Consider the following 56,060-nt stretch of genomic DNA (forward strand, 5'->3'; position numbering starts at 1 on the left):
GCGGCCGCTCCCCGGCCAGGGCCACCTCCCTGCGCCACCGCTTGGCCTCCCCGCGCGGCGGGGGCACTCACCGGGGTCTTCGGCGGGGCGCGCTCCGCAAAGCGCGCGCATGCCGAGAGCCTGGTGACGGTCGGCCCGCCGCCTTGGAGCTATATCGCCACGGCGCAAGCCTATGACGACGAGATGCGCCAGCGCATCGCGCTGCACCGCTCGCGCCGCGGCGCCGGCTGGACGACCATCGATGCGCCGCTCGACCTTGCCGGCGCGATCGAGGCGCTGCCTGACGGCCAGCCGGTGCTGATCGATTGCCTGACGCTGTGGCTGACCAACCACATGCTGGCCGACCATGATGTCGAGGCCGAATGCCGGAGGCTGGCCGATGTGCTGTCGCGGCCGCGTGGGCCGTGGTTCGTGGTGTCCAACGAGGTCGGCCAGGGCATCGTGCCGGACAATGCGCTGGCAAGACGGTTTCGCGACGCCGCCGGCCGGCTGAACCAGGACGTCGCGGCTGTTGCCGGCACCGTGCTTTTGATGGTGGCGGGGCTGCCGCTCAAGGTGAAATGACATGGCTGATACTATCGATCCCAAGGACGAGGAACGCCACCGCGCCAAGATGGCCAAGCGCAAGGCGGTGCAGGACGCAGAGGTCGCGGCCAAGACGGTCGAGAAGGGGCTGCTGATCGTCAACACCGGACCGGGCAAGGGCAAGACCACGGCCGCCTTTGGGCTGGCACTCAGGATGCTCGGCTATGGCAAGCGCGTCGGCGTCGTTCAGTTCATCAAGGGCAAATGGCACACCGGCGAGAAAGACGCCTTTACCGCCTTCGGCGACCGTGTCGTCTGGCACGCCATGGGCGAAGGCTTTACCTGGGAGACACAGGACCTGAAGCGCGACATCGCGGCGGCCGAGGCTGCCTGGGCGAAAGCGCTGGAGCTGATGGCCGAGCCGTCGATCAGCCTCGTGGTGCTCGACGAGCTGAACATCGCGCTGCGCTACGACTACCTCGATCTCGAAAAGGTGGTCGCGGCGCTGAAGGCGCGTCGCGAAGGCCTGCATGTCGTCGTCACCGGCCGCAACGCCAAACCGGTATTGGTCGAGGCGGCCGATCTGGTCACCGAGATGGGCGTGACCAAGCACCACTTCTCCGCCGGCGTGAAGGCGCAGCAGGGGATCGAGTTCTGAGGGGTTTGCTGGCGCCTCTTCTTCCTTCTCCCCTTGTGGGAGAAGGTGGATTGGCGCGCAGCGCCAAGACGGTTGAGGGGTGCTGGCCGGGGCGCTGTTGGTGCCAAGCTGGAACACCCCTCATCCGGCCGCTTCGCGGCCACCTTCTCCCACAAGGGGAGAAGGGAAAGCCGCACGAAGCGGCTCGCCCCTGGAATGGTAAGGGTGAGGGGCGGCGCCGACCTGACGCGATTATTTGAGGCGTAGCCTTATTTTGTTCTTGCTTTGTGCGGGCAGCTATGCTACTAATTTGGCTATGGTGCTAATTGGGCTCCAACGACCCGTCGCTTGGCGGGTTTTTTGTTTCGCCTGAGATCGGGCGAAGATCACAACAGAATTACGACCGTCGAGATTACCCCAAACAGTGCGATCAGCAGAAAGTCGGCGATCCGGTAGAGTTTCAGTGCCGCCGGATGTCAGGGGATAGAGTTCTGGTCGCTTGCGAAGCTGGAGATTGTTCGTGGACCAGGCGGTAATCGTCTATCTTATTCTCAATGATGGTCAGTTTGGTGCCGCTGACGAACGCGAATCCATTTATGCGCTCGAGGATCGGCTAGAGAAAGCTATCGAGGATGCATCGGTCGGCGAGTTTGACGGTGACTTGTTTGGTGAAGGCGAATGCATCCTCTACATGTATGGGCCAAACGCTGAACGACTTTTTGTCGTAGTCGAACCCTTATTGAAATCTTCTCCCGTAGCTGCCGGTGGGTACGCGATCAAAAGGTTTGGCGTGGAAGCCGATCCGAGCGCAAAGGAAGTCCGTGTTACCTGGTAGGTCGGGTGCCGACCCATTCGGACGTTCACGCGGCGATGACGATCACCGCGATGATTCCGAACAGCGCGATCAGCAGTAAGTCAGCGACGCGGTAGAGTTTGAGGGCCCGTCGAATGTCGGTGCTCTCGACATCATCGCGCCGGCCGCCTTCGCCCATCAGTGCGTCTTCGACCATAACGCCGTCATAGGAACGGGGGCCGGCGAGCGCCAGGCCGAGCCCGCCGGCCATCGCTGCCTCCGGCCAGCCGGCATTGGCCGAGCGGTGTTTTTTCGCATCGCGCCGCACGGCGTGCCAGGCGCCCTTGGCGTCGGCGCCCTTGACCAGGAAAGCGGCGAGTACGATCAGCAGCGCCGTCAGCCGCGACGCCGGCAGGTTGATCCAGTCGTCGAAGCGCGCCGCCGCCCAGCCGAAGGCTTCGTGGCGCGGGGTGCGATGGCCGATCATCGAATCGGCGGTGTTGGCGGCCTTGTAGGCGACGCCGCCGGCGAGCCCGCCGATACCGAGCCAGAAGGCCGGAGCGACGACGCCGTCGGAGAAATTCTCGGCCAGGCTTTCGATCGCGGCGCGGCAGACAGCGGCCCTGTCGAGCTTTTCCGGGTCGCGGCCGACGATCCGCGAGACGGCAATGCGACCCATATCCAGTCCGCCGCTGTCGAGTGCGTCGGCGACCGCTTCGACATGCTCGGCCAGGCTCTTCTGCGACAGCAGCGACGTCGCCAGGATTGCGGTGACCAACAAGCCGAGGGGAATGCTCCAAAGCAACGTTTCGAGCCAGAGGGCGAGGGCGGCCGGCACCAGCACGATCACCAGCAGCGCGACGACGCCCCAGCGGCGACGGTGGGCGTCGGAATCAGTGGCGCGGTTGAGCCTGCGGTCGAGAAAGGATATCAGCCTGCCGAACCAGGTGACGGGATGGCCAATGGCATCGAAGAGCCGGGCCGGGTAGCCGAGTACAAGTTCGATGGCCAGCGACAGGAAAGTGATCAGGATCGGCATGAAGTCTCTTGATGGAGTGACGGCGGCAGTGGACCACGGCGGAAGCCTTGGCCGGGCGAGGGCGCTTTTCCCTCACGCGCCGCTGCCTTTCGTCGACCTCTCGACCGGGATCAATCCGCACTCCTACCCGCTTTTCGATTTGCCCGCCACCGCCCTGTCGCGATTGCCGGAAACAGCGCGCAGCCGCGACTTGGCTGAACTCGCGGCAAGCGCCTATGGCGCCCCGTCGGCGGCGAATGTCGCAGCGGCGCCCGGCACGCAGATCCTGTTGCCGCGCGTCGCTTCCCTGGTCAGCCCGGGCAGGGCGCTGGTGCTCGGGCCGACTTATGCCGAGCATCGGCGGGCAGCGGCGATCGCCGGCCATGCGGCGGCTGAAGTCGATGATTTCGAAGCCCTGGCGGCGGCCGACCTTGCCGTCGTCGTCAATCCCAACAACCCGGACGGGCGCGTCGTCGAGCGCGAAAGATTGCTTCGACTTGCCGGGACATTGCGCGCCAGAGGTGGGCTGCTGGTGGTCGACGAGGCCTTCATGGATGTCGGCCCGCGCAGCGAAAGCCTGGCCGGCGACGTCGACCAGGGTGGCATCGTCGTGCTGCGTTCGTTCGGCAAGTTCTTCGGCCTGGCCGGCCTGCGGCTTGGCTTTGCACTGGCCGATGCGCTGACGGTCGAGCGGCTGGAGGCGCAATTCGGGCCATGGGCGGTTGCCGGGCCGGCGCTCGAATATGGCATAAGGGCGCTTGCCGATACCGGCTGGCAGGCCGGGATGCGGCGCCGTCTGGCCGAGGATGCCGCACGGCTCGATACGCTGTTCGGCCGCTTCGGCGTGCCTGTCGCCGGTGGCACCACGCTGTTCCGCTATATCAGGCTGGCGGGCGCCGCCGGCCTGTTTTCGGTGCTCGGCCAGCGCGGCATCCTGCTTCGGCATTTCGCCGGCCGGCCGGATGTGCTGCGCGCCGGCCTGCCGGGAGCCGACGAAGAATGGCGGCGGCTCGAATCGGCACTTGCCGGCTGGGCCTCGCGGCGCGACGATGGGTCCAAGGAGACTTCGCGATGATCCATGTTTGTTCCCTGGCAAAAATCGAGGAAACGGTGGCAAGGACCGGGGCCGAGCGGCTGCTATCGCTGCTTGCCGCCGGAACGGAAGTGGTGCGCCCGGCCTCGATCACCAGGGAAAACCATCTGCATCTGGTCATGCACGACATTGCGGTGGCGCAGGAGGGCATGACGATGCCGGGCGAGGAGCATGTCGTGAACCTGCTCGATTTCGCCCGCCAATGGGATCGGTCGCGGCCGCTGGTGGTGCATTGCTATGCCGGCATCAGCCGCTCGACCGCCTCGGCCTATATCATCGCGGCAGCGCTGGCGCCGAAGCGCGACGAGGCCGAACTGGCCGAGACGCTGCGCGCGCTGTCGCCCACGGCGACACCCAATCCGCGGCTGATCGCAATTGCCGACGCACTGCTCGATCGCAGGGGCCGGATGATCGAAGCGATCCAGGCGATCGGGCGCGGCGCGGATGCTTTCGAAGGCACGCCGTTCGAATTGAAAATCTGAGCCTAAAAACAAATTCCAGGAAAAGTGCGCAGGAGTTCTAGCACACGGCCAAGGGGCGAATGATGATCGGGAGATTTTTGGCCATCGTTGTTGGCGTGGTCTGCGCGACAGGCAGCGCCATGGCCGCGTCCATGCCGGCTCTCAAGTCGATCGACCTGGCAGCACTCCAAGCCACTGTCGAGGGTTTGGCCAAGGAACTTATGCTGCCCGGTGCCATGGTTTTGCTCAAGACTCCGCGGGGCAACCTCGTCTTCGGCTACGGTACGACTGAACTGGGTGCCACGAACCCGCCACGCGCCGATACCCACTTCCGTGCGGCCTCGAACACCAAGACGATGACCGCGGCTGTCATCGTGCAACTGGTGCAGGAAGGGAAACTGAGCTTCGCCGATCTGATCTCGAAATACGTCCAGCGCGTTCCCAACGGCGACGAGATAACCATTCGGCAGCTCATAACAATGCGGAGCGGCCTCCCTAACTTCACCAATGCGCCGGAACTTGCCGAAAGCCTGGACAAGTATCCTTACAAGGTATGGACCGCTGATGAAGTACTCGGCATGGCGTTCAAACGGCCGCCGGACTTCGCGCCGGGTGCCGAATTCGAGTACAACAACACCAACTACTATCTGCTCGGCCTTGTTGCCGAGAAGATCGACGGCAAGCCGCTCTCGACCATCTTCCGGGACCGCCTGTTCGGGCCGCTCGGCATGAAGAACACCGCGTTGCCGCCGAGCACGTCGAACGCCATCCCTGAGCCATACTCAAACGGCTATCTCTATGGCAGTACTTCGTACGCCCTGGCTGATGCGCCCTATCCGGACGACCTCCAGGCTGCGGCCAGGGCGGGAACGCTCAAGCCCAACGACGACACATGGCAGAACCCGTCCGCCTACTTTGCGGCTGGCGGAGTCATCTCCACCGCGGATGACCTCGCGACCTGGATGCGCGCGCTGGTCGGGGGCAAGCTCTTCAATGCCGACTTCCAGCGGCAGTGGCTTGCAAGCCCTGAGGCGCCGGAGCCGGGCGAACCCGCCATGCAAAAATACGGCTATGGCATCCTAACGCTGACTTTCGGGCCTAACGAGATCTACTATCACGAAGGCGAGATGCCCGGTTACCAGTCCTTCATGGGCTACGATCCGGCCAATGATGTCACCCTGGTCATATGGACCAACCTGACTCTCGCGCTCGACGGCCAGGCGACCGCCAACACCTTGATGGTGAAGATACTCGACGAAATCTACACGGTGTCGCCGCTTCAAGACGTGAAGTGAGGATCCTCGCGCCCGAATGGAATCGCCCCTCGTGAGCGAGGCCTGAGGTGGTGGGATCAAACACCTACGCCAACCAATCCGCCAGCTTTGCCTTGCCCACGTCCCTCAGCAGGCCGATGAAGCCGTCGGCCTGATGTTCGGCGGTCAGCCGGCCTTTTTCGGCGGTGGCAATGCTGGCGTCGCCGACCACGCCATTCGGGTTGAGGTCGCTGGCGATCCAGGCGAAGGCGTGCGTTCCGGTGTGGCGCAGCAGCGAAAATTCCTTTTCGGCGCGGGCGACCTTGGACACGAAATTGTCGGCCTTGGCCATGTCGACGAGGTCGGGCCGGAAATGCAGCATCAGCGAGGTCTCGACGTCGCCGCCATGAATGCCGTGGTGGTCCTCGAGCTCGGTGTACATGCCGGCCGGCCGGCCAAAACGCTGCCAGCTGGTCTTTACCGCCAGCATCTTTGCCCGCACGCGCAATTCGCGGGTGATGATGCCCATGATCTCCTCATTGCCGCCATGCGAGTTCACGACAATCAGTTTTCGGACGCCGGCGCGCGCGACCGACAGGCCAAGTTCGGTCCACGCCTCGACCAAGGTCGTCGCCGGCAGGGTGAGGGTGCCCGGCGCATGCAAATGCTCGTTCGACTTGCCTACCGCCTGGACCGGCAGGATGCGGATGTCGAGATCGCCGGGCAGGCGCGCGATCACCGTTTCCAGCATGCCGTTCATGATCGAGGTGTCGGTCGAGACCGGCAGATGCGGGCCGTGCTGCTCAATCGCCGCCAGCGGCAGAACGGCAATGGTCGCCTCAGGATCGACGGTCGCGTATTCGGTGGTCCGGTAGTCACCCCACCATACGCGTTTTTTTGCAGCGGTCATGTCATGCCCTCTTGAACCGACAAGCCCAGACCTAACGCGGGAACGATCGGCTGTCGATCATCCCGCCGCAATGACCTCGATCTCGACCTTGAATTCCGGCCGAGCAAAACCGGACACGATCATCAGCGTCGAGGCCGGCGCCGGGCTGGCAAACAGCCGGTCGCGAACCTCCATATAGGGCCGCAGGAAGGCGCGGTCGGTGACGTAGGTGTTGATGCGGACGATGTCGGACAGGCCGAGCCCGGCCTCGCCGAGAATCGCCGCTATGTTCTGGAAACAAAGCTCGGCCTGTGCGCCGGCCTCCTCGGGGATCTGGTCGTCCGGGGTGATTGCGACCTGGCCCGAACACAGCACCAGCCGCTTGCCGGGCGGCAGTTCGACACCATGGCTGTAGCGGGCGAAGGGCGGCTTGATCGACTTCGGCGTGAGAAATTTGAACATGGCAATCTCCGTTCACGGCAGCCTAAAGCGGGATCGATGCGGGCATCAAGATGGCGGTGCATGTCACGAGGGCGATTGTGGACAGGCGATCAAAAAATAGGCACGATGTCTTTCGTACAGCATGACCCGTCCGGCCTTCGCGCCGCCATTGCTCAGGCGGGCATTGCACAAGCGGGCGGTCCCGGCGCAACGCGCCGGTGGCATGTGTCTTGCTTCTTGAAACAATGGTGTCGAGCCCGACGCGTGACGCGCCGGAGCGAACAAAGGGTGGTGTGGATGTACGGAAAACTCAAGATTTCGGCGGGCGTGATCGTGCTGCTTGGCGCAGGCACGCTTGCCGCGGCAGCGAACGAAAAAGTCACCTTCGGCACCAACTGGCTGGCCGAGCCGGAGCATGGCGGTTACTACCAGGCCGTGGTGGACGGCACCTATGCCGCCTGCGGCATCGACGTGACGATCATGCAGGGCGGCCCACAGGTCAGCGGCCGGCCGCTGCTGCTGGCCGGCAAGATCGATTTTTACATGGGCGGCAATCTGCTGTCGGCCTTCGATGCCGTGCAGCAAGGCATACCGATGCGCGTCGTGGCGGCCGACTTCCAGAAGGACCCGCAGGTCATCATGTCCCATCCCGGGCAGGGGCTGGATAAATGGGAAGACCTGAAGAACGCCGACCAGTACATCCTCGGCGACGAAGGTGCGCAGACCTTCTTCCAGTGGATGGTCACCGACCTCGGCTTCGATGCCGCCAAGCGCGTGCCCTACACCTTCAACCCGGCACCGTTCATCGCCAACAAGAAGTCGATCCAGCAGGGTTACGTCACCTCGGAGCCATTCGCCGTCCAGAAGCAGGGCGGTTTCACGCCGAACCAGTTCCTGCTGGCCGACTATGGCTGGGACACATATGCAACGACGGTCGAGACCATGCAGGAGACGATCGACAAGCGTCCGGAGGTGGTCCAGTGCTTCGTCGATGGCTCGGCCAAGGGCTGGTACAATTATCTCTACGGTGACAACAAGGCCGCCAACGAAATGATCAAGAAGGAAAATCCGGACATGACGGATGAGCAGATCGCTTTCTCGATCGAGCAGCTGAAGAAGTTTGGCGTGGTCGATTCCGGCGACAGCGAAAAGCTCGGCATCGGCGCCATGACCGATGCGCGCATCCAGAGTTTCTACGACAAGATGGTCAAGGCCAAGGTCACGCCGGCGGGCATCGACATCAAGAAGGCCTACACGTTGGCCTTCGTCAACAAGAGCGTCGGGCTCGACCTGAAGAAGTAGGCCGTGAAGCTGGAGAAAGTGGCGCAACAGCCAGGAAGCGTATCGGGGCCGACGCTGTTGGCGCTGCGCGGTGTCGGCAAGGTGTTTTCCAACGGCGTCACCGCGCTCAGCAATGTCGAGCTGACGATCCGGGAAGGCGATTTCCTCAGCCTGCTCGGACCGTCCGGCTGCGGCAAGTCGACGGCGCTGCGGCTGATTGCCGGCCTGTCGACCCCGACCTCGGGCGTGCTCGACTGGCGCGGCAGCGGTGCCCTCGAGCGTTCGAATATCGGCGACCGTTCAAATATCGGCTTCGTCTTCCAGGAACCGACGCTGCTGCCCTGGGCCGACGTCTTCGACAATGTCTGGCTGCCGCTGCGGCTGAAGGGCGTGTCGCGTGCCAAGGCGGCGCCAGCGGTGATGGAGATGCTGGCGCGGGTTCACCTGACCGGCTTCGAGAAGGCCGTGCCGCGCGAACTGTCGGGCGGCATGAAGATGCGCGTCTCTATCGCCCGCGCCATGGTGACCAAGCCGCGCATTCTGTTGATGGACGAGCCGTTCGCCGCACTCGACGAGATCACCCGCTTCAAGCTCAACAATGACCTTCTCGAGCTATGGCAGGATGAGCGTTTTACCGTCGTTTTCGTCACCCACAGCGTCTTCGAAAGCGTATTCCTCTCCAACCGCATCGTCGTCATGGCGGCGCGGCCGGGCCGGGTGTTTGCCGAGCTTGCCGTCGATGCATCCTATCCGCGCGACGAGGCGTTTCGCACCTCGCCCGACTATGCCGCGCTCTGCCGCCAGGCATCCGACGTGCTGATCGGCGCCATCAACTCAACTGCCGGACCGCATCATGACGGCCATTGAAGAACCAGTCCTGGCACTCGACCCGGAGGAGGCGCGCCGCGTCCGCCAGGAGCGCTTCGAGCGCATCGGCAGATGGCTGCTGCCGCTGGTGATCATGATCCTGGCCATCTGGCTGTGGGACCGCATCTGTGTCTGGAACGACATCCCGAAATACATACTGCCGCGCCCCGGCGTGGTGCTGCAAACGCTGCACGACGATGCCGGGCTGCTGTTCTCCTCGCTGCTGGTGACACTCAGGATCACCTTCTTGAGCCTGCTCCTCGCCGTGGTCGGCGGTGTCGGGCTGGCAGTGCTGTTCGCTCAGTCGAAATGGGTGGAGATGTCGTTCTTTCCGTTCGCCATCGTGCTGCAGGTGACGCCGATCGTCGCGATCTTTCCGCTGATCAATATCTATGTCGACAACCAGACGACGAAGCTTTTGCTTTGCGCCTGGATCGTCGCCTTCTTCCCGATCCTCTCCAACACCACGCTCGGCCTCAATTCCGTCGACCGCAATCTGCGCGACATGTTCAAGCTCAACGGTGCGACCCGCTGGCAGCAATTGCGCTATCTGCGGCTGCCGGCGGCGATGCCTTATTTCCTCGGCGGGCTGAAGATCGCCGGCGGCCTGTCGCTGATCGGCGCGGTGGTGGCAGAGTTCGTCGCCGGCGCCACCGGCCAGTCGTCCGGCCTCGCCTCGCGCATCATCGAGGCCGGCTACCGGCTCAATGCACCAAGACTGTTCGCGGCGCTGATCCTGATCTCGCTCACGGGCATCCTGATCTTCCTGGTGCTGTCGCTGATTTCGCATCTCATTTTGCGGCGCTGGCACGAGAGCGCGCTGAGGCAGGAGCGGTGATGGTGAGCAGCGCCGCCTTGATACCGGCTTCTGGTTCCTACCATCTTTCCAACGTCCGGCTTCACGCGTCGCTGACGCCGGGGCTTGCGGCTGCCTTTGACGCCGACGGATTTGCGCTCGCGGACATTGCCGTCGCCGATGGCAAGATCTCCGGGATTACGGCGCATCGATCCAACGCACCGGCGGACGCCACCGACCTCGGCGGCCGCATCGTGCTGCCGTGCTTTGTCGACTGCCACACCCATATCGACAAGGGCCACATCTGGCCCCGAAAGCCCAACCCGGACGGCACCTTCATGGGCGCTTTGAACGCCACCGGCGCCGACCGCGCGGCGCGCTGGAGCGCCGACGACGTTGCCCGCCGCATGGATTTTTCGCTGCGCTGCGCCTACGCGCACGGCACCAGGGCGCTGCGCACGCATCTCGACAGCGTCGCGCCGCAGGAAGAGATCTCCTGGCCGGTGTTCGAGGCGATGCGGGAGAAATGGCGCGGCCGCATCGAGCTGCAGGCGGCCTGCCTGCTCGGCATCGAAGGCGTGCGCGACAGGAAATGGTTCGAGAGGCTGGCCAAGCGGGTGGCTGCCGCCAAGGGCGTGCTCGGCGTCGTCACCTATATGATGCCGGACCTCGAAGAACTGCTCGACCAGGTGTTTGCGCAGGCGATCAAGCATGGCCTCGACCTCGATTTCCATGCCGACGAGACCGACGATATCGCGGCGATCTCGTTGAAGAAAATCGCCGAAGCCGCCCTTTGGAACGGTTTTGACGGGAACATCCTGGTCGGCCATTGCTGCTCGCTGGCACGCCAGCCCGATCTCGACGTGCTCGACACCCTGGATAAGGTCGCCAAGGCCGGCCTGGCGGTGGTGTCGCTGCCGATGTGCAATCTCTATCTGCAGGACCGGCGAGGCGACAGGACAACGCCGCGCTGGCGCGGGGTGACGCTGCTGCACGAGATGAAGGCGCGCGGCATTGCCGTCGCCGTCGCCTCCGACAATACGCGCGACCCGTTCTACGCCTATGGCGATCTCGACATGCTGGAGGTCTATCGCATGGCGACGCGCATCCTGCATCTAGACCATCCCGTCGCCGACTGGCCGCAAGCTGTCACCGCAACGCCGGCCAAGGTGATGCGGCTCGATGGTTTCGGCACGCTTGCCGCCGGAGCGCCGGCCGATTTCGTCGTCTTCAGGGGGCGAAGCTGGACGGAATTGCTGTCGCGACCCGAATCGGACCGCATCGTCGTGCGCGACGGCCAGGCGATCGAGCGCCAGCTGCCCGATTATGCCGAACTCGATGATCTGATGGTGGAATGATGGATATTGCGGCGCTCAAGCGCGATCTGGACGGTTTGAAGATCGACGACCATCCGGCGATCGTCCAGCAGAAGAGCCGCGACTTCTACTGGTACAGCCCGGTGCTGAAGCAGCAGCTCGATCACGTCACCGGCGACCTGATCGTGACGCCGAAAACCGAAGACGAGGTCGTCCGCATTCTCGCCGCCTGTCACCGGCATGGCGTCCCGGTGACGCCGCGCGGCAGCGGCACTGGCAACTACGGCCAAGCGATGCCCTTGTCCGGCGGCGTCGTGCTCAATCTCGCCGAGATGAACGCGGTCAAGACGATCGCCCCCGGCCGTGTCGTCACCGGCCCCGGCGCCGTGCTCGCCGACATCGACAGAGCGACGCGGGCGCATTCCGGCCAGGAGCTCCGCATGTCGCCGTCGACCTACAACACCGCATCGATCGGCGGCTTCGTCGCCGGCGGCTCCGGCGGTATCGGCTCGATCCGCTGGGGCGGACTGCGCGACCTCGGCAACGTCATCCGGCTGAGGACCGTGACGATGGAGGCACAGCCGCGGGTCATGGAGCTCACCGGCGAGGACGTGCTGAAGGTCATGCACGCCTACGGCACCAACGGCATCATCACCGAAGTCGAGATGCCGCTGACCGCCAGCTATGACTGGATCGACGTCATCGTCGGCTTCGACGATTTCATGGATGCGGCCGGCTTCGGCAACGACCTCGCCATCCAGGACGGCATACTGGCAAAACTGGTCACGCCGATCGCAGCACCCATCCCCTACGATTACTTCAAGCGCCACCAGCGGTTTTTCCGGCGCGGCCAAAGCATCGTCGTCCTGATGATCGCACCGCATGCGATGGATGCCTTCCTCGCCTTCACGGCGCGCAGCAAGGGCGAGATCGTCTTCCGCGCCGACAAGGAGGCCGATCTCAAGGGATTGCCGCCGGCCTATGAGCTGACCTGGAACCACACGACGCTGCGTGCCATCCGGGTCGATCCGACGATCACCTACCTGCAGACCCGCTACCCGTCGCCGGACCACCTCGGCCACGTCAAGGCGATGGTCGACCGCTTCGGCGACGAGGTGCCGGCGCATCTCGAATTCATCCGCTTCGACGGCGCAATCGGCATTGCAGGGCTGCCGCTGGTGCGCTTCACCACGGCGGAGCGGCTCGACGAGATCATCCGCATCCACGAGGACAATGGCTGCTGGATCTTCAACCCGCACCGCTACACGCTGGAAGAAGGCGGCATGAAGCGCACCGACGAGGTGCAGCTCGCCTTCAAGCGCGAAACCGACCCGCAAGGGCTGCTCAATCCGGGCAAGATGATCGCCTGGGAAAACCCGGACTATGATTATCGCTCGGGCAAGTCGTTCCTGTTCAAGGGGCTGGAGAAGGCGGGTTGAGACGATGACGGGCGTGTGGCGCTGTACCCCCCTCTGGCCTGCCCTCTTTGCCACCACTTGGCATCTCCCCCGCAAGGGGGGAGATTGGCAGTTCCATCGTCTCGACCATCTTCCAACGTCGTCGAGTGGCGAACGCGATACTGACAGCCGATCTCCCCACTTGAGGGGGAGATGCCCGGCAGGGCAGAGGGGGGTGCTTGGTGCCGACTTGCGAGATGTTCTCCTGTGAACATTCTCGTCCTCTATGCTCATCCTGTGGAGACCAGCTTCAATGCCGGCCTGCACCGGACCATCGTCGAGCGGCTGAAAGCGGCCGGCCATGTGGTCGACGATTGCGATCTCTATGCCGAGGGTTTCGATCCCAGGCTGACGCACGCCGAGCGGCTGTCCTATCACGACGCGCGCAGTGCCGGCGATCCGGCGGCGCCTTATGTCGAGCGCCTGTTGCGGGCCGAGGCGCTGGTGCTGTCGTTTCCGGTGTGGAACTTCGGCTATCCGGCCATTCTGAAAGGCTTTTTCGATCGCGTCTTCCTGCCCGGCGTGTCGTTCAAGCTGGTCGACGGCAAGGTGCAGCCGTCACTGCACAACATCCGCAAGGTGGTCGCGGTCACGACCTATGGCGGCAGCCGGTTCCGAGCCATGCTGATGGGTGACCCGCCGCGCAAGCTGGTCAAGCGGGTGCTGCGTGCGACGATCAAGCCCGGCGGGTCGGTTTCCTACCTTGCGCATTACTCGATGAACCTGTCGACAGAGGGCAGTCGGACGAGGTTCGTGGCGAAAGTCGCGGCCAGGATCGACGCGTTCTGAGGTGCGCTACATCCGCACCCGTTCCGCCTTCGGATCGTACATCGGCTTGAGCGAGGCCTCGGCGGCAAAGCGCTCGCCGGCGATCTCGATCTCGTAGGACGACGACAGGACATCCGCCTCGCTCTCGCCCTGGCACGGCACGTAACCAAGCCCGATCGCGCCGCCGAGATGATGGCCGTAATTGCCCGAGGTGATCGGACCGACGATCTTGCCGTCGCGCAGGATCGCCTCATTGTGGAAGAGCAGCGGCTCGGTGTCGTTCAGGCGGAACTGCACCAGCCGGCGTGACAGGCCGGTTTCTTTCTTCTTCAGCACCGCATCGCGGCCGAGGAAGTCTCCCTTGGCGGTCTTCACCGCGAAACCCAGCCCGGCCTCCAGCACATTGTCCTCGTCGGTGATGTCGTGGCCGAAATGCCTGAACGCCTTTTCGATGCGGCAGGAATCCAGTGTGTGCAGGCCGCATAGCTTCAGGCCGACGTCGGCGCCGGCTTCTTCTATCGCCTCGAAGACGTGGGCGGCCTGGTCGGTCGAGAGATAAAGCTCCCAGCCGAGCTCGCCGACATAGGTGACGCGGTGGGCGCGGGCCAGGCCCATGCCGATTTCGATCTCCTGAAACGTGCCGAACGGATTGTTCCCGTTGGAGAAATCGTTGGGGCTGACCTTTTGGATCAGCTTCCTCGAATCCGGGCCCATCAGGCAAAGCACGGCTTCGGCAGCGGTCACATCGGTGATGACGACGAACTCGTCGGCAAGGTGTTTTCGCAGCCAGGCCAGGTCGCGCTGCAGCGTGGCGCCGGGCACGACGAGCAAGAAGGCTGTTTCGGACAGCCGCGAGACGGTGAGGTCGCTCTCTATGCCGCCGCGCTGGTTGAGCATCTGGGTGTAGACGATCTTGCCCGGCGCCACGTCGATGTCGTTGGCGCAGAGCCTTTGCAGGAAAGCGCAGGCGTCGCGGCCCTCGACGCGGATCTTGCCGAACGAGGTCATGTCGAACAGGCCGACGCCGTTTCGGACCGCCAGATGCTCCTCGCGCTGGTTGTCGAACCAGTTCTGCCGTTTCCAGGAATAGCGGTATTCGCGCTCCTGGCCCTCCCGCGCAAACCAGTTGGCGCGCTCCCAGCCGGCGACCTCGCCGAACACCGCGCCGCGCGCCTTCAGATGTTCGTGCAGCGGCGAACGGCGGACGTTTCGCGAGGTTGCCATCTGCCGGTACGGAAAATGATCGGCATAGAGCAGGCCGAGCGTTTCGGAGACGCGCTCCTTGAGATAGCGGCGGTTCTTCTGGAACGGCTGGGCGCGGCGGATGTCGACCTCCCAGAGGTCGAAGGGCGCCTCGCCGTCATTGATCCATTGCGCCAGCGCCATGCCGGCGCCACCGGAGGAGACGATGCCGATCGAATTGTAGCCGGTCGCCATCCAGTAGCCGGAAAGCTCCGGCGCCTCGCCGAGATAATAGCGATCGTCGGGGGTAAAACTCTCGGGGCCGTTGAAGAAGGTGTGGATGCCGGCGGTGGCCAGCATCGGCATGCGGTTGACGCCCATTTCCAGGATCGGCTCGAAATGGTCCATGTCCTGCGGCAACTGGTCGAAGCAGAAATCCTCGCTTATGCCGTTCATGCCCCAAGGCTTGGCCACCGGCTCGAAAGCGCCGAGCATCATCTTGCCGGCATCTTCCTTGTAGTAGGCGCACTCGTCCGGCACGCGCAGCACCGGCAAGCGGGAAAGCCCGGGGATCGGTTCCGTGACGAGATAGAAATGTTCGCAGGCGTGCAACGGGATGGTGACGCCGTTCCGGGCGCCAAGTTCGCGTGCCCACATGCCGGCGCAGTTGACGACGATATCGGCCTCGATCAGGCCTTGCTCGTCGCCCTGCGCCCAGGAAACGCCGGTGACGCGGCCGGCCCTGGTATGCACCTTGGTCACCTTGACGTTCTCGACGATCGTCGCCCCGCGCTGGCGCGCGCCCTTGGCCAACGCCATGGCGATATTGGCCGGGTCGCACTGACCGTCGAGCGGCAGATGCACGGCGCCGACCACATCGGAAACATTGAGATGCGGGTACATCTGCTTGACTTCGTTGGGCGAAATCTCGCGCACGTCGACATCGAAGGCGCGGGCGAGAGATGCCTGCCGATAGATCTCGTGCTTGCGCTCCTCGGTCAACGCCACCGTGATCGAGCCGACCTGGCGCATGCCGGTGCCGACATCGGTCTCGGCCTCCAGCTTGACGTAGAGGTCGGCCGAGTACTTCGCCAGCCGCGTCATGTTCTGCGAGCCGCGCAGCTGGCCGATCAGGCCGGCGGCGTGCCATGTCGTGCCCGACGTCAGCTGCTTGCGCTCGAGCAGCACGATATCGGTCCAGCCGAGCTTGGCCAGATGATAGGCGACCGAGCAGCCGGAGACGCCGCCACCGATGATGACCGCCCTCGCTTTGGGAGGAATGACCTTGGTCGGAATGGTTTTGGTGGGCGAGGCGTTCATGCGGCCTCGCGACCATAGCTGGAGGCAAAGCGGCGCAGGCGCGTGGCAGCCTCCATCAGTACCGGCTCAGGCTGGCAGAGGCTGAAGCGGATGTGGCCGGCGGCGGCCTCGCCGAAGCTCGAGCCGGGCATAACGCTGACATTTTCCTGGTCGAGGAAGGCCCAGGCGAATTTTTCGTCGTCCGGCTCGATCGCCGATATGTCGAGCATGACGTACATGCCGCCTTCGGAGCCGCGCACGGTGATGTTGTTCATGCCGCGCATGGCATCGAGGACGACGGTGCGCCTCGCGGCGTAGCGCTCGGCGATTTCCTTGACGCCGTAGCCATTTTCGAGCGCCTCGGCGCAGGCGAGGCTGATGAAGGCCGGCAGGCCGTAGGTCATCACCAGATTGAGGTCGGTCAACAGCGAGACCATTGATTCCGGCCCGGTCAGCCAGCCCATGCGCCAGCCGGTCATGCCGTGGCTCTTGGACATCGAATTGATGACCAGCGTGCGTTCCGCCATGCCGGGCAGCGAGCGTGGTGAGACGTGCTCGCCGCCGCCCAGCGTCCAGTAGACCTCGTCCGACAGCAGCCAGAGGTCATGTTCGCGGCAGATCTGCGCCAGCTCTTCCAGGCGCTCGCGCGAATAGACGGCGCCCGTGGGATTGTTCGGCGTGTTGATCAGGATGGCGCGGGTGTTCGGCCGAAGGGCGGCGCGGATGTCGGCGGCGCGCGGCTGAAAGCCATCCTCGGCGGGGGTCTCGACGACGCTGAACTCGGCGCCCGCCGCACTGAAGGTGTTGGGATAGGTGGCGTAATAGGGCGCGACGACGATGGCATGGTCGCCCTGGTCGAGAACCGCTTGAATGGCCGCGTAAAGCGCGGCCTGCCCGCCCGGAGTGGCGATGACCTGGTCGGGATTTGTCGCAACCCCGGTGCACCGCGTCGAGGCCGCCGCCATCGCCTTGCGCAGGCGTGGAACGCCGGCAAGCGGCGTGTAGTGGTGATTGCTGGCGCGAACCGCCGTCACGCAGGCTTCGATCGTCTCGCTCGGCGTGTCGAAATCATGGTCGCCGACCGACAGCATGATAATGTCCTCGCCGGCCTGCTTGCGCGCCCAGGCAGCGGAATGAACCTCCCAGCCATCCTTGCCCGAAGGCACGATGCCGGAAATGCGCGAAGATGGCTTGGGCATTATGCTGCTCCCGAAATTTCATAACCGGCCTGTTCGAGCCGGTCGCGCAGCGCGGCGATGTGGGCCGGTCCGACTTCGCAGCAGCCGCCGACAATGCCGGCGCCGGCCTCGACCCAATCGACCGCCTGGCCGGCATAGGCATCCGGATCGAGGTCGTGGCGGGCGTGCAGCACTTCCACCGTACCGCCATGCTTGAGCGCCTCAATCGAGGTGAAGCCGTTGGCATAAGCGCCGACCGGACCGCCGAGAGCGATCAGTTCGGGCAGCGCTGCAGCGATCGCTTCGGGCCGGCAGCAATTGATCAGCCGGGCCGCGACGGGCAGGCCGGCAAGAGCGCCCGCCGCCGCCGCAATGGCTTCGCCGCTGCGCAGGCGCGGCGTGCCGTGGTCGGCAAGCGTCCACGACACCCATACGGGCTTGCCGCTTTCCGACGCCGCGGTGACGGCGGCGCGCGCCTCTTCGGCCGACGCCATGGTTTCGCACAGAAACAGATCGACGCCGCCCGCCTGCTCGGCAACGATACGGCGATAGATGTCGAGCGTATCCTGGAAGGATATCGTCAGCGCCGGCGCATAGCTGCCGAACAGCGGCGACAGGCAGCCGGCGATCGCCGCGTCGCCAGCCTGGTCGCGGGCTTGCCTTGCCAGTTCGATGCCGCGCTTCTGCAGGGGCTTGAACAGCTCTTGCGCGCCTTCGCGTGCCAGCCGTTCCGGCGTGGCTGAATAGGTGTTGATGGTGATGACGCGGGCGCCGGCGCGGATGAATTCCGCATGCAGGTCGCGCACCAGATCCGGTTCGTCGATCAGCACCCTGGCCGACCACAGCGGCGTCGGCTCGGAACTGCTGCGGCGGACCAGCTCCTGGCCCATGCCGCCATCGGTAAGGATAACAGTCTTCATGCTCTGAGCCTCTCGTTCTTTGGATCCCATAACGGCTCATCCTTCTGCACGACCGCCCGAAAACGTTCGCCGAAGATCTCGACCTCGACAGCGGTTCCCGGCTCGGTGAGGTCGGCGCGCAGCACGCCGAGCGCGATCGACTTGTCGATGCGATGACCCCAGCCGCCGGACGTCGTCTCGCCGACGATCCCGCCGTCATGCCAAAGCGTCGACATGGTGGGCGCGTCGCAATCGCCGGGGTTTTCGACGACCAGCGTGACGAAGCGCTTCTTGATGCCCTGCTGCTTCTCGTTCTGCAGCGCCGCCTTGCCGCGGAAGTCGGGCTTATCCCATCTGACGAATCGCTCCAGCCCGCCCTGCAGGATCGAGTAGTCGGTCGACAGGTCGCCCTTCCAGGTACGGTAGCCTTTTTCGAGCCGTAGCGAATCCAGCGCGTACATGCCGAACGGTTTCAAGCCGTGCTTCTGGCCGGCCGCCCAGACGGCGTCGAAGATGGCTGCGGTATCGTCGACCTTGCTGTGGATTTCCCAGCCGAGCTCGCCGGCGAAGGACACGCGCACCAGCTTTGCCCAACGTCCGGCGATACTGGTTTCCTGATGCGTCAGCCAGGGCAGGGTGAGGTCGGCCGCGCAGAGTTCGGCGAGGATTTTTCGCGAGTTGGGGCCGGCGAGGATCTGGGTGGAGTATTCCTCTGTCCGGTCGACCAGCTTGAATGTGGCGTCCTTCGGGATGCGCGATTTCAGCCATTCGAAATCATGCCACTGAGCCACAGCGGCGGTGATCAGTGTCATCAGGTTCTCGTCGTGGCGGACCACCGACATTTCGGTGACGATGCGGCCCTTGTCGTCGGCAAAATAGACGAGGCCGATGCGGCCGGGTTTCGGCACCAGGCCTGTCACCTGGAGGCTCAGCCATTCGGCGGCACCCGGACCGTCGAGATTGAAACGGGAAAACCCCGGCAGGTCCAGAATGCCGGCGGCATCGCGCACGGTGAGGCATTCCTCGCGCACACGATGCTGCCACGGCCCGTCGCGGCGGAAGGTCAGCGTGGATTGTTCGGAGATGTCGTCGCCTGGCTTCGCATACCAGGTGGCGCGTTCCCAGCCATTATAGGCGTCGAACCGGGCGCCGAGTGCCTTGATGCGGTCGTGGAGCGGCGACAGCTTGCGGTCGCGCCCGGCCGGCCAGGCACGGCGCGGGAACTGGATGGCATATTCGTTGCCGTAGATCTCCATGCCCTTGGCGACGCAATAATCCGGGGCCGAGGCAAAGGCGGTGAAACGGCGCGGATCGCACGACCACATGTCCCATTCGGTCTGGCCCTCGGTCACCCATTCGGCCAGCACCTTGCCGGCGCCGCCGCCCTGGGCGATGCCGAAGGTAAAGACGCAGGCCTCGAAGGCGTTGGGCACGCCGGGCATCGGCCCGATCAGAGGGTTGCCGTCCGGCGCATAGGGGATCGGCCCGTTGATGACCTTGGACAGGCCGGCGGTGCCGAGGATCGGCACGCGGGCGACAGCATCGGCCAGGTAATGTTCCAGCCGGTCGAGATCGTCGGGAAACAGCTGGAACGAAAAGTCGTCGGGCATCGGGTCGTTGTGGCCGACCCAGTGGGCGCGGCAATTGCGCTCATAGGGGCCGAGGTTCATGCCGTTCTTTTCCTGGCGCAGATAATAGGACGTATCGACGTCGCGCAGCAGCGGCAGCTTCTTGCCCTGTTCCTTCGACCACGCCGCCAGTTCGGGGATTTCCTCGAACAGGATATATTGATGGCTCATCACCATCATTGGCACCTCGCGGCCGAACATCCTGCCGACCTCGGCGGCGCGGTAGCCGGCGGCGTTGACGACGATCTCGCAGCGGATCTCGCCTTGCGTTGTCTCGACCACCCACTCGTCGTTGTCGCGGCGCACGCCGGTGACCGGACAGAAGCGGATGATCTTCGCGCCCATGTCACGCGCGCCCTTGGCCAGTGCCTGGGTCAATTGCGCTGGATCGATATCGCCATCATTCGGATCGTAGAGCGCGCCTTTCAGCTCATGCGTCTCGATGAAGGGGTAACGGCGCTTGATCTCGTCGAGCCCGACCACGTCGATATCCATGCCCTGGTAACGGCCCATGCCCTTGGCGCGCTGGAATTCCTGCATGCGCTCCGCGCTATGGGCTAGCCTGAGCGAGCCGGTGACGTGGTAGTTCATGGGATAGCCGACCTCGTCGGCCAGCCGGCGATAGAGCTCGGTCGAATAACGCTGCATGTTCATCAGCGACCATGACGAGGAGAAAGTCGGCACGTTGCCGGCGGCATGCCAGGTCGAGCCGGAGGTCAGCTCGTTCTTCTCCAGAAGCACGCAGTCGGTCCAGCCCGCCTTGGCGAGATGGTAGAGCGAGGAGGTGCCGACGGCACCACCTCCGATGATCACAACGCGTGCCGTGGTCGGCAAACCGGCCATGTTCTTCTCCGACTATTTGTTTTGATGCATGTCGTTGTCCCAAAACCGCCACGCACTTTTGGGCGACATGCATTCGTTCAATAGACAGGCGGCGAAACCACCCAGATCACCACAGCCGGTTCCGCTCCAGGATTGCGCCAGCGGAACGGCTTGCCGTCGAAGCGGAAGGAATCGCCTTCGCCAAGCCGGTGCCAGACGCCGGCAATTTCGATATCGAAACTGCCGGAAGCGACGTAGCCGGCTTCCTCGGTCGGCCGGCGCGCCTCGGTGCTCAGCTCGGCACCCGGGGCGAAGACCGAACGCAGCATCTCGAAGCTACCGCCGAGATCGGGCGACAGAAGCTCCTCCACCAGGCCAGAATCGCTTGTGCCAAGCGTGCGCCGGTTGCCGGCGCGCACGACCACGCCGCGCTCGGTCTCGACAGGTACGTCATGGCTGAAGAACAGGCTGACCGGCACGCCGAACAATTCGGCGAAGGCCCTGAGATCGCCGAGCGACGGGACCGACAGACCGCGCTCGACCTGGCTGACCCAGCCGACGGAACGGCCGAGCTTCAGTGCGATTTCAGCAAGCGTTAGGCCGCGCGCCTTGCGCAACGCGCGGATGTCGCCGGCCAGCAGCCGTTCGCCGCTGTCCTGTTCCGATCTGGCGGCGGTTGAGGGCAAAGCCATCCCTGTCTCGGTGAAAAATTCCCAGCAAATTTCATTTGATGGCGGGTTCATGAAAAAATCAAGAGGATTTTCACGCACTCACAAGATTTACTTGCGCCATTTTGACGGTTCGGGCAAAGGCTCGGCGCACGAGCGGCGAGTGGGGCGTCCGGTCGAGGCGGGTAGGCTATCGGGCGTTCAAAAGCGCAAGGATGCTCCATCACTTCTAGTCGGCGCATGATCCTTCCGGAAAATCGGGTTCGGGATCATACGCAAAAGGACGGCCCATGCTGGAAAACAACTCCCGGATTGCGGCGGCGATCGTCGATGACGCGATCACCTCGCGGCGGTCGGTACGCGCCTTCTTGCCCGATATGGTCGACGACGAGACCATCCGCGATATTCTCGCCGTTGCCGCGCGCGCGCCCTCAGGCACCAACATGCAGCCCTGGAAAGTCTATGTGACCAAGGGCGAGGTCAAGCAGCGCATCACCGATGCCATCCTCAGCTCGGGCATCCGCGCCGAAAAGGCCGAGTGGGACGAGTACCGCTACTATCCCGACCAGTTCTTCGAACCCTATCTGACGCGACGGCGCGCCAACGGCTTCGGCCTCTACGGCGTGCTCGGCATCGGCCGGCGCGAGGTCGACAGGATGCGTGCGCAGCACGACCGCAACTTCGTCTTCTTCGACGCGCCGGTCGGCATGATCTTCACCGTCGACCGGCGGCTGAACAAGGGGTCGTGGATCGACTACGGCATGTTCCTGCAAAACATCATGGTCGCCGCGCGGGGCAGGGGCCTGCACACTTGTCCGCAAGCCGCCTTCGCGCCCTATCACCGGCAGATCAGGCCGGTGCTCAACATTCCCGACGAGGAGATCGTCGTCTGCGGCATGGCGCTCGGCCATGAGGATACGTCCAAGCCCGAAAATGCCTTCCGCACCGACCGCGCGCCGCTGGAAGAGTGGGTGACGTTCGCGGAGTGACGTGAAGCGCCGTCCGGCTCTACTGCACTTCGTAGCCGACTTCCTCGCTCGCATGGCAGAGCGCTTGCCAGAACGAGCGGGCAAACGAGCGGAACACATAGATGTCGAACTGATCGGCGCCGGTGCGCTGGATCTGCGCGAAGATGTCGTGATGCATGGTCGAGCGGCCGGCGCCGATCGGGAAGGCCGGCAGCGCGAAGTCGATGGCGAAGAATTTCGCCAGCACCCACTCGGCCTTCGGCCCGGCGATACGGATCGCGGTGCGGCCGTGCGAAAGGTCGGTCACCGTACCGATGGCCGAAGTGACGACACTGGCAAAGGCCGGCCCCAATCCCTCGGCTTCATCGACCACAGTGAACTTTCCCGGCGCAAAGCCGAACACCGACCTGGCGCCGTTCGTCACACCGCCACCGGCGCCGTCGGGCAAAGCCAGGCCGGTGACCGCATGGATGCCGGCCATCAACGTCTTCTCCTCGCCGGGCCAGGCGGCGAGCTGCAGGATCGAACCCGGCCTGGTTTCGGAGAGGATGATTTCGACACCATGCTCGAAATTGCCATGCGAGCCCGGATGCAGCACCGGCTCAAGCGGTGATTGGCGTTCAACCATGCATGCGGCTCCCGTCCGGATCGAAGAAATGGTTGGAGACGATCTCGACCGGCCCGAACCGGTTGCGCAGCGGGTCGGAGACATAAGCGCGCGTGCCGCGCCGCGCCTTGCCGCCCTTGACCAGGGCAAGCGCGATATATTTACCGAGCGCCGGCGAATAGCAGCAAGCGGTGATGTGGCCAAGCGAGCCGTGCGGATTGGCTTCGTCAAGCTCCTCGACGATGTGCCCGCCGCCGTTGAGCGGCTGGTTGTCGAGCGAAACAATACCGACGAGTACCAGGCGGTCCGGCGCGATCAGCCCCTCGCGGTCCATCATCGCCGAGCCGATGAACGGCTTCTTCTTCGACAGCATCCAGTCGAGATGCAGGTCGCGTGCCGTGGTGCGGCCGTCGATCTCGGCACCGGTGACGTGGCCTTTCTCGATGCGCATGGTGCCCAGCGCCTCCAGCCCGTAGGTCACCAGCCCGAACGGCTTGCCGGCTTCGATCAGCGCCTCCCAGACATGGGTGCCGTAGCCGGCGCCGGAATAGACCTCGAAGGCCATTTCGCCGGAGAAGGACAGCCGGCAGATCATCACCGGCACGCCGGCGATTTCGCCGTGGACGATGCCCATGAAGGGCAGGGCGGTATTGTCGACGGCGGTGCCGCTAACGCAAGCAGCCAGTATCTGCCTTGCCTTCGGCCCACCGATGGCGGCACCGGCCCATTGGTCGGTGACCGAGGCGACGTGGACCTTCAGCTCCGGCCAGATCACGTCGAGGAAATACTCCAGATGCTGCATCACCTTGCCGGCATTGGCGGTGGTGGTGGTCATCAGGAAATCCTGCGCGCCGAGCCGCCATGTGGTGCCGTCGTCAAAGGCGAGACCGTCCTCGCGCAGCATCAGCCCATAACGCGCCTTGCCGACGGCCAGCGTCGAAAACACGTTGGTGTAGACGCGGTCGAGGAATTCCGCCGCGTCGGGGCCTTGCACCGCGATCTTGCCCAGTGTCGAGACATCGACGATGCCGGCGCTCTCGCGCGTGGCTCTCGCTTCGCGCACATAGGCCTGCTCGATCGTCTCGCCGGGATGGCCGTAGATCATCGGCCGATACCACAGGCCGGCCGAATACATGGTGGCGCCGTTGGCGACGTGCCAGTCATGCATCGGCGTCAGCCGCTCGGGCTTCAGATCGCCGAAGCGTTCGGCGGCTAGCGAGCCGATCGACACCGCCGAAAAGGGCGGGCGAAAGCGCGTCGTGCCGACCTCTGGGATCGGCTTGCCGAGCGCCTCGGCCATGATGGCGAGGCCGGGTATGTTGGAGCTCTTGCCCTGGTCGGTTGCCATGCCGAGCGTGGTGTAGCGCTTCAGATGCTCGACCGAGACGAAGCCTTCGCGATGCGCCAGCCGCACGTCATCCGCCGTCACGTCATGCTGGAAGTCGACGAAACTCTTTCCCTTGGCCTTGATCTCGAGCACCGGCGCCGGATCGGGATCGCCAGGTGCTGCCTCGACGGCAGGCAAGGCCGCCGGCGTGGCGGTTGCGCCCGCTGCGGAAAGGCCGGCGGCGCGGCCTTCGGCGATCGCCTCGGCGGTGGAGAAACTGCCGGTGAAGGCGCCGGCGCCGATCCATTGCCGCGTCGTCGGCTTGGGCGGCAGGAACGCTTGCAATGCTTCGTTCCATTCCGCTCTCGCGCCGGCCTGGCTGGCCAGATGAATGGTCGGCGACCATCCGCCCGACATCAGCAGGCAATAGGCGTGGATGCTGCGCGCTTCGCCGGAAAGCGCGCCGTTGACCATGTCGAAGCGCTGCACCTTGAAGCCGGAAAGCGCCTTGCCGCCCTCGGTGGCGATTACCGCGTGGCCAGAAAGGATCTCGGCCTCCGCTTCGCCGGCCAGCTTGCGCATTTCGCTCGAAAGTTCTGGGCGCACGTCGACGATGGCGACGACGACGGCGCCGGCCTTCTTCAGCGCAAGCGCGGAGCGATAGGCGCTGTCATTGTTGGTGAACAGCGCGACCCTGTCGCCCGGCAGCACGCCATATTCATTGGCAAAACGCTCGGCAGCATGCGCCAGCATCACGCCTGGCCGATCGTTGCCCGGAAAGACCAGCGGACGCTCCAGGGAGCCGGTGGCCAGCACCACCGACTTGGCGCGGATCGTCCAATAGCGATGGCGCGGCTCGCCCTTGCCGGCCTTTTCCTTGTGGTCGGTGACACGTTCGAGCGCGGCAAGCGTGTTGCCGTCATAATAACCCCAGACAGTAGTGCGCGGCAAAAGGCGGATATTGTCACGGCCTTCAAGCTGACCGGCGGCGCGCGCTGCCCAGTCGGCGGCCGGCATGCCATCGATCGTCTCGCGCGACCAATTGGCCGAGCCGCCGAAATGCGGCTCGAGCTCGGCCAGGATGACGCGTGCACCCTGATCGGCAGCCGCCCTGGCGGCCATCAGCCCCGCCGGGCCGGAGCCGACTACCAGCACATCGCAAAACGCGTTCATGCGTTCGTAGCGCGCCGTATCGGGAGCCGTGCCTGCCTTGCCCAGGCCGGCGGCACGGCGGATGAAATGCTCACAGAACATCCAGAAGCGAGTGCCCTTCAGCGGACCGATCACCGGTCCCATGAAGGTCTTGTAGTAGAAGCCAGCCGACAAAAGCTTGCCGCCGAGCTGGTTCACGGCACTGACGTCCCAGGCAAGCGAAGGGAAGCGGTTCTGGCTGATTGCGGCCAGCCCGTCATAAATCTCGACCATCGTGGCGGGGATGTTCGGCTCGCGAACCTCGCCCCTCAACACTGTGACCAGCGCGTTCGGTTCCTCGACGCCGGCGGTCAGCACGCCGCGCGGGCGGTGATATTTGAACGAACGCCCAAACAGGGTGACGCCGTTGGCCAGCAGCGCCGAAGCCAGCGTGTCGCCGGCATGGCCGGTATAAGGCGCGCCGTCGAAGGTGAAACGGATGGTCCGCAGCCGGTCGATGCGCCCCCCGGCCTCTGTACGGCGCGGGCTCATGGCTTGTCCTCGGCCCGGTGCCGCGCAACCGAGTTGTGGTCGCCGCGCGCGAACGCGGTGCTGGAGATCTCGTGCGTCAGCGTATTGCGCACGACCCTGAGATGGGCGCGGCAGCCGCCGGAATGCTGCCAGATCTCATTGTGGTCGCCGGCCGGGTTAAGCCGGTCGTAGACATAGGCGTTCCAGGCGTCGAGGTTCTGCGAGGCGGGCTGTGGGCGCTGGCGATTGCCGTCGCCCTGATAGGTGAATTCGATCACGTCGCGCGGGCCGCAATAGGGGCAGGTGATGAGCATGGATCTCTTAAACTTCTCGTTTGACCATGATCTTGTCCGAAAACCGGTTTCCACTTTTCGGGATCATGGCCTAATGCAGCCGGGGCGTGGCGCCCTGGCCCTTGTCGTCGATCACCATGCCACGGTAAAAGCGGTCGAGCGTGAAGGCCGCGTTGAGACCGTGCGGCTCGTCCTTGGCAATGGTCCAGGCAAAGCACCAGCCGGAAGCCGGCGTCGCCTTGAAGCCGCCATAGCACCAGCCGCAGTTGAGATACATGCCCGGCAGCGGACCGGTGGTGATGATTGGCGAGCCGTCCATCGACATGTCGCAGACGCCGCCCCATGAGCGCAGCATGCGGACACGGGCCAGCCCAGGGAACAGCGCCAGCATCTCGCTCATCACCTCATCGACGATCGGCAGGCTGCCGCGTTGGGCGTAGCTGTTGTAGCCGTCGAGATCGCCGCCATAGACAAGGCCGCCCTTGTCCGATTGCGACATATAGAAATGGCCCATGCCGAAGGTCAGGACCGTATCGATGAACGGTTTTAGCGATTCCGTGACGAAGGCCTGCAGCACGTGGCTCTCGATCGGCATCGTCTCGATGCCGGCAAGCCGCATGACCCGACCGGTGCTGCCGGCAACCGCGACCGCTACCTTTTTTGCGCGGATTTCGCCGCGCGTTGTCGTCACGCCGGTGATGCGGTCGCCGTCGCGCAGGAAGCCGGTGACCTCGCAATTTTCGATGATGTCGACGCCGCGGCGATCTGCGCCGCGCGCATAGCCCCAGGCGACGGCGTCGTGGCGGGCGGTGCCGGCGCGCCGCTGCATCAGGCCACCGACGATCGGGAAACGCGCGGTGGCCGAGACGTCGAGCGCCGGCACCAGGCGCGCGATTTCGGCCGTGGTCATCAGTTCGGCGTCAACGCCGAGATGGCGCATGGCGTTTCCGCGCCGGGCATAGTCGTCGAGCTGAGCAGGTGTGTGGGCGAGGTTCAGGCAGCCGCGCTGCGAGAACATGACGTTGTAGTTGAGGTCATGGGCCAGGTTCTCCCACAGCTTCATCGAATGTTCGTAGAAACGCGTGTTGGCCGGCAGGAGATAGTTGGAACGGACCGCCGTGGTGTTGCGGCCGACATTGCCGGAGCCGAGCCAGCCCTTCTCCAGCACCGCGACATTTGTGATGCCGTGCTCCTTGGCGAGATAGTAGGCGGTCGACAGGCCATGGCCGCCGCCGCCGATCACGATCACGTCGTAGGACGCTTTCGGGTCGGGCTTGCGCCAGGCCGGCCTCCAGTCCTTGTTTCCGGTCAGCGCGTTCTTGAGAAGCGAAAAGGCCGAATATTCCGCCATTCTTATTGTCATCCATTTCAGGCTTTACGGCAGAGTATAGAGCAGGCTGCAAACGCAAAGCCAAGATTGCGCCATCGCTTTTCGACTCCCCGACTTCGATTGGATTGGCCGACTTCGATTGGCGGGACTTCGAAAAACGAGACGCCTGGGATGACTTGCCCCGTGATATGAGCCTCTTTATCAAGGACGTGCTTCAAAACTGCCGATGCCGCCCGCGAGTCGCCAGAAAAATCATGTTCTTTCGTTTATTCCGCCTGGTCTTGATTCTTGCGCTTGTTGTCTCGGCGCCGCCGTCGCTCGTTGCTGTGGCGCAGGCACTCGGGCAGGGCGCCGCCGGGTTGATCGCAGACCAGCAGACGGTCATCCAGAGTCTGACGGCCAAAACCGACGGTCTCGAGAAGAAGATACAGCAGGACGGCCAAGACGATGCCACCCTCGTGGAAATCCGTCTGCAATTGGAGGATCTGTCGCGGGCGGCGCTCACCAGCGCGCTAGCGTTCCGATCGCGTCTCGGCGATATCAACGATCGGATTGAGATGCTGGGACCTCCGCCGGCCGCGGGCCAGCCGGCCGAGCCAGACATCGTAACCGGTGAACGCCAGGCCTTGGCTTCCGAAAAAGCCGAGATCAACGCCGTTATTGCCAGCGCGCAGAACCTGTCGATCCGCATCAGTGGGCTGATCGAGAAGATCGGCAACATGCGCAGCGAGCTGTTCCGCAATGTGCTTACTAAGCGCTACGTGCTGTCCGATGCGCTTAGCCCCGAAGTCTTTTCCGACGCCAACGCTGAGTTTTCCGGCTTCTATAAGGCGGTCTCGTCCTGGCTGAGTTTCGCCTTCAAGTTCAAGTTCCAGGCCATTCTTGCCGCGACTTTGATGGCGCTCGCATTCGCTGCAGTGCTTTTTATCGGCGGCCGACGCCTGTTCGGCCGCGTCTTCGAAGCGGATCCCTCCGTCGAGGACCCCTCCTATCTCAGCCGCCTGTCGGTGGCGTTCTGGTCGACGTTGCTGCCGACGCTGGCGGTCGGCGCCTTCCTTGTCTCGACGATCTTCTTCTTCGATTATTACAATGTTTTACGCGGTGACATCGGCATCTTCCTGAATTCGCTGGTTGCCGTTATCGCGGTGGTGTTCTGCGTCAACCGCCTGACCAACGCAGCGCTCGAGCCCCGACTGCCGAACTGGCGTTTGATCCCGGTCGAAACCGGCCCGGCGCGCTGGCTGGTGCGGCTGACGACCGCCATGGCTGTCGTCATCGGCAGCAACAACTTCCTGTCTGTCGTCAACGACAAGATGGGCTCGCCACTGTCGCTGACCATCGCCAGAAGCTTCATCGCCACCATCGTCGTCGGCATCATCCTGATCCTTATGGGCCTGCTGAAGCCGTTCAAGGCCCCCGACGGAAGCTGGCGCCCGTGGCCGGCGTGGCTGCGCTACACCGCCGTCGTGCTAGGCCTATTCACCATCGCATCGGCACTGCTTGGCTATATCGGCCTTGCAATTTTCGTCTCGCTGCAGGTCGTGGTCACCGGCACCATCCTGGTCACCGCCTATATCGGCTTCCTGTCGGCGCGAGCGATCGGCGAGGAAGGCGGTTTCGCCAAAACTTCGATCGGGCGCTGGCTAGCGGCCAATTCAAGCTACGAAGAGACCGCCCTCGACCAGCTCGGGCTTGTCGTCAGCGCCGCCATCAACATCATGATTGTGCTGGTGTTCCTGCCGCTGATCCTGTTGATGTGGGGCTTCCAGCCCGGCGACATCCAGGCCTGGGCCTACAAGCTGGCGACCGGCCTCACCATCGGCTCGGTGACGATCTCGGTCACCGGCATTCTCACCGGCGTCGTCGTCTTCATCATCGGCTACTTCCTGACGCGCTGGTTCCAGGGCTGGCTCGACGGTTCGGTGATGGCGCGCGGCCGGGTCGACACCGGCGTGCGCAATTCGATCCGGCTGGCGGTCGGTTATGCCGGTGTCGCGGTCGCGGCACTGGTCGGCATCTCGGCGGCCGGTATCGACCTCTCCAATCTCGCGCTGGTCGCCGGCGCCCTGTCCCTCGGCATCGGTTTCGGCTTGCAGAATGTCGTCTCGAATTTCGTGTCGGGCCTGATCCTGTTGGCCGAGCGGCCGTTCAAGGTCGGCGACTGGATCGTCGCCGGCGACATCAGCGGCACGGTCAAGAAGATCAGCGTGCGCGCCACCGAGATCGAGACGTTCCAACGGCAATCGGTGATCCTGCCCAATTCAAACCTGATCAACAATGCGGTCGGCAACTGGACGCACCGCAACAAGCTCGGCCGCGTCGACATCAAGGTCGGCGTTGCCTATGGCAGCGACGTCAAGCACGTGCATGGCGTTCTGTTGGAGATCGCACGCAGCCATCCGCTGGTGCTGAAGAACCCGGAACCCTTTGTGCTGTTTTCCAATTTCGGCCCGGCCGCGCTCGAATTCGAGATCCGCGTATTCCTGGCAGACGTTCTTAGTGGCAATATCGTCCAGAACGACATCCGCTTTGCCATCTTCGATGTGTTCGCCGACCAGCATATCGAAATTCCGTCGACACCGCGCGCCGTCGTCGAGATCAAAAAGCACGAGGCGTGGCCGATCGACGACGACAAGATCGAAGTCGAATTCGCCGAGCGGGAACAAGCAAAAGCCCTAGCGGCGGTCGAGGCGAAACGTCTCGCCAAGTCGGGACGCAAGGTACGGAAGCCCGATCCTGACTAGCTGATTGGAGCTTGCCTTCAAGCCTTCGGAAACCAATTGCGGCATGAATGCGGCATTCAGTTGCCGTTCAGCTTGCATTGCATATAAGCTCACCTGCAAACGGCGAGAATGCCTTGCGAAATGCAACAGAGGCGGTGGCAACACCGATACTGCAAAATGTGGAAGTCTCTCGTCGCCGCCGTCGCTTTTCTGGCCGTGGGCGGCTCGGCCCATGCCGCCAGCGCGGTTAACAAGGACGCCGAGACCCGCACGCTGATCGTGACGGAAGGCGGCGGCAAGACCGAGTTGGCGCTGGCCGCTGGCGAAACCGTGGAATTTTGCCCGAGCGGCTGTTTTGTTACCTTGCCGAATGGCGACCTCGAGGCGCTGACCGGTTCGGAGACGATTGAGATCTCGGGCGGCGTTGCGCGCATCAAGTAAAGTCGACGCCATGATTTTTGAAGGCCGGGCAAACGCCCGGCCTTTTATTTGCTTCCGGTAATCGGCGATGAAGGTATGCACTTTTCTTCGAAGCTGCGCAGGACGAGCTCTAGCAGCGCCTTCGGTCTAACTGCATTCGACGGGCTGGTGGCGCGGGCTTTTTTGGCGATGTCGCAAACAGGCTGCAAGCGCGGCGCCGCGCCGCCCTATAGTCTGCTCGCAATAGCATCTTGGAGTCGCGGGCAATGGCAGGGTTTCCGGAAAAGGCGAAGGTCGTCATCGTCGGGCTGGGCGGCATCGTCGGCGCATCGGTCGCCCATCACCTGATCGAGCGCGGATGGGACGATATTGTCGGCATCGACAAATCGGGCATCCCGACGGATATCGGCTCGACGGCGCACGCTTCCGACTTCTGCTACACGACCAGCCATGATTTCCTGTCGTGCTGGACGACGCTCTATTCCATCGATTTCTACGAAAAAATGGGTCACTACGCGCGCATCGGCGGCCTCGAGGTCGCCCGCGTCGGCGACGACGCCCGCATGGCGGAGATCAAGCGCAAGATCGCCTCGGCGAAGGCCTTCGGCACACGCGCCCGCCTGATCGATCCCGCCGAGATCAAGGAAAAATTCCCGCTGATCGAAGAACAGATGGTACAGGGCGGCCTGTGGGATCCCGACGCCGGCCTCGTCATCCCGCGCTCGCAGACCGTCGCCGGCAAGCTTGTCGATCAGGCGGAAGCTTCCGGCAAACTCAGGGCGTTTGCCAATACGTCGGCCAGGTCGCTCGTCATCGAGAACGGCCGCATCAAGGGCGTGGTGACCGACCGCGGCACCATCGAGGCCGACTATGTCGTGGTCTGCACCGGCATCTGGGGACGGCTGATCGCGGAAATGGCGGGCGAGGACCTGCCGGTCATGCCGATCGACCATCCGCTTACCTTCTTCGGGCCGTACACCGAGTTCGCCGGCACCGGCAAGGAGATCGGCTGGCCGCTGCTGCGCGACCAGGGCAACTCGGCTTACATGCGCGATACCGGCGACCCCAAGACCGCCGAAGGCGGGCAGATCGAATGGGGTTATTACGAAGAGACCAATCCGCGCCTTTGCCATCCGCGCGATATTCTCGAGAAAAACGAGGCGCGGCTTTCGCCGTCGCAACGCGATCTCGACATGGAGCAGATCCTGGCGCCGCTCGAGCGCGCCATGGAACTGACGCCGATCCTGGGCGAGCTGGGCTACAATGAGAGCCATTCCTTCAACGGCCTATTGCAGGTGACGGCGGACGGCGGCCCCTCGATGGGCGAAAGCCAGAAGGTCAGGGGCCTCTGGTATGCGGTGGCGATTTGGGTCAAGGACGGCCCCGGCATGGGCAAGCTCATCGCCGACTGGATGACGGACGGCCGCACGGCGATCGACCACCACGCCATCGACTATTCGCGTTTCTATCCGCACCAGACGAAAGAACAGTTCATCTGGGATCGCTGCACCGAAACCGCTATGAAGGTCTACAACCCAGCGGTCCATCCACGCGAGCCCTTCTCCAAGGCTCGCAATGTCCGCCGCTCGCCCTTCTGGGAGCGCGAGAAGGAACTCGGCGGCTATTTCATGGAACTCGGCGGCTGGGAGCGCGCCCATGGCTACGCCGCCAACGAGCATCTGCTCGAGAAATACGGCAACCGGGTGCCGGTGCGCCAAAACGAATGGGATAACCGCCACTTCTGGCGTGTCTCGAACGCCGAGCATCTCGCGATGAGCGAGGATTGCGGCATCGTCAACCTGTCGCATTTCGCCATGTACGACGTGGAAGGCCCGGACCATGTCGCGCTGATGGAATGGCTGTGCGCGGCAAAAATCGGCGGTGACGGCAATATAGGCAAGGGCATCTATACCCATTTCCTCGACGAGGAAGGCATGGTGCGCGCCGACCTGACCGTCATCCGCATGGCCGGCCGCTGCCGCGTCATCGACGGCGCCGATGCCGGGCCGCGCGACTTCCAGTACATGCGCCGGACGGCAGAGGACAAAGGCTTCGACGTTAGCGTCACCGATGTGACCGAGAGATATGTGACCGTCGGCATCTGGGGTCCGAACGCGCGGGCGACATTGAGCAAGTGCGTGGAAAACCCCGATGGGCTGACGCCGGAGAATTTTCCCTTTGCCGCGATCAAGCCCGTCAGGATCGCCGGCAAGGACGTGACCGCCTTCCGCATCTCCTATGTCGGCGAGCAAGGCTGGGAACTGCACATGCGCTACGAGGACGGTCTGGCTGTCTGGGACGCGCTGCGGTCGACCGGCGTGATGGCCTTTGGCGTCGAGACCTATGCCAACAGCCGCCGCATGGAGAAGAGCCTGCGCCTGCAGAATGCGGACCTGTTGACCGAATACAATCTGCTGGAAGCCGACCTTGCCCGTCCGAAAGTCAAGGAGGCCGATTTCTGCGGCAAGGCAAAGCATCTGGAATATCGCGCCCGGGTGCATCAGCCGGCCATGCTTTGCACGCTTATCATGACGGACAATACCGATTCCAATGGCGTTCCCCGCTATCCGGTCGGCACGATGCCGGTGATGGACCCGCAAACCGGTGAGACGCTCGTCGACGAGCTCGGCCGCCGCTCCTTCACGACTTCGGTGGCCTATGGTCCGACCCTCGGCAAGAACATCGCGCTCGCCTACCTGCCCTGGGCGTATTGCCAGGAGGGCCGCAAGCTGAGCGTCGAATATTTCGGCGAGAAGTACCCGGTCGAAGTGGCCGCCGTCGGCTACAGGCCGCTCTACGACCCGGAGAACCTCAATCCGCGCAGCTAAGCGTTGCTTGCCTGCCGATTCTCCACACAGGCAAGCCGAGCAGTGCCAGCAGGACCCTGAATGCAGAAGCCCGATTCATTGTCGGGCTTTTCGCTTTGTGGAGCGATGATTCTCGCTTACCGTCGCGCTGCGATTGGGGGGTGCCTTTGCGGCGGATCGGCTGGGACAGAAAAAACGATGCGCTTGTGTTTCAGCTGAACCGGAATATCCCGGTTCGCGTCAGCTGGACCTTCGCAATTCCCATTGTGCTGCCCTTCCTGAACGAGTGGGCGAGCCGACCCAAGGATGCACTGATCCATACCTCTATCTTTGCAGCGCTTCTGTTTGCGTCGATATTTCTGCACGAACTGGCACACGCCTGGATCGGACGCCGACAAGGCGTCGCCACCGACAGGATAGAATTATATCTCTTCGGCGGGCTCACGCGTTTCAAACGCGCCGCAGCGCCATCGCCTGCCTGGGCGCGGATTGCGATAGCGGGTCCCCTGGCGAACATCGCGCTCGCCGCGTTTTTCGATGCGGCCTATTATCTGGTTTTTGGAGAACTCATCCCAGTTGTGCCCGAAAGGCCATTCGGGTGGCTGCCGTCAAGGTCGGCCGGTCCTCTGGAATGGACGCTTTGGATTGGCGCATTATTGAACGTGTCACTTATCATTCTCAACATCCTGCCCGCCTACGATCTGGATGGCGGCGTGATTGCAAGACATTTGTTCCTGAGACGCTTCGGCGTCCGCCGGGCCGCGCAGATCGTCGGCATGTGCGGCATCGTACTTTCAATTCTGCGTTTTGCGATCATCTTGCCTGCCGCGGTTGCAGGTATTCTGTTGTGGCTTCCGCCGTCATTCAAGCCGAACTGGAGGGCAGCGCGCGGAGTCGGTGCTAGAAAACCGAAGCCGGACCCATTCTCCGAGACGGATGTCGAGAAGGCCGTGGAGTGGCGGGGACGGGGCGGGCACCGCATCTACAAATGAAATTCGCTTTCCGGCGGTTCGCAAGAATGTGACCGGATGAGCCCGGCTCTTCACCGGGCTTTTCTCTTTGTCGATCGGCGATTTTCGCTTACCGTGCGGCATGTCTGGTTTTGCCCGTGCAAGACATCTCGTCTCGGGTGCCGCCGCGCTGGCGTCGGTGCTATGGCTGACTGCAAACTCCCGCGCCGCCGAGCCGGTCGACGTCGAACTGGTGCTGGCAGTCGACGTTTCGCTGTCCATGTCGCCGGACGAGCTCGAAATCCAGCGTCATGGCTACGCGGCGGCGCTGACGCATGACGATGTCCTGCGGGCAATCGGCGAAGGCGCTCATGGCAAGATTGCCGTCACCTATGTCGAATGGGCTGGCGCGACCTGGCAGCAGGTCGTGGTGCCGTGGACGGTGATCGCCAATCGTGCCGACGCCGAGCGGCTGGCAGCGCAGCTTTCCGCTCATCCGCCGGCCAGTGCCAGGCGCACCTCGATCTCCGGCGCGCTGGAATTCGCCAGCGATCTCTTTGCTGAAAGCGGCTTCCAGGGCGTCAAGCGGGTGATCGACATTTCGGGTGACGGCCCCAACAACCAGGGCGCACCTGTCGATATCACCCGCGACGCCGTGATCAAGCAAGGCATCACCGTCAACGGCCTGCCGCTGATGACCAGGGGCGGGTTCAGCAGCGCTTACGATGTCAACAATCTCGACCGCTACTACAGCGACTGCGTCATCGGCGGGCCGGGCTCCTTCATGATCCCGGTCAATGACTGGACGCAGTTTCCGGAGGCCATCCGCCGCAAGCTGGTGCTGGAGCTTGCCGGTCCGGCCTCGCCGCAGCGAGCGGCGGAAGAGGCGGCGCATCCGCCATTGGTGCTGGCACAGGACATCCCCGTCACCGACTGCCTAGTCGGCGAAAAAATGTGGCGCGACCGCAGCTGGATGTACGACAGCCGCTGATGGCGGAGTTTGCTGTCGATGGTGACATACCGCAGTGCAGCATCTGCTTCATTGACAAGCCTGCGGGCGTCTGTGACACAATTCCGCATCCGAACACATTAAAGGGGAACCGACATGAACAGGATCGGAATTCTTGCCGCAAGCTTGACGCTTGCCGTCGGATTGTCCGCGCCGGCGATGGCCGCCACATCGGTCAGCATCGGCATCAGTGGGTGGACCGGCTTTGCGCCGCTGACGCTCGCCAAGCAGGCCGGCATCTTCGAAAAGCACGGCCTCGACGTCACCTTGAAGAAGGTGCCGCAAGCCAGCCGGCCGCTCGCCATCGCCAGCGGCGACCTGCAATGCGCCGCCACCACGGTCGAGACCTGGCTGGTCTGGAACGCCAATGGCGTGACGACCAAGCAGATATTCCAGCTCGACAAATCCTACGGCGCCGACGGCATCGTCGCCCGCAACGACATCAAGACCGTCGCCGATCTCAAAGGTAAGTCGGTCGCGTCTTCGGCGCCGGGCACCTCGCCCTATTTCATGCTGGCCTGGGTGCTCAACAAGAACGGCATGTCGACCAAGGACGTGACGGTCGTCAACCTGGAGCCGGATGCGGCGGCGCAGGCGTTTCTCGCCGGCCAGAACGATGCGGCGGTCACCTATGAGCCGTTCATCTCGGCGGTGCGCGAAAAGTCCGACCAGGGCCATATCCTTGTCACCACTCTCGACTATCCGATGGTGCTCGATACGGTCGGCTGCACGCCGGAGTTCCTCAAGGCCAATCCGGATGCGGGCAAGGCGCTTGCCGACAGCTATTTCGAGGCACTCGACCTGATCAAGAGCGATCCGGCGAAATCCTATGAGACGATGGGTGCCGACGTGAAGCAGTCGGCCAAGGAATTCGAAGAGTCGGCCAAATACCTGAAATGGGCCGACAAGGCTGAAAACAAGCAGTTCTTCACCAAGGAATTCCAGGACTTTTCCAAGACCGCTGGCGAGCTTCTGCTGCAGATGGGTTTGATCAAGGAAGCGCCTGACGTCTCGACGTTGGCCGACACCAGCGCCGTCGCCGACTAACCGCCAGGATTGTCGCCCGGCGGCGGCGCGTGCGCCGCCGCTTTTTCATTCAGATCAGAGGACGGTCGAAGATGCCGCGCCCCTTGCATCCGGTCTCGCCGGGCATTCGAACCGTGCTCGGCATTTCGTTCTTCGTGCTGTTCGTGGCGTTCTGGGCGTGGATCACGCTTGGCGGCCACGTCAATCGCATTTTCCTTGCCGATCCGCTGTCGATGGTGAGAGACGGCTGGCGGCTGCTGGTCGAGGACCGCTTCTGGCTCGACATCCTTATCACCATCTGGCGCGTCTTCGGCGGGTTCCTGATGGCGGCCATCGTTGCCGTGCCGCTCGGCATCTTGATGGGTGCCTGGAAGCCCGTGGAGGCGTTCCTGGAGCCGTTCGTCTCCTTCGCCCGCTATCTGCCGGCATCGGCCTTCATCCCGCTGCTCATCCTGTGGGCGGGCGTTGGCGAGCTCGAAAAACTGCTGGTGATCTTCGTCGGCTCGGTGTTCCAGATCATTCTGATCATCGCGGTCAAGGTCGGCGGCACACGGCGCGACCTAGTCGAGGCGGCCTACACGCTTGGCTCGTCCGACAACGGCATCGTGCGGCGCGTGATCATGCCGGCCAATGCGCCGGAGATTGCCGAGACCCTGCGGCTGGTGCTCGGCTGGGCCTGGACCTATGTCATCGTCGCCGAGCTGATCGGCTCGTCGTCGGGCATCGGCTACATGATCATCAACAGCCAGTCGCGGCTGGCGACAGGGCAGATCATCTTCGGCATCATCGTCATCGGCCTGATCGGGCTGTTGTCCGATTTCGCCTTCAAGGCGCTCAACCGTTGGCTGTTTCCATGGAGCCTGGCGTGAGCAAGCTGCTCATCGAAGGCGTCTCGCGCACCTTCGCCGGTGTCGGCGGTGGGCAGCCGGTCAAGGCGCTGATGCCGATCGATCTGGCGGTCGCCGCCAACGACTTCATCACCATCCTGGGGCCATCCGGCTGTGGAAAGTCGACACTGCTCAGGATCGTCGCCGGCCTCGAAGCGCCGAGTGGGGGACGTGTTCTGCTCGACGGCAGGGTGGTGGACCGGCCCGGTCCAGACCGCGGCATGGTTTTCCAGTCCTATACGCTGTTTCCGTGGCTGACGGTCGCCGAGAACATCGCCTTCGGCCTGCGCGAACGTGGAATGGCCGAGCACGAGCGCAGCGAGATCGTCGCTTCTTACGTCGATCTCGTCGGGCTGAGAGGTTTTGAAAACCATTGGCCGAAGCAGCTTTCCGGCGGCATGCAGCAGCGCACCGCGATTGCCCGGGCACTGGCCAACGATCCGGAGATCCTGCTGCTCGACGAGCCGTTCGGCGCGCTTGACAACCAGACCCGCGGGCTGATGCAGGAACTGCTTCTCGGCATCTGGGAGCGCCGGCAAAAAACGGTGCTGTTCGTCACCCACGACATCGAGGAGGCGATCTTCATGGCGTCGCGCGTGGTCGTGATGACGGCACGGCCGGGCCGCATCAAATCGGACGTTGCCGTCGACCTGCCGCATCCGCGCCACTACACGCTGAAGACCAGCCCGGAATTTTCGGCGCTGAAAGCGCGGCTGACGGAAGACATCCGCGTCGAGGCTATGCGCACGGCGCAGGTATAGTCGCCGCAACCTACACTCGACCGCGACCGGAAAAGATGCTCGGTTCGCTCAACAGGCGCTTTAGGCGTGGAAGGTCGCGCGTAGGGGCGTCCATTGCCGCCATGAACGCGGCCCATTTTTCTGCATCGAGGCGGAAGCTGTGCGGGTCGGCCGGTTTTTCGGATAGGCTCGAACTCGTGGTCATGCGACATCTCTCGATGCGGAATATCACACTTCGCCGGTCCTCTGCTGATTTGCCAGATCAAGCCGCCAGAAGCTGCTTGCGGTCGACGCGTTCCTGTTGCGGCGAGCGGGCGTACAACTCGCGATAGCATTTGGAGAAATGCGAGGCGGAAACAAAGCCGCAGGCGACCGCCACTTCGACCACCGGCAACGACGACTGGATCAGCAGGTGCCGGGCGCGGTCGAGGCGGATCTCCAGATAGTAACGGGCAGGGGAGCGCCCCATCTCGGTGCGGAACAGGCGCTCAATCTGCCGGCGCGACAGGTCGACATGATCAGCGACCTCGATCAGCGAGAGCGGCTCGGAGAGATTGGCTTCCATCAGCTCGATAATGGCCAGAACCTTGGAATTCTGCACGCCAAGGCGGGCGCGCAGCGGCAGGCGCTGGCGGTCGGTCGGGCTGCGCACGCGATCAGTCAGCACCTGCTCGCAGACGCGGTTGACGAGGCTTTCGTCGAAATCGTCGCCGATCAGCTTCAGCATCATATCGAGCGCGGCGGTGCCGCCGGCGCAGGTGTAGATGTTCTGGTCGATCTCGAAGAGGTCGGCGAAGACATTGGCCTTGGGGAACGCCTCGGAAAAGCCCGGCAGGTTCTCCCAATGGATGGCGCAGCGCTTGTTGGACAGCAGGCCTGCGGCGGCCAGGATATGCGCGCCAGTGCACAGGCCGCCGACGGCAACGCCGCGATTGTACTCCTCGCGCAACCAGGCAAAGGCCGATTTGTTCTGGTAGCGCTCGACATTGATGCCGCTGCAGACGATGGCCATGTTCGGCCGGTCCGGTCCGGACATTTTCTTGCGCTCTTCCTCTAGCGAGGTGTTGACGGCGCATTCGACGCCGTTCGAGGCGCGCACCGGCTTGCCGTCGATGCTGGCGAGCCGCCAGCGATAGGCTTCATAGCCGAGCATGCGGTTGGCCGAACGCAACGGGTCGAGCGCCGTCGCGAAGGCGATCATGGTGAAATCGGGGACCAGGAAGAATACGAACGATCGCCGGATCGGGTGCTTTACGACATTCACGGGTAGATCCTCACGCTGCAATGGCGCGAACAGGATGTCGCGATTAGCACAGCGACATCAGGAAAGACGTTTCCTGTCAATTGGCTAGACGGCAACGGAGCGACTTTATTTGCGACACGGGTCGCAAATGGGCGATCGCTATGCGGCGAAGGACGCGACATGCCGCCGGATCGACCAACCGAGCCTATGCAGTCTGCGCACACGAAAACGCCGCCTCGGCAAAACCGAAGCGGCGCTGGATCGACTTCGAAGCAGCGCAAGGCTGCTTCCGCCGGGATTGCCGCGTCTCAGGCGACGAAGCCGAGGCGCGCGGCAGCCATGGCACCGGTCTGGCCAGGCATGGTGTTGGCCAGGCGCTGGCGCTCGAGCGCGGTCGTCAGGTTCATTTCGCGACGGGCAAAGAGGCGGGCAAAAAGCTTCATGATCATCTCCATTCGGTTGCTCAGACGGGTCGCCTTCGCTTGATGGAGTGGGGCAGCTCGTTTGTTGATGATGATATAGGCTTACGTGAGGGGAAACTAAATCGCAAAAGCGAAGCACTTGATATGAAAAGCGACACGGAATGCGACAAATTTGGGCATTCTGCCCAGGATTTTCGATTATTTACAATGCGTTGATTGCCAGTGCGGGCTGCTATGCGACTTGCTCATATGCGGCATGCGACGGCGACATGGCTCGGGAAAATCATTGGAGTACAAACAAAAAGGCCTGCCGGGCTGATCTGCGCGGCAGGCCTTCAGCTGTTGATACACACGGTTTACTTTGCTCCAGCCCACGATCCCACACCATGGCGAGTGCCGGCCTTGGCATCGGCAGCTTCGGGCCAGCCGATATCCTTCTGCAGTTCAATCGGTAGCGCGCGGATGGCGCGTTCCGTCTGGTAGCGGGCACGGGCCTCGCTGAACTCGGTCGCGATCCGACCGATGGATGACAGGATAGACATCTCATTCTCCTTCGCGTTGGGCCGGGTCGTCCCTGCGCTTGCAGCGTCAGGCGGTACACCGGCTTTGTTTCAGCTTCATTTCGTGTCGATTGCAGGTCCGTGTCATGGTTGTTTCGGGACCACTTCGATGCGTCCTGCCTCCGACCGAGTTGACTATCCTCCCAAACTGATGTTCAATCAAACGAAATGGAATGATGGTTTGCATCAGAAAAATTGAAGGCCGCTTGCCATGAACGCCCCACTCAATCATCCGCTGCCGCTGCTCGATCTCGATGTTCTGCGCACTTTCGTCGCAATCGCCGAGACCGGCAGCTTCACCACTGCGGCCAATGCGGTCTTCCGCACGCCGTCGGCCGTCTCGATGCAGATCAAGAAGCTGGAGGACATTCTCGGCCGCTCGGTGTTCGCGCGCGACGCCCGTTCGGTGACGCTGACCACCGATGGCGAGATGCTGCTCGGCTATGCGCGCCGGCTGCTGTCGATCAATCGCGAGGTGGTGTCGAAGTTCATCATTCCAGACATTGTCGGCGTGGTGCGGCTCGGCTCGCCGGACGATTACGGCGAACGTGTGCTGCCGCATGTGCTGAAGCGGTTCGCACAATCGCATCCATCTATCGCGGTCGACGTCACCATCGACCAGAGCGTCAATCTGCGCCGGCGCATGGACGACCGGGCGCTCGACATCACGTTGCTCACCAACTCGTACAAGACCAGCGCGATCGGCGCCGAAGTGCTGCTCACCGAGCCGATCGTCTGGGCCGGTGCCAAGGGCGGTTGCGCGCATCTGCGTGAGCCGCTGCCGGTCTCATTGTGGGAAGAGGGCTGTGCCTGGCGGGCAGGGGCATTGGAGGCGCTTGGCCGCGAGGGCCGCAACTACCGTATCGCCTATATGAGCGCACACACGGCCGGCCAGCGCGCCGCGATCATGGCGGATCTTGCGGTGGCGCCGCTGCCGAAATCGTTCCTCGGCAGCGATATGGTCGAGCTGTGCCCGAAGGACGGCATGCCTGACATCGGCACCTACAATCTGGCCATGGTGGTGACGCCGGACGCCAGCGCTCCAGTGAAGGCAGTCGCCGACCATATCCGCGCGACGTTTGAGATGTTCAGGGAAACTGGGAAGTTCTGAGCCAAACTACGACCTGAGCGGCGCAACCAGATCGCGAGGCGTTCCGTCGCGGTCTGCCCTTTGCAGCGACAACTCTCCTGCCTTGGCATGATAACTGTCAGTTTCGTTGGTCAAGAAGGCCACTATGCTGTCCCGCGCGCGACGCGCCTCCGGCATGTCGATCAACGGCCAGACATGGAACATGCCTTGCTCGTGGACGACCTCAATTTCGACGCCGGCCGCGCGTGCCTTTTCCGCGAAAATCAGATTGTCGGGGGTGAGCAGATCGCGTGAACCGGTCAGCAGCAGCGTTTTGGGCAGCACCGACAGGTCGCCGTAAACCGGGCTGATGCGCCAGTCGGTGGGATCTATGCCGGCGCTGTAAAGCCGGATCGCCTCGCGGCCGCCGGCAATGCCCAGCCACGGATCGTTGCGTTCGGCCTCATACATTTCTGGGTTGGCGAGCGACACGTCGAGACCGGGCGAAATCAGCACGTGGCGTGATGGCAAGGGCAGGCCGTCTTGCGCAGCCATCATGGTCAGCACGACGGCCATGTTTCCGCCGGCGGAATCGCCCATGAAGATGATATCATTCGCCCTGGTTTCGCCGAACATCTGGCGGTAGACGGCGCCGACCATGCCGAACATGGCGTGAAAATCGTGTTCGGGAGCAATGGGATAGATCGGCACGGTGATACCGAACCCGAGGCGGTCGGCCATGTCGGCGATCAGCCGCCAATGATAGGGTGTGATTTCAAAGACGTAAGCGCCGCCGTGCAGGTAGAGAATCCGCCTCCGCTCACCAGCCTGGGGAGCGATCTCGTAGACGGGAAAGCCGTTGATCGTGCGGGTTGTGATCTCCAGGCGTGACCACAGCGACGCAGGCGGCTGATGGTTTTCCGTCTTGCGCGCATAGGCGATCCAGCGCTGCAGGTTCTCGGGGCTGGAAAACGCCTTCTTGCGGCTGTACCTGAGGACGAACGACACGACGTGGCTTTTGAGACTGGGCATGCAGATACACGGACTTCGGCTGAGCCGACTAAGAGAACCCCCGACTATTTCGAAGATTGTGTCGCCACCAAAAAAGTCAAGATTGATGCAATCTCAATACGGTCGTTTGATCCCAGCTGTCGACAAAGCGTCCGGCCATGAAGTCTCTGGCCTACCGGTGCAGCTCAACGCCGCGGCAGCAACGCGGCGCGCAGCCAATTGCTGGGTGCAGCCGGAGCCGCATTGCGGCTCCGGCGAATACCGAGCAGCTTGCATTTGTCGATGAATTTCATCCGCGCTGCGTGCCCCATCCGACCGCAAGCTGCCTTTCGCTCGAACGCGGCGACACCGGCCAGCCAATGTCCTTTTGGATCTCAGGCGGCAAGCTGTTGAGGATGCGCAGCGACTTGCGCGCTTCGCGTGTTTTCTTGAAGGCCGCACCATAGCGGCCGAAGCTTTCGAACATCGACATCTTGATCTCCTTGGAGCGTTGCGGTGGCCGAAAACTGTTTCCGCCGGCCGTTCGATGCCGGTTAAATGCTCCGCCTATGTATCTGGCGGATTTCACGAAAACGCGATTTCGTTTCCAGATCGGCGCGATCTGGAAACATTTGCATACAAATGAAAATGGAAGTTCTGACAGCCTGGCGGAGGCGAGTCATCCCCGCCCGCGCCGCGCGGCATGGCCTTCGCGCGAACGCCGCCGCGGGGCAGCGTCGCCGGCAATGCCGTCTTCGCTCACCGTCTTGCGCGGCGGCAGTTTCACCGCCGCCGACAGCTTGGGAAACGGGTCGATCTTGTTCGGGAGCGCCATGGCATAAACGAAATGTTCCTGGAATTTCGGCTCCAGCGCCGTCTCGATCTTCTCGATCTTGCTAACGGTTTCCTCGATCTCGCGGCGATAGCCACGGTTCAACAGCGCCATGCGGGCGCCGGCGCCGGCCGCATTGCCAACGGCCGAGACCTTGTCGAGGTCGCAATCCGGAATCAGGCCCAGCACCATTGCGTATTTCGGGTCGATGAACGAGCCGAATGCGCCGGCGAAGTGGATGCGGTCGACATGATCGGTGTGCTGTTTTTCCATCAAAAGCTTGGTGCCGGCATAAAGGGCGGCCTTGGCAAGCTGGATAGCGCGCACATCAGTCTGGGTGATGGTGATCTTGGGCTCGCCTTCCTTCAGCACATAGGAGAAGGTGCGGCCATTGGCGACGACGCGGGGCGAGTGGCCGCTCAGCGATCCATCGACGACGCCGTCCTCGGAGATGATGCCGGCGAGATACATCTCGGCGACCACCTCGATGATGCCGGAGCCGCAAATACCGGTGACGCCGGTCGCCTGCACACTGTCGAGGAAGCCCGGCTCGTCGGACCAGAGTTCCGAGCCGATGACGCGGTATTTCGGTTCCAGCGTTTCAGGATCGATGCGGACGCGCTCGATGGCACCCGGTGCGGCGCGCTGGCCACCGGAGATTTCCGCACCTTCGAAGGCCGGGCCAGTTGGCGATGAGGCCGCCACGACCCGCTGGCGATTGCCGAGCACGATCTCGGCATTGGTGCCGACATCGACGATCAGCATCATCTCGTCCTGGCGGTGCGGCCCTTCCGACAGCGTCACTGCGGCAGCGTCCGCGCCGACATGGCCGGCAATGCAAGGAAGCATATAGAGCCTGGCGCCCTGGTTGAGCTTCAAACCGATATCCGATGCCTTGATGTGCACGGCGCCGGAGACGGCTAGCGCGAAGGGGGCGCCGCCGAGCTCGGTCGGATCGATGCCGAGGAACAGATGGTGCATGATCGGATTGCCGACGAACACGGAATCCAGGATGTCGTTGCGCTGGACGTTGCCTTCGGTGCAGACCTTGTCCACAAGCCCCGAAATGGCCTCGCGCACGGCGACCGTCATGCCTTCGCGGCCGTCCGGGTTCATCATCACGTACGAGACACGGCTCATCAGATCCTCGCCGAAGCGGATCTGCGGATTGGATGTGCCCGACGAGGCGGCGACGCGGCCCGACAGCAACGACACCAGATGCATGGCGATCGTGGTCGAGCCGATATCGCAGGCAAGTCCGTACGCCTCGTTCTTGAGGCCGGGCCACAAAGCGATGACCCGTGCGGTCTCGCTGTCGGTGTCCTTGTGGATGGCGGCGGTCGCGGTCCAGTTGCCTTTGCGCAAAATGCCTTGCACCTGCGGCAACAGATGGAAATCGAAATCGAGGCTCTTGAGGCCCCAGTCCTTCATCAGCGCGATCTTCAGACGGTCGAGGTCGCCGAGCGGCTTGTGCATGTCGGGTTCTTCGATCTCGACATAGCACATGCGGATTGCCGCATCGCGGGCGATGACCCTGGTGTCGGCGTCCTTGCGAATGGTCTGCGCGTTGATGACGGTGTCCTGCGGCACGTCGACGACGAGATCGCCGAGAATCTGCGCCGAGCAGGACAGCCGGCGGCGCTCGGGCAGGCCGCGTACGCGCTCGTAGCGCTCTTCCTTGGCGCCCTTGGGCGAGAGGTGATCGTTGGAGGAAACGATCTTGTGCTTGGCGAAATTGCCTTCCTGCACCTCGATCTGGCAACGCCCGCAAGTGGCACGCCCGCCGCACACGCTCTCGACGTAGACACCAAGCTGGCGCGCGGCGTCCAGAACGGGCGTGCCGACCGGAAACCGCCCGCGCTTGCCCGATGGCATGAACAGCACGAGCGGATCGGTGATGTTGACGGGAGAGTTCATACGTTCCAGACTTTACTTTTTACGCAGCTCGGGTCTTGGCTACGGCAGCGATGCCGCTATGTCTCGGTTCCTCCCCAGTCCTAGGCCCCATATCGTGTCGGCCAAGACCTGGCTCAACCCCGGGCCATACGCGCTTCGCGGCCGCCGCGCCTGCGTCCGCCATTGCCATTGCCATCGCCCGGCGCGTTGACCTGCGTCCGGGCGGCAACGGCCTGGCCGCCTTCAGCAGGCTTGTAGTCCTTGTAGGTCCTGATCCAGTTGGTGCAGTTCTCGTCGGTGCCGTTCAGCACGTTGGCGCCACGCACCGCTTCCATTTCCTGCGGCCGCACCGGGTTCATGATCGCCGAGGTCATGCCGGCGCCGATCACCATCGGGATGAAGGCGGCGTTGATGCCATGACGGTGCGGCAGGCCGAATGAGATGTTGGAGAGGCCGCAGGTGGTGTTGACCTTGAGCTCCTCGCGCAGCCGGCGTAGCAGGGCAAATACCTGGCGGCCGGCATCGCCCAGCGCGCCGATCGGCATGACCAGCGGGTCGACGACCACATCATGCGCCGGAATGCCGAAGTCGGCACAGCGCTGAACGATCTTCTTGGCGACGGCGAAGCGCACATCGGGGTCCATCGAAATACCGGTCTCGTCGTTGGAAATGGCGACGACGGGAACGTTGTATTTCTTGATCAACGGCAGGATGGCTTCGAGCTTTTCCTCCTCGCCGGTGACGGAATTGACCAGCGGCCGGCCCTTGGCGACCTTCAGCGCCGCTTCGATTGCCGCAGTCACGGAGGAGTCGATCGACAACGGCAGGTCGACCAGGCCTTGCACGATCTCCAGCGTCTGCACCAGCAGCGCCGGCTCGGTGGCGTTGGGATCGACTGCAGTGACGCCGGCATTGACGTCGAGCATGGTCGCCCCACAGGCGGCCTGTTCCAGCGCATCCTTGATGACGGTCTCAAAATTGCCGGCGATCATTTCGGCGGCCAGTTTCTTACGGCCGGTCGGGTTGATGCGCTCGCCGATCACGCAGAAGGGCTGATCGAAGCCGATGATGATTTCTCGTGTCGCCGAGGCGACGATGGTGCGGGTCATGAAATCTCTCCATCGTGATATAAAGAGTTCTTTATATCGTTATCTGTTTCTGATCAAGCGAATGCTGACGATTCGCGCTGTCAATGCGCGGTCTTGACCATGTCGACCTGGGTTTCAGTGAGGTCGTCATGCAGTATGTGGTCGAGCCGGTCGGCAACGAGCTGGTCGTCGCGGCGGATTTCGCGTTTCCACGGCCGGCGACCCTTCAGCACGCCGGATTCGTCGACGATCTCAGCGACGTATTCTTCCTGGCGATAGGCCATCACATGGACGCCGGACACACCGGGAATTTCCTTCACCTCATTGATGATGTCGATGCAGAGCTGCTTGCCTTCCTTCTTCTGATCCTGAGCGCCTTCCAGGCGCTTGACGATCTGATCGGGAATGTGAATGCCCGGTACGTTGGAGCGGATCCATTTGGCCGTCTTGGCCGAGGCCAGCGGCCCGACGCCGCACAGGATGAAACATTTCTCGGTATAGCCGAGATCGCGGACCTCCTGCATGTAGGTGCGGAACATCGGTACGTCGAAGCAGTACTGGCTCTGCACGAACTGTGCCCCGGCGGCGATCTTCTTGCCCAGCCGATAGGGCCGGAAATCGATCGGCGGCGCAAACGGGTTGATCGCCGCGCCAAGGAAAAGCTGCGGCGGGGTCGTGAGTTTGCGGCCGGACAGGAATTTGCCGTTATCGCGCATAACGCGGCAGGTTTCGAGCAGCGACATGCAGTCGAGATCGAACACCGGCTTGGCGCCGGGCTGGTCGCCGGCCTGCACGCCGTCGCCGGTCAGGCACAGCATGTTGGCGACGCCCATCGCAGCACCCCCAAGCACGTCGCCCTGGATGGCGATGCGGTTCCGGTCGCGGCAGGCGATCTGCATGATCGGGGCATAGCCCATGCGGGTCAGCAGCGCGCAGATGCCGACCGACGACATGTGGCAGTTGGCGCCGGAAGCGTCGACGGCATTGATGGCGTCGACCCAGCCGTCGAAAATCCTGGCGCGGTTGTAGACGTCTTCCGGATCGGCGCTGTCGGGCGGATTGAGCTCGGTCGTCACTGCGAACTCGCCGCGCCTGAGGACGCGTTCCAGCCGGCCACGCGAGGTGTGGCCGGGCAGGGGATCGAGCGGCAAATGGATGCCGGCCGGATTCTCGTCTGGCTGACGGCCGATCATGCCGATGCTCCGGTCTTCGTAGTATTCCGGGCCGCATTGCGGGCGGCCGCGGCCTGCGCGGTGACCCGCAGCCAGGCGGAAGTTTCGCGCAAGGACTGATCCACCGGCTTCTGCACTTCCAAAATCTTGTCGCCATGCACCATGTTCCGCGAGCCTTCCCAGGCTTTGACCCAGACGCAAGGCATGTCAGGCTCGACCTCGCAATTGCCGTTGGCGCGGACACCGCCGCAAGGGCCGTTGCGCAATTGTTTGGGGCAGTTCATCGGGCACGACATGCCGGTCGAGGAAAGAATGCACTGGCCGCACATGCGGCAGTCGAACATGAAGCCCTTGACGCGCTTTTCGACGAATTTCACGGGCCCTTCGACACGGCTGTAGCCGATGCCCTTCCACAGCGGATGGAGGAGCAGGAACATGTCGGCGAATTTGCCGTAGAACCATTCGAGCAGCCGCGAATGCCGCACAGACCAAAGGCGCACCGCGAAAGAGCGCTGCACACGCCGCTGTGGCGACACGTCGGCCGGCTTGTAGTCGGATTTCGGCGCCGCCTTCTTGACGATGGTCGCCTGGGTTACGCCGGCTCGAGCCGTCGTCGCCGGCATTGATTGGGGATCAGACATTCTCTTTGCCCCCCGCCTTGACCAGAGCGACCAGCCGCTCACGGTCGTATTTCGCATCAAGTTCCTGAAGAGCCTTCTCGGCCTCGGCTTCAAGATCGTCACTGACCGGGAGGGGTTCTGCCTTGTGCCATTCGGCAAGATAGTCGTCGGTGCCGCCAGCGCCGGTGCGCATGGCGCACATGTCGATCGCCTCGGTGAAGCGCAGCGGCAGTTCGCGCTTGGCGTTCTGCCGGCCCTTCTTGACGATGACCTGGGCGGGGATGTCGCGCCAGTAGACGACGATCAGATCGGCCATAATTTCCTGCTCCTGCAGAGCGCCGTGCGTCCAATCGGACGCACAAACGATGCTCTACCATTTAAGTCCGCTGCATCGTGCTCTCCGAAGATCGATTCCGATCTTTTGGCCAATGCAGTGGTTTCGAGCATTGCCGGAAGCGCTGTTGGGCTGCTTGTTATGGGACGACGCGGGGGCCTTCAAAAGCGACGCAATCGACGGCCGCGGTTGAAAGCGGAGTTTCTTCCAGCACTGGTCAGCCGGCGCGGCCATCGTAGCTGCCGACCAGCTTCCTGTGGAAGCGCACGTAACCTCGTTCGGTCGTGCGTAAATGCTCCGCGACGATGTCATGGAAGCGCGGCAGGCGGTGGAAGGGAACGGCCGGATAGGAATGGTGCTCGGAATGGTACGGCATATTCCAAGCCACGAAGCGCACCAGCCTTGTGGTGAAGGTGGTGCGGGTGTTCTCGAGCATGTTGGCGACATGTGGGCACAACGCGTGCTCGGCCAGCAGGTAGGCACGCAAAAACGGCTGTCCGACCAGCACCGGCACGATCCAGACCCACAACAGCAGCGCCGACTGCGCGGCGAGCGATGCGGCCAGCAATGCCGCATAGCCGATCAGGAACTGCCGTGCTTCGGCAACCACCTTGCCGCGGCGCTTTTCCGGCACAAAGCCGTCGCGGTTGCGGCCCGCCGCATTGGTTGCGATCACACGGCCCATGGCGATCCAATAGGGGCCGCCTGACAGATAGCGCAGATATTGGCTGATGGTCTCCGGCTTCGGGGCCATCAGTTCGGGGTCGTTGTCCGGGTCGTGCGTATGGCGGTGATGGGCGAAATGGAAATAGCGGAACCATGCCGGCGGCAGCAGGATAAGGAAGCCGGCCACGGCGGCGATGGTGCGATTGAGCCGCGCCGTTCTGAACGCAGTTTCATGGATGGTCTCGTGCAACGGCGTGAAGAAGAAGACGATCAGGATTCCCTGCGGCAAGACGAGCGCGGGCCAGAACGGGATGCGAGCGGCGATCAGCGCGCCTAGCAGGATAACCAGCCCGGCATGGACCGCCAGCCGGACAATGCCTGGCCGGTCAACCCTGGCGGTGAGGTCGCGACGGTCCTCGACCGAAAGGCCGGCAATGATGGTGCGGTGGTCGATGTCGCTCATGATGCAATGTTAGTGGCGGGTGGCTGTCCGGTAAATCGGCGCGTCACCAGACGCCGTTCCTTATCCCCGTCCAGAGATAAAACCATATCGTCGGATGATACCATTGTGTCGAAGGTAGGCCGGGATCCACCGTGCCGAGCTTGCCGGCCAGCGCATCCCTGACCGCTTCGACGCAGATGTCGCGCGAGAAGGCCGCCTGCCGCAACGCGTAGCTCGAAACTGTGTCGCCGGGCTGCGGTTTGCCACGCGTCTGCCGCAGCACGCCGCCAGTGTCGACGCCGGCGTCGACCAGATGCACGGTGGTGCCGAAGTTCTCCGCATCGCCTGAAGCCAGCGCCCAGTAACCGCCGTTCATGCCACGATATTTCGGGGCGATGCCGGCATGGTAGTTGAGGACCGGGCAAGGGATTTTCGCCAGCGTCTGCCGCGACAGCAAGCGGCAGCCGGCGAGCAGCACCACACCCGGCTGGATTTCCGCAATCGCCTGCAGGCACTCCGGCGCGTTGGCCGACGAGACATAAATGATCTTTTGCCCAGGCTTCGGTTCGGTTTGCAGCTTCTGCCCGGCGGCAAGCCGTGCTGCGTGGCCGGCGAAGAAGCGCTTGCCGAGGCGCGTCAGCACCATCGTGCCGAGTTGACCGATGGCCGAGGTCCAGCCTTGCCGCCGCGCCCGCGCGAGGAGCAATTGCTTTTTGGATTCAGGAGCTTCGAGGATGACGCTGACCGGGCCGAGTTGATCGGCGAGGGCGTTGACGATCGCCCAGATATGCGGGCCGCCTTCGGTGACGACGACGATCGGCCGTTGGTTTGTTTTCGACAGTGCCATGCTCTGCGACTCCCCGCAAAGAACCTGTTCTTTGCGCGCGAATGCTAGGCTGACCGGGTTAACCCCTGGTGATCGGGCTCAGCGCTTGAATTCGAGGATATCGAGCTTCGATTCGTAATAGGGCGCCGGGAACTCGATGCGCCATTCACTGGCGCTGTTGCGGAAGGCATAGCCGACCTGATCGCTTTCCGGGCCGCTGCCGTAGGGCTTTGCCGGATCGTCGTTGACGTGGAAGGAACCGAGATAGATCGCGCGTTTCTCGCCATCGTCGAAGAAGCGGCCCTTGGTGCGCTGCGAGCCGGTGATCTTTTCCAGTCTCCAGCCGGAACCGTCGTCGCTCACCTTGCATTTGAACCAGCCATAGATGACGAGCGGGCCCAATCCGCCGGCCTTGATGGTGCGGCATTGCCATTTGCCGGTCAGGTCCCTGTCAGAGAAGGGAACCAGCGGCTTTGCCAGCAAGGCGGCGAGCTGCTTGACCTCGGCGGGATCGCCGGCCCTCGCCTCGTTAAGCGCTGCCTTGCGCGTCTCGCCATATTTGTTGAGCCGCGCCTTGTCGGCAGCCGTTATCAGCTTCTGCACCTCGCCATCGGCGAACGCGGGCATGGTCAAGCAGAGGACAGTTGCTGCGGCAAACATGAGGCGAGCGATCATCGGTGGCGTTTCCCTTTTGATGGCTGGAGCAGGCTGTTTTCTCGTCTGGCGCATACCTTAATGTTTCGCCGTGTTCTGTCATCCGTGCCTGAGCATCGACAGCAGAAACGAGGTGCAAAAGAATGCGGATCTTGCTGACGGGATCGTCCGGTTGGCTGGGCAGCGCCTTGGCGCCGCGCCTGCGGGCTCTTGGTCATGACGTCACCGGCCTCGATCCCGCCCCATCCTCGGAAACGCGAATCGTCGGCTCAGTCGCCGATCGCGACCTGGTCATGAGGGCGGTCGAGGAGAACCGCATCGAGGCCATCATCCATAGCGGCGCGCTGCACAAGCCTGACATCGAACGTCATCGCAACGAGGATTTCGTCGAGACGAATGTGCGCGGCACGCTCAACCTGCTCGATGCGGCAGCAGCTTTTGGCGTTCAGCGCTTCGTGTTTACGTCGACGACATCGCTGATGATTTCCGAGTCCATCCGCACCGGCTTCACCGGCGGGGCGCGCAAGGCGGCATGGCTGACGGAAGACATGTCGCCTGAACCGCGCAACATCTACGGCGTCACCAAGCTTTCAGCCGAACAGCTCTGCCGGCTCAATCATTTGCAGTTCGGCCTGCCGGTGATCGTGTTGCGCACCGCCCGGTTTTTTCCCGAGGCGGACGACATGGCGCACGTGATCGAACAGTCGGATGCCAACACCAAGGCCAATGAGCTGTTGTTCCGCCGGCTGACGGTGGAGGACGCAGCCGACGCCCACATCGCTGCCCTGGAGAAAGCGCCGCAATTGGGCTTCGACACTTTCATCATCTCGGCACCGACGCCTTTCCAGCCCGAAGATTGCGCGGCCTTGATCGCCGACGCGCCGTCGGTCGTCGCGCGCTATTTTCCGGATTATCCGGCACTCTACACGAAGAAAGGCTGGACGATGTTTTCGTCGATCGACCGGGTCTATGATGCGTCGCGGGCGAGGGACCGGCTGGGTTTCGTCTGCAAGACGAGCTTTGCAGATGTGCTCGCCGGGCTCGAAGCTGAAGAAGACTTTGCCTAGAAATATCGTCAAGCCAGGATTGCAGCGCTGGCCAGTTCCTTCGTCAGGTCACCATAGCCGGTCGAGCGCCGCTCATAAGCGAGGCCGAGCATTTTCGCCGCCTTTTCGGCGACCTTGTCGAGTTCCGGGTCGTCGGTCTGGGCGATATAGATCAGCTTCTCGTAATTGCCGAAATAGTCCTTGATCAGCTCCGGGTGCTTGTCCAGACCGAGCGGCTTCATGAAGAAGGCATCGAATTGCCGGCAGAGGAAATCGGTCATGTAGAACGACATCATGTCGTCATCGGCGACCTTCGCATAGGCATCCATGCCCTGGTAGAAAGCAAAGCAATGCGGCCCGGCCATGCGCTCGACGCCATGCTTCTCGCAGATCCGATCGAGCAGGCCACCCGTGCCGCAATCGGCATAGCCGACGAAGATGTGTCTGTAGCCGTCGGTCTTGGCCTTCTCGATAGCCTTGTCCATGGCCGGCGCGATGCGGTCCGGATAGAAATGGAACTCCGCCGGCAGGCAAGTCAGGTCGAGATGGTCGAGCCCGAGCTGCTCCTTGACCGCCAAAACTTCGCGCGCAATCATTCCGCAGGCGATGACGAGCAGCCTGTCGCCTTGATCGGATCGTCGTTTTCGCGCGGTAGTCATGGAACCAGTCTAATCCATCTTCGTTGCTGTCCAGCGAATTTATATGCTGAGGGAGACACCATTCATGAAATTGTTCCGCGTTGCGCCAATCGCTATTCTCGCCTGCGCCTTGGCTGTTTCGGCCTGCGCCAACACGGTGCGCGGCGTCGGTAAGGATATCAAATCCACTGCGAAGGCTGTTGACGATACCGTCAAGAAACCCTGATCCGCACAGCTCTAAACATTTGGGAATAAAAAAGCCGCACTGCAAGGCGCGGCTTTTCTCGTCGGTGCCGGATTTATTGGCTCAGGCCGAAGCGCGGACGTTGTGCTTGCGCTTCATGAAGTCCTTGGCGGTCTCGACTGCCACCGCGGCGTCGCGGCAATAGGCGTCGGCGCCGACGGCTTTGCCGAATTCCTCGTTGAGCGGTGCGCCGCCGACCAGTACGACATAGTCGTCGCGAATGCCTTTTTCCTTCATCGTATCGATGACGACCTTCATGTAAGGCATGGTCGTCGTCAGCAGGGCCGACATGCCGATGATGTCGGGCTGGTGCTTTTCGATGGCATCGAGATATTTTTCGACCGCATTGTTGATGCCGAGGTCGATGACATCGAAGCCGGCGCCTTCCATCATCATGCCGACCAGGTTCTTGCCGATGTCGTGGATGTCGCCCTTGACGGTGCCGATCACCATCTTGCCCTGCTTCGGCGCGCCTGTGGCGACAAGCAGCGGACGCAGGATGAACATGCCGGCCTTCATCGCGTTGGCCGACAGCAGCACTTCGGGAACGAACAGGATGCCGTCGCGGAAATCCTCGCCGACGATACGCATGCCCTCGACCAGAGCCTCGGTCAACACCTTGTAAGGCGCCCAGCCGCGCTCGAGAAGGATATTGGTGCCTTCCTCGATTTCTTCCTTCAACCCGTCATAAAGATCGTCGTGCATCTGCTGCACCAACTCGTCGTCGGAGAGTTCCGAAAGGATGATCTCGTCGTCGGCCATTTTTTCTCAGGCTCCTTGCCGGCTACAACTATCGCGGCAGCTTAAAAATATCGCGTCAATACCTAACCCGCACGGGCCGGTTGTCCATAGCTGATTTGCGACTTCCCGCAAAACGAAAGCGACCGTAAATCTCTTGGAATTCTTGTCGATTTTGCGACAGGCGTTGGCGCTGGCGGGCCGTTTCGAATAGGGTGCATGGCTACGATCCGGCCAGAGACCGCAATATGCGGCCGCAAACGGATTTCAGGCCGGTACAACAGCCCGGCCGGAGTAAATCAGGCCAGAACGAAAGCCAGGGAAGAACGATTATGAGTGAGAACGCGCCGGTCGATCAGGAAGCGTCAAACGCACGGCGCGGGCGCGCTGCCAGCGGTGGCGCCGCAGCCCGACGGGCCGCGCGTTCGGGCGGCGGCCCCGGCACACAGCTCACCTATATCAAGCGCAAGATCAACGTCTATGAAGTGCTGGACGAGGAAGGGCTGGCGCTGATCGAAAAGAACACCGACACGGTGCTGGAGGAGATCGGCATCATCTTCCGCGACGACGCCGAGGCGCTGCAGCTTTGGAAAGAGGCGGGCGCCGACGTCAAGGGCGAGCGGGTGCATTTCCCCAAGGGCCTCTGCCGCTCGCTGTTGAAGACCGCTCCGTCCGTCTATACCCAGCACGCCCGCAACGGCGAGCGCTCGGTGCAGATCGGCGGCAACGCGACAGTGTTCGCGCCGGTCTATGGACCGCCCTTCGTGCGCGATCTCGACGGCGTCAGGCGCTATGCGACGATCGAGGATTTCCGGAATTTCGTGAAACTCGCCTATATGGCGCCGTCGATCCACCATTCGGGCGGCACGGTTTGCGAGCCGGTCGACGTGCCGGTCAACAAACGGCATCTCGACATGGTCTACAGCCATATCAAATATTCGGACAAGCCGTTCATGGGCTCGGTGACCGCGCCCGAGCGCGCGGAAGATACGGTGGCGATGGCCAAGATCGTGTTCGGTGACGATTTCGTCGAGAACAACACGGTGCTGACCAGCCTGATCAACGCCAACTCGCCGATGGTCTTCGACGAGACCATGCTGGGAGCGCTGAAGGTCTATTCGCGCCACAATCAGGCCTGTATCGTCACGCCGTTCATCCTTGCCGGTGCGATGAGCCCGGTGACGGTCGCCGGCACGCTGACCCAGGTTTTAGCCGAGGTTCTGGCGGGAGCGTCGTTCACCCAGCTGATCCGGCCGGGTGCGCCGGTGCTGTTCGGCACCTTCGCCTCGTCGATCTCGATGCAGTCGGGCGCGCCGACCTTCGGCACGCCGGAGCCGTCGCTGGTCTCGTATGGCGCCGCACAGCTTGCCCGTCGGCTCGGCCTGCCGTTTCGCACCGGCGGTTCGCTCTGTGCTTCAAAAATCCCCGATGCGCAGGCCGCCTACGAGAGCGCCAACACGCTGAACTCGACGATCCTCGCCGGCACCAACTTCGTGCTGCATTCGGCCGGCTGGCTCGAGGGCGGTCTCGCCTCCTGCTACGAAAAGTTCATGATGGATATCGACCAGCTCGGCATGACGCAGAAGTTCTCCGAGGGTGTCGACCTGTCGGAAAACGGCCAGGCGATGGACGCCATCCGCCAGGTCGGCCCGGGCAGCCACTATCTCGGCTGCGATCACACCCAGGCCAATTTCCAGACCGCGTTCTACCGTTCCAACATCGCCGATAACAATTCCTACGAGCAATGGCTGGCCGAAGGCGAAAAGACCGCGCCGCAGCGCGCCAACGAGCTCGCCCGCCGCTGGCTGGAGAGCTACGAGGCGCCGTATCTCGACCCGGGCATCGACGACGGGCTGAAGGACTTCATCGCCAGGAAGAAGGCGTCGATGGCCGACGCCTTCACCTGAAAGGAGCCCGAATCAGGCGGGGCTAAAGTCGCCAATATCATCCACAAGGAAGTCTGGCGGAGCGCCTTCTCCGACCCGGACAAGAAGGGGTGATCCCGAGCGCGGCATGACTCAAACAATCGCGGCGGCACTTTCCGTCCATGGCCTTATGCTTCGCGGCGGCTTCAATTTTGCAGGTGCTGAGGAGACACCTTCCGGTCTCTCCGGCGCTGCCGCCAGATCCGTTCTGCTGGTGGGGCAGGCGGGTGCCGCACCTTGGCCGCACTTCCTGCGCTGGTTGGAGAAACAGTCACAGCCGATCGACGATCCGCTCGACAGATGGTCTCGCGAAGTGATCGGCGCGGTGGCCGGAAAATTCGGGGCGCGCGCGGTTTCGCCCTCCGATAGGCCATATCTGCCTTTCCAGCAATGGGCGGTGCGGGCGGAGGGCTTGCGGCCGTCGCCGCTCGGCATCCTCATGCATCCGCAATACGGGCTCTGGCACGCCTATCGCGGCGCGCTGCTGTTCGAAAATGAGATTGCGCTCCAACAACCCCACGAGGTGGTTCACCTTTGCGATACATGTTTGGAAAAACCTTGCCTGAAATCCTGTCCGGTCGAGGCTTATTCTGCGAATGGTTTTGCACATGAAACCTGTCTGGCCCATGTGCGCG

The 56,060-nt window shown here is 63.1% G+C and carries 54 protein-coding genes (1 of these 54 running past the window's edge); 26 read left to right on the forward strand and 28 right to left on the reverse strand.

The window, feature by feature from the left end; translation table 11 throughout:
* From cobU to NKH33_RS08500, 3 genes are all read left to right on the forward strand, one after another.
* The coding region (cobU, locus tag NKH33_RS08490) for a bifunctional adenosylcobinamide kinase/adenosylcobinamide-phosphate guanylyltransferase (protein ID WP_352918905.1) at window positions 1-564 on the forward strand (564 nt) is incomplete at its 5' end.
* 1 nt (window position 565) lies between these two features.
* On the forward strand, window positions 566-1,183 hold the full coding sequence (gene cobO, locus NKH33_RS08495; RefSeq protein ID WP_352918907.1) for a cob(I)yrinic acid a,c-diamide adenosyltransferase: 618 nt from the start codon (window positions 566-568) through the stop codon (window positions 1,181-1,183).
* 499 nt (window positions 1,184-1,682) lie between these two features.
* Entirely contained in the window at window positions 1,683-1,997 is a 315-nt protein-coding gene (locus NKH33_RS08500; RefSeq protein WP_352470255.1) for a hypothetical protein, read from the forward strand.
* A 25-nt stretch (window positions 1,998-2,022) separates the two neighbouring features.
* Here the strand turns inward: NKH33_RS08500 and cbiB are convergent, their stop codons facing one another.
* Window positions 2,023-2,994 carry an adenosylcobinamide-phosphate synthase CbiB gene (gene cbiB, locus NKH33_RS08505; protein WP_352918908.1) on the reverse strand — a complete coding sequence of 324 codons (972 nt, stop codon included), beginning with the start codon at window positions 2,992-2,994 and terminating at the stop codon, window positions 2,023-2,025.
* On the opposite strand from cbiB, the gene cobD reads away from it, so the two are divergent.
* The 3 genes from cobD to NKH33_RS08520 all read left to right on the forward strand — a co-directional run bounded on the left by cobD (window position 2,993) and on the right by NKH33_RS08520 (window position 5,822).
* Complete coding sequence (gene cobD / locus NKH33_RS08510; protein WP_352918910.1) at window positions 2,993-4,048, forward strand: threonine-phosphate decarboxylase CobD; 1,056 nt, start codon at window positions 2,993-2,995, stop codon at window positions 4,046-4,048. The genes cbiB and cobD overlap by 2 nt on opposite strands.
* On the forward strand, window positions 4,045-4,548 hold the full coding sequence (locus NKH33_RS08515) for a tyrosine phosphatase family protein (protein WP_352918911.1): 504 nt from the start codon (window positions 4,045-4,047) through the stop codon (window positions 4,546-4,548). The genes cobD and NKH33_RS08515 overlap by 4 nt, the downstream gene beginning before the upstream one ends.
* Before the next feature lie 119 nt (window positions 4,549-4,667).
* On the forward strand, window positions 4,668-5,822 hold the full coding sequence (locus tag NKH33_RS08520) for a serine hydrolase domain-containing protein (RefSeq protein ID WP_352918912.1): 1,155 nt from the start codon (window positions 4,668-4,670) through the stop codon (window positions 5,820-5,822).
* 64 nt (window positions 5,823-5,886) lie between these two features.
* Here the strand turns inward: NKH33_RS08520 and NKH33_RS08525 are convergent, their stop codons facing one another.
* Window positions 5,887-6,690, reverse strand: a complete 804-nt coding sequence (locus tag NKH33_RS08525) for a creatininase family protein (RefSeq protein WP_352918914.1) — start codon at window positions 6,688-6,690, stop codon at window positions 5,887-5,889.
* Window positions 6,691-6,747: 57 nt separating this feature from the next.
* The gene (locus NKH33_RS08530) at window positions 6,748-7,131 is read right to left on the reverse strand and encodes a RidA family protein (protein WP_352470263.1); all 384 of its coding nucleotides are present in this window, start codon (window positions 7,129-7,131) and stop codon (window positions 6,748-6,750) included.
* A gap of 276 nt (window positions 7,132-7,407) precedes the next feature.
* On the opposite strand from NKH33_RS08530, the gene NKH33_RS08535 reads away from it, so the two are divergent.
* From NKH33_RS08535 to NKH33_RS08560, 6 genes are all read left to right on the forward strand, one after another.
* Entirely contained in the window at window positions 7,408-8,412 is a 1,005-nt protein-coding gene (locus NKH33_RS08535; protein ID WP_352815816.1) for an ABC transporter substrate-binding protein, read from the forward strand.
* A gap of 3 nt (window positions 8,413-8,415) precedes the next feature.
* Window positions 8,416-9,258 carry an ABC transporter ATP-binding protein gene (locus tag NKH33_RS08540; RefSeq protein WP_023676548.1) on the forward strand — a complete coding sequence of 281 codons (843 nt, stop codon included), beginning with the start codon at window positions 8,416-8,418 and terminating at the stop codon, window positions 9,256-9,258.
* Entirely contained in the window at window positions 9,245-10,096 is an 852-nt protein-coding gene (locus tag NKH33_RS08545; protein ID WP_352539641.1) for an ABC transporter permease, read from the forward strand. Before NKH33_RS08540 ends, NKH33_RS08545 begins: the two co-directional genes overlap by 14 nt.
* A 17-nt stretch (window positions 10,097-10,113) precedes the next feature.
* Window positions 10,114-11,412 carry a cytosine deaminase gene (locus NKH33_RS08550; RefSeq protein ID WP_352919147.1) on the forward strand — a complete coding sequence of 433 codons (1,299 nt, stop codon included), beginning with the start codon at window positions 10,114-10,116 and terminating at the stop codon, window positions 11,410-11,412.
* A complete protein-coding gene (locus NKH33_RS08555; protein ID WP_502906728.1) occupies window positions 11,409-12,809 on the forward strand; it encodes an FAD-binding oxidoreductase in 1,401 nt (466 codons plus the stop codon). Before NKH33_RS08550 ends, NKH33_RS08555 begins: the two co-directional genes overlap by 4 nt.
* Before the next feature lie 225 nt (window positions 12,810-13,034).
* Window positions 13,035-13,616, forward strand: a complete 582-nt coding sequence (locus NKH33_RS08560) for an NAD(P)H-dependent oxidoreductase (protein WP_352681637.1) — start codon at window positions 13,035-13,037, stop codon at window positions 13,614-13,616.
* A gap of 6 nt (window positions 13,617-13,622) precedes the next feature.
* On the opposite strand, the gene NKH33_RS08565 is transcribed toward NKH33_RS08560, so the two are convergent.
* From NKH33_RS08565 to NKH33_RS08585, 5 genes are all read right to left on the reverse strand, one after another.
* Window positions 13,623-16,097 carry a GcvT family protein gene (locus tag NKH33_RS08565; protein ID WP_352918917.1) on the reverse strand — a complete coding sequence of 825 codons (2,475 nt, stop codon included), beginning with the start codon at window positions 16,095-16,097 and terminating at the stop codon, window positions 13,623-13,625.
* On the reverse strand, window positions 16,094-17,275 hold the full coding sequence (locus tag NKH33_RS08570; RefSeq protein ID WP_352918919.1) for a pyridoxal phosphate-dependent aminotransferase: 1,182 nt from the start codon (window positions 17,273-17,275) through the stop codon (window positions 16,094-16,096). Before NKH33_RS08570 ends, NKH33_RS08565 begins: the two co-directional genes overlap by 4 nt.
* Window positions 17,275-18,174, reverse strand: a complete 900-nt coding sequence (locus NKH33_RS08575; RefSeq protein WP_352470270.1) for a homocysteine S-methyltransferase family protein — start codon at window positions 18,172-18,174, stop codon at window positions 17,275-17,277. The genes NKH33_RS08570 and NKH33_RS08575 overlap by 1 nt, the downstream gene beginning before the upstream one ends.
* Entirely contained in the window at window positions 18,171-20,624 is a 2,454-nt protein-coding gene (locus tag NKH33_RS08580; RefSeq protein WP_352918921.1) for a GcvT family protein, read from the reverse strand. Before NKH33_RS08580 ends, NKH33_RS08575 begins: the two co-directional genes overlap by 4 nt.
* Window positions 20,625-20,701: 77 nt before the next feature.
* Complete coding sequence (locus tag NKH33_RS08585; protein WP_352470272.1) at window positions 20,702-21,295, reverse strand: helix-turn-helix domain-containing protein; 594 nt, start codon at window positions 21,293-21,295, stop codon at window positions 20,702-20,704.
* A gap of 266 nt (window positions 21,296-21,561) precedes the next feature.
* On the opposite strand from NKH33_RS08585, the gene NKH33_RS08590 reads away from it, so the two are divergent.
* Complete coding sequence (locus NKH33_RS08590) at window positions 21,562-22,260, forward strand: nitroreductase (protein ID WP_352452121.1); 699 nt, start codon at window positions 21,562-21,564, stop codon at window positions 22,258-22,260.
* Window positions 22,261-22,279: 19 nt separating this feature from the next.
* Here NKH33_RS08590 and NKH33_RS08595 read toward each other — a convergent pair whose 3' ends face one another.
* From NKH33_RS08595 to NKH33_RS08610, 4 genes are all read right to left on the reverse strand, one after another.
* Window positions 22,280-22,867, reverse strand: a complete 588-nt coding sequence (locus NKH33_RS08595) for a sarcosine oxidase subunit gamma (RefSeq protein ID WP_352470273.1) — start codon at window positions 22,865-22,867, stop codon at window positions 22,280-22,282.
* Window positions 22,860-25,856 (reverse strand): sarcosine oxidase subunit alpha, encoded by a 2,997-nt coding sequence (locus NKH33_RS08600; protein ID WP_352918923.1) that lies wholly within the window; start codon window positions 25,854-25,856, stop codon window positions 22,860-22,862. The genes NKH33_RS08595 and NKH33_RS08600 overlap by 8 nt, the downstream gene beginning before the upstream one ends.
* Entirely contained in the window at window positions 25,853-26,149 is a 297-nt protein-coding gene (locus NKH33_RS08605; RefSeq protein ID WP_023676536.1) for a sarcosine oxidase subunit delta, read from the reverse strand. The genes NKH33_RS08600 and NKH33_RS08605 overlap by 4 nt, the downstream gene beginning before the upstream one ends.
* Before the next feature lie 70 nt (window positions 26,150-26,219).
* A complete protein-coding gene (locus tag NKH33_RS08610; RefSeq protein WP_352470276.1) occupies window positions 26,220-27,479 on the reverse strand; it encodes a sarcosine oxidase subunit beta in 1,260 nt (419 codons plus the stop codon).
* 233 nt (window positions 27,480-27,712) lie between these two features.
* On the opposite strand from NKH33_RS08610, the gene NKH33_RS08615 reads away from it, so the two are divergent.
* The 8 genes from NKH33_RS08615 (at window position 27,713) to NKH33_RS08650 (ending at window position 38,041) form a co-directional block, all read left to right on the forward strand.
* Entirely contained in the window at window positions 27,713-30,202 is a 2,490-nt protein-coding gene (locus tag NKH33_RS08615) for a mechanosensitive ion channel family protein (protein ID WP_352918925.1), read from the forward strand.
* 156 nt (window positions 30,203-30,358) lie between these two features.
* A complete protein-coding gene (locus tag NKH33_RS08620) occupies window positions 30,359-30,622 on the forward strand; it encodes a hypothetical protein (protein WP_352452117.1) in 264 nt (87 codons plus the stop codon).
* A 245-nt stretch (window positions 30,623-30,867) separates the two neighbouring features.
* Window positions 30,868-33,429 carry a GcvT family protein gene (locus tag NKH33_RS08625; RefSeq protein WP_352918927.1) on the forward strand — a complete coding sequence of 854 codons (2,562 nt, stop codon included), beginning with the start codon at window positions 30,868-30,870 and terminating at the stop codon, window positions 33,427-33,429.
* Window positions 33,430-33,575: 146 nt separating this feature from the next.
* On the forward strand, window positions 33,576-34,400 hold the full coding sequence (locus NKH33_RS08630; RefSeq protein ID WP_352918929.1) for a site-2 protease family protein: 825 nt from the start codon (window positions 33,576-33,578) through the stop codon (window positions 34,398-34,400).
* Window positions 34,401-34,500: 100 nt separating this feature from the next.
* Entirely contained in the window at window positions 34,501-35,349 is an 849-nt protein-coding gene (locus NKH33_RS08635; RefSeq protein ID WP_352918931.1) for a DUF1194 domain-containing protein, read from the forward strand.
* Window positions 35,350-35,463: 114 nt separating this feature from the next.
* Window positions 35,464-36,414: an ABC transporter substrate-binding protein gene (locus tag NKH33_RS08640; protein ID WP_352452114.1), complete on the forward strand. Its 951-nt coding sequence runs from the start codon at window positions 35,464-35,466 to the stop codon at window positions 36,412-36,414.
* A gap of 71 nt (window positions 36,415-36,485) precedes the next feature.
* Window positions 36,486-37,262, forward strand: a complete 777-nt coding sequence (locus NKH33_RS08645; protein ID WP_352539653.1) for an ABC transporter permease — start codon at window positions 36,486-36,488, stop codon at window positions 37,260-37,262.
* Complete coding sequence (locus NKH33_RS08650) at window positions 37,259-38,041, forward strand: ABC transporter ATP-binding protein (protein WP_352500960.1); 783 nt, start codon at window positions 37,259-37,261, stop codon at window positions 38,039-38,041. Before NKH33_RS08645 ends, NKH33_RS08650 begins: the two co-directional genes overlap by 4 nt.
* A gap of 10 nt (window positions 38,042-38,051) precedes the next feature.
* Here the strand turns inward: NKH33_RS08650 and NKH33_RS08655 are convergent, their stop codons facing one another.
* The 4 genes from NKH33_RS08655 to NKH33_RS08670 form a co-directional block, all read right to left on the reverse strand.
* Window positions 38,052-38,225 carry a type II toxin -antitoxin system TacA 1-like antitoxin gene (locus NKH33_RS08655; protein WP_352470283.1) on the reverse strand — a complete coding sequence of 58 codons (174 nt, stop codon included), beginning with the start codon at window positions 38,223-38,225 and terminating at the stop codon, window positions 38,052-38,054.
* 57 nt (window positions 38,226-38,282) lie between these two features.
* Entirely contained in the window at window positions 38,283-39,221 is a 939-nt protein-coding gene (locus NKH33_RS08660) for a GlxA family transcriptional regulator (RefSeq protein WP_352501106.1), read from the reverse strand.
* 350 nt (window positions 39,222-39,571) lie between these two features.
* Window positions 39,572-39,706: a hypothetical protein gene (locus tag NKH33_RS08665; RefSeq protein WP_013894968.1), complete on the reverse strand. Its 135-nt coding sequence runs from the start codon at window positions 39,704-39,706 to the stop codon at window positions 39,572-39,574.
* A gap of 335 nt (window positions 39,707-40,041) precedes the next feature.
* Window positions 40,042-40,227: a hypothetical protein gene (locus NKH33_RS08670; protein ID WP_352452109.1), complete on the reverse strand. Its 186-nt coding sequence runs from the start codon at window positions 40,225-40,227 to the stop codon at window positions 40,042-40,044.
* Between the two features lie 229 nt (window positions 40,228-40,456).
* Here NKH33_RS08670 and NKH33_RS08675 point away from each other — a divergent pair, with 229 nt between their 5' ends.
* The gene (locus NKH33_RS08675) at window positions 40,457-41,356 is read left to right on the forward strand and encodes a LysR substrate-binding domain-containing protein (RefSeq protein ID WP_023676521.1); all 900 of its coding nucleotides are present in this window, start codon (window positions 40,457-40,459) and stop codon (window positions 41,354-41,356) included.
* Between the two features lie 6 nt (window positions 41,357-41,362).
* Here the strand turns inward: NKH33_RS08675 and NKH33_RS08680 are convergent, their stop codons facing one another.
* The 10 genes from NKH33_RS08680 to NKH33_RS08725 all read right to left on the reverse strand — a co-directional run bounded on the left by NKH33_RS08680 (window position 41,363) and on the right by NKH33_RS08725 (window position 50,855).
* Window positions 41,363-42,346 (reverse strand): alpha/beta hydrolase, encoded by a 984-nt coding sequence (locus NKH33_RS08680; RefSeq protein ID WP_352500958.1) that lies wholly within the window; start codon window positions 42,344-42,346, stop codon window positions 41,363-41,365.
* 268 nt (window positions 42,347-42,614) lie between these two features.
* The gene (locus tag NKH33_RS08685) at window positions 42,615-42,797 is read right to left on the reverse strand and encodes a hypothetical protein (RefSeq protein ID WP_352500957.1); all 183 of its coding nucleotides are present in this window, start codon (window positions 42,795-42,797) and stop codon (window positions 42,615-42,617) included.
* A gap of 186 nt (window positions 42,798-42,983) precedes the next feature.
* Window positions 42,984-45,053, reverse strand: coding sequence for an ASKHA domain-containing protein (locus NKH33_RS08690; RefSeq protein ID WP_023676517.1), 2,070 nt, complete (start codon window positions 45,051-45,053; stop codon window positions 42,984-42,986).
* 113 nt (window positions 45,054-45,166) lie between these two features.
* Complete coding sequence (locus NKH33_RS08695) at window positions 45,167-46,141, reverse strand: methyltetrahydrofolate cobalamin methyltransferase (protein ID WP_023676516.1); 975 nt, start codon at window positions 46,139-46,141, stop codon at window positions 45,167-45,169.
* Between the two features lie 80 nt (window positions 46,142-46,221).
* Window positions 46,222-47,313, reverse strand: a complete 1,092-nt coding sequence (locus tag NKH33_RS08700; RefSeq protein ID WP_352918933.1) for a methylenetetrahydrofolate reductase — start codon at window positions 47,311-47,313, stop codon at window positions 46,222-46,224.
* A complete protein-coding gene (locus NKH33_RS08705) occupies window positions 47,310-47,933 on the reverse strand; it encodes a methylenetetrahydrofolate reductase C-terminal domain-containing protein (RefSeq protein ID WP_352766913.1) in 624 nt (207 codons plus the stop codon). Before NKH33_RS08705 ends, NKH33_RS08700 begins: the two co-directional genes overlap by 4 nt.
* Window positions 47,926-48,228: a virulence factor gene (locus NKH33_RS08710; protein WP_352470289.1), complete on the reverse strand. Its 303-nt coding sequence runs from the start codon at window positions 48,226-48,228 to the stop codon at window positions 47,926-47,928. The genes NKH33_RS08705 and NKH33_RS08710 overlap by 8 nt, the downstream gene beginning before the upstream one ends.
* Window positions 48,229-48,463: 235 nt before the next feature.
* Complete coding sequence (locus NKH33_RS08715; RefSeq protein ID WP_352679959.1) at window positions 48,464-49,375, reverse strand: fatty acid desaturase; 912 nt, start codon at window positions 49,373-49,375, stop codon at window positions 48,464-48,466.
* A gap of 43 nt (window positions 49,376-49,418) precedes the next feature.
* Entirely contained in the window at window positions 49,419-50,201 is a 783-nt protein-coding gene (locus tag NKH33_RS08720) for a formyl transferase (RefSeq protein ID WP_352679962.1), read from the reverse strand.
* Between the two features lie 78 nt (window positions 50,202-50,279).
* On the reverse strand, window positions 50,280-50,855 hold the full coding sequence (locus NKH33_RS08725) for a DUF4893 domain-containing protein (protein WP_352681615.1): 576 nt from the start codon (window positions 50,853-50,855) through the stop codon (window positions 50,280-50,282).
* 122 nt (window positions 50,856-50,977) lie between these two features.
* Here NKH33_RS08725 and NKH33_RS08730 point away from each other — a divergent pair, with 122 nt between their 5' ends.
* A complete protein-coding gene (locus NKH33_RS08730; RefSeq protein ID WP_352918936.1) occupies window positions 50,978-51,901 on the forward strand; it encodes an NAD-dependent epimerase/dehydratase family protein in 924 nt (307 codons plus the stop codon).
* An 8-nt stretch (window positions 51,902-51,909) separates the two neighbouring features.
* On the opposite strand, the gene NKH33_RS08735 is transcribed toward NKH33_RS08730, so the two are convergent.
* Window positions 51,910-52,539 (reverse strand): DUF1638 domain-containing protein, encoded by a 630-nt coding sequence (locus NKH33_RS08735; RefSeq protein ID WP_352918938.1) that lies wholly within the window; start codon window positions 52,537-52,539, stop codon window positions 51,910-51,912.
* 64 nt (window positions 52,540-52,603) lie between these two features.
* Between NKH33_RS08735 and NKH33_RS08740 the strand changes: the two genes are divergently transcribed.
* The gene (locus tag NKH33_RS08740; protein WP_023676507.1) at window positions 52,604-52,744 is read left to right on the forward strand and encodes an entericidin A/B family lipoprotein; all 141 of its coding nucleotides are present in this window, start codon (window positions 52,604-52,606) and stop codon (window positions 52,742-52,744) included.
* Between the two features lie 81 nt (window positions 52,745-52,825).
* Here NKH33_RS08740 and NKH33_RS08745 read toward each other — a convergent pair whose 3' ends face one another.
* Entirely contained in the window at window positions 52,826-53,524 is a 699-nt protein-coding gene (locus NKH33_RS08745) for a cobalamin B12-binding domain-containing protein (RefSeq protein ID WP_023676506.1), read from the reverse strand.
* A gap of 308 nt (window positions 53,525-53,832) precedes the next feature.
* On the opposite strand from NKH33_RS08745, the gene NKH33_RS08750 reads away from it, so the two are divergent.
* Both NKH33_RS08750 and NKH33_RS08755 read left to right on the forward strand, forming a co-directional pair.
* Entirely contained in the window at window positions 53,833-55,407 is a 1,575-nt protein-coding gene (locus NKH33_RS08750; protein ID WP_292654762.1) for a trimethylamine methyltransferase family protein, read from the forward strand.
* A 148-nt stretch (window positions 55,408-55,555) separates the two neighbouring features.
* Window positions 55,556-56,060, forward strand: the 5' portion of a protein-coding gene (locus NKH33_RS08755) for a hypothetical protein (protein WP_352817022.1). It continues 125 nt past the right edge of the window; the window shows 505 of its 630 coding nt (coding positions 1-505); its start codon is at window positions 55,556-55,558; its stop codon lies beyond the right edge, outside the window.

Origin of the sequence: Mesorhizobium sp. M1182 (assembly GCF_040318335.1) — a bacterium.
Lineage (GTDB): Bacteria > Pseudomonadota > Alphaproteobacteria > Rhizobiales > Rhizobiaceae > Mesorhizobium.

Excerpts from the sequence above, each read along its gene's own strand:
- NKH33_RS08740 (WP_023676507.1), top strand. The coding sequence starts at position 52,604 with ATGAAATTGTTCCGCGTTGCGCCAATCGCTATTCTCGCCTGCGCCTTG.
- NKH33_RS08670 (WP_352452109.1), bottom strand. The coding sequence starts at position 40,227 with ATGTCTATCCTGTCATCCATCGGTCGGATCGCGACCGAGTTCAGCGAG.
- NKH33_RS08735 (WP_352918938.1), bottom strand. The coding sequence starts at position 52,539 with ATGACTACCGCGCGAAAACGACGATCCGATCAAGGCGACAGGCTGCTC.
- NKH33_RS08645 (WP_352539653.1), top strand. The coding sequence starts at position 36,486 with ATGCCGCGCCCCTTGCATCCGGTCTCGCCGGGCATTCGAACCGTGCTC.
- NKH33_RS08725 (WP_352681615.1), bottom strand. The coding sequence starts at position 50,855 with ATGATCGCTCGCCTCATGTTTGCCGCAGCAACTGTCCTCTGCTTGACC.
- NKH33_RS08595 (WP_352470273.1), bottom strand. The coding sequence starts at position 22,867 with ATGGTTGAACGCCAATCACCGCTTGAGCCGGTGCTGCATCCGGGCTCG.
- NKH33_RS08680 (WP_352500958.1), bottom strand. The coding sequence starts at position 42,346 with ATGCCCAGTCTCAAAAGCCACGTCGTGTCGTTCGTCCTCAGGTACAGC.
- NKH33_RS08705 (WP_352766913.1), bottom strand. The coding sequence starts at position 47,933 with ATGTCTGATCCCCAATCAATGCCGGCGACGACGGCTCGAGCCGGCGTA.
- NKH33_RS08660 (WP_352501106.1), bottom strand. The coding sequence starts at position 39,221 with ATGATCGCCTTCGCGACGGCGCTCGACCCGTTGCGTTCGGCCAACCGC.
- NKH33_RS08690 (WP_023676517.1), bottom strand. The coding sequence starts at position 45,053 with ATGAACTCTCCCGTCAACATCACCGATCCGCTCGTGCTGTTCATGCCA.
- NKH33_RS08580 (WP_352918921.1), bottom strand. The coding sequence starts at position 20,624 with ATGGCCGGTTTGCCGACCACGGCACGCGTTGTGATCATCGGAGGTGGT.
- NKH33_RS08530 (WP_352470263.1), bottom strand. The coding sequence starts at position 7,131 with ATGTTCAAATTTCTCACGCCGAAGTCGATCAAGCCGCCCTTCGCCCGC.
- NKH33_RS08585 (WP_352470272.1), bottom strand. The coding sequence starts at position 21,295 with ATGGCTTTGCCCTCAACCGCCGCCAGATCGGAACAGGACAGCGGCGAA.
- NKH33_RS08625 (WP_352918927.1), top strand. The coding sequence starts at position 30,868 with ATGGCAGGGTTTCCGGAAAAGGCGAAGGTCGTCATCGTCGGGCTGGGC.
- NKH33_RS08700 (WP_352918933.1), bottom strand. The coding sequence starts at position 47,313 with ATGATCGGCCGTCAGCCAGACGAGAATCCGGCCGGCATCCATTTGCCG.
- NKH33_RS08620 (WP_352452117.1), top strand. The coding sequence starts at position 30,359 with ATGTGGAAGTCTCTCGTCGCCGCCGTCGCTTTTCTGGCCGTGGGCGGC.
- NKH33_RS08515 (WP_352918911.1), top strand. The coding sequence starts at position 4,045 with ATGATCCATGTTTGTTCCCTGGCAAAAATCGAGGAAACGGTGGCAAGG.
- NKH33_RS08640 (WP_352452114.1), top strand. The coding sequence starts at position 35,464 with ATGAACAGGATCGGAATTCTTGCCGCAAGCTTGACGCTTGCCGTCGGA.
- NKH33_RS08675 (WP_023676521.1), top strand. The coding sequence starts at position 40,457 with ATGAACGCCCCACTCAATCATCCGCTGCCGCTGCTCGATCTCGATGTT.
- NKH33_RS08570 (WP_352918919.1), bottom strand. The coding sequence starts at position 17,275 with ATGCCCAAGCCATCTTCGCGCATTTCCGGCATCGTGCCTTCGGGCAAG.
- NKH33_RS08605 (WP_023676536.1), bottom strand. The coding sequence starts at position 26,149 with ATGCTCATCACCTGCCCCTATTGCGGCCCGCGCGACGTGATCGAATTC.
- NKH33_RS08745 (WP_023676506.1), bottom strand. The coding sequence starts at position 53,524 with ATGGCCGACGACGAGATCATCCTTTCGGAACTCTCCGACGACGAGTTG.
- NKH33_RS08695 (WP_023676516.1), bottom strand. The coding sequence starts at position 46,141 with ATGACCCGCACCATCGTCGCCTCGGCGACACGAGAAATCATCATCGGC.
- NKH33_RS08715 (WP_352679959.1), bottom strand. The coding sequence starts at position 49,375 with ATGAGCGACATCGACCACCGCACCATCATTGCCGGCCTTTCGGTCGAG.
- cbiB (WP_352918908.1), bottom strand. The coding sequence starts at position 2,994 with ATGCCGATCCTGATCACTTTCCTGTCGCTGGCCATCGAACTTGTACTC.
- cobO (WP_352918907.1), top strand. The coding sequence starts at position 566 with ATGGCTGATACTATCGATCCCAAGGACGAGGAACGCCACCGCGCCAAG.
- NKH33_RS08575 (WP_352470270.1), bottom strand. The coding sequence starts at position 18,174 with ATGAAGACTGTTATCCTTACCGATGGCGGCATGGGCCAGGAGCTGGTC.
- NKH33_RS08600 (WP_352918923.1), bottom strand. The coding sequence starts at position 25,856 with ATGAGCCCGCGCCGTACAGAGGCCGGGGGGCGCATCGACCGGCTGCGG.
- NKH33_RS08525 (WP_352918914.1), bottom strand. The coding sequence starts at position 6,690 with ATGACCGCTGCAAAAAAACGCGTATGGTGGGGTGACTACCGGACCACC.
- NKH33_RS08610 (WP_352470276.1), bottom strand. The coding sequence starts at position 27,479 with ATGGCGGAATATTCGGCCTTTTCGCTTCTCAAGAACGCGCTGACCGGA.
- NKH33_RS08590 (WP_352452121.1), top strand. The coding sequence starts at position 21,562 with ATGCTGGAAAACAACTCCCGGATTGCGGCGGCGATCGTCGATGACGCG.
- NKH33_RS08665 (WP_013894968.1), bottom strand. The coding sequence starts at position 39,706 with ATGAAGCTTTTTGCCCGCCTCTTTGCCCGTCGCGAAATGAACCTGACG.
- NKH33_RS08615 (WP_352918925.1), top strand. The coding sequence starts at position 27,713 with ATGTTCTTTCGTTTATTCCGCCTGGTCTTGATTCTTGCGCTTGTTGTC.
- cobD (WP_352918910.1), top strand. The coding sequence starts at position 2,993 with ATGAAGTCTCTTGATGGAGTGACGGCGGCAGTGGACCACGGCGGAAGC.
- NKH33_RS08535 (WP_352815816.1), top strand. The coding sequence starts at position 7,408 with ATGTACGGAAAACTCAAGATTTCGGCGGGCGTGATCGTGCTGCTTGGC.
- NKH33_RS08710 (WP_352470289.1), bottom strand. The coding sequence starts at position 48,228 with ATGGCCGATCTGATCGTCGTCTACTGGCGCGACATCCCCGCCCAGGTC.
- NKH33_RS08685 (WP_352500957.1), bottom strand. The coding sequence starts at position 42,797 with ATGTCGATGTTCGAAAGCTTCGGCCGCTATGGTGCGGCCTTCAAGAAA.
- NKH33_RS08565 (WP_352918917.1), bottom strand. The coding sequence starts at position 16,097 with ATGAACGCCTCGCCCACCAAAACCATTCCGACCAAGGTCATTCCTCCC.
- NKH33_RS08555 (WP_502906728.1), top strand. The coding sequence starts at position 11,409 with ATGATGGATATTGCGGCGCTCAAGCGCGATCTGGACGGTTTGAAGATC.
- NKH33_RS08545 (WP_352539641.1), top strand. The coding sequence starts at position 9,245 with ATGACGGCCATTGAAGAACCAGTCCTGGCACTCGACCCGGAGGAGGCG.
- NKH33_RS08750 (WP_292654762.1), top strand. The coding sequence starts at position 53,833 with ATGAGTGAGAACGCGCCGGTCGATCAGGAAGCGTCAAACGCACGGCGC.
- NKH33_RS08635 (WP_352918931.1), top strand. The coding sequence starts at position 34,501 with ATGTCTGGTTTTGCCCGTGCAAGACATCTCGTCTCGGGTGCCGCCGCG.
- NKH33_RS08730 (WP_352918936.1), top strand. The coding sequence starts at position 50,978 with ATGCGGATCTTGCTGACGGGATCGTCCGGTTGGCTGGGCAGCGCCTTG.
- NKH33_RS08655 (WP_352470283.1), bottom strand. The coding sequence starts at position 38,225 with ATGACCACGAGTTCGAGCCTATCCGAAAAACCGGCCGACCCGCACAGC.
- NKH33_RS08720 (WP_352679962.1), bottom strand. The coding sequence starts at position 50,201 with ATGGCACTGTCGAAAACAAACCAACGGCCGATCGTCGTCGTCACCGAA.
- NKH33_RS08520 (WP_352918912.1), top strand. The coding sequence starts at position 4,668 with ATGGCCGCGTCCATGCCGGCTCTCAAGTCGATCGACCTGGCAGCACTC.